Genomic DNA, 54,654 nt, shown 5'->3' with positions numbered 1-54,654 from the left:
CGTATTCTCATGCTTGCATCCGGTAATATCTTGAACCCTAAAGACGGAAAACCAGTTGTAACACCTTCCCAGGATATGGTCCTTGGTACTTTTTACCTGACCATGGACAACAAGGAAGAAAAGGGTTCAGGTATGATTCTGCGTACCGTAAATGAAGCTGTATCAGCTTACCAACGCGGAACTGCAGGTCTCCATGCTCGTGTAGCTATTCCAGTTAAGGCACTAGGCAAAACTTGCTTTACGGAAAAACAACAAGGTGCAATGTTGATTACTACGATCGGTAAGATTATCTTTAACGAAATTTACCCAAGTAGTTTCCCTTATATCAATGAGGCGACAAAGACTAACTTGCTGCAAGGCACGCCAGAAAAATACTTCATCTACGAAAAAGGCGCAGACATTCGCGAGTTGATTGAATCCGCTCCTGAAGCCAGCGCTGTAGGTAAAGAATATCTGGGTCTGATTATCGCTCGTTGTTTTGAAACTTATCATACAACCAAAACCTCTATGATTTTGGATAAAATTAAACAACTCGGCTTCACTTACTCCACACGTTCTGGTGTTACAGTTGCCGTGTCGGATGTTATCGTGCCTGAGGAAAAAGTTACGATCTTGAAAGAGTCCGAAGCTAAGGTTGATGTGGTAGCAAACCAATATCGCCGTGGTCTGATCACCAATGACGAACGGTACGACCGTGTTATTGAGATCTGGTCGAAGACGAAGGATGATCTTACGAACATCCTGCTTAAATCGATGGACCGTTTCAACTCTATCATGCTCATGGTTGACTCCAAAGCGCGGGGTAACAAATCGCAGATTACCCAGCTGGGTGGTATGCGTGGTCTGATGGCAACACCTTCGGGTCGGATTTTCGAATTACCAATTAAAGCGAACTTCCGTGAAGGTCTTACGGTCTTGGAGTACTTTATCTCCACTCACGGAGCGCGTAAAGGTCTTGCCGATACCGCACTTCGTACTGCTGACTCCGGTTACTTGACTCGTCGTCTCGTTGACGTAGCTCAGGACGTTATCGTCCGTGAGGAAGATTGTGGAACGGACAAAGGATTTACAGTTAGTCGAATTCAGGATGGTAAAGAGGTTATTGAGGATCTGTATGACCGTATTGAAGGTCGCTACTGCTTCGAGACTGTTCGTCATCCAGAAACAGGCGAAATCATTGTTCACCGCAACGATTTGATTGACTCCGATAAAGCGGAAGCAATCGTAGACGCTGGTGTAACTAAGCTACAAATCCGCTCTGTACTAAGCTGCCGTGCTCGTCATGGTGTTTGTAAGAAATGTTACGGTCGTAACTTGGCAACTGGTAAACACGTTGAGATCGGTGAAGCGGTTGGTATTATCGCTGCACAATCTATCGGTGAACCAGGAACCCAGCTTACCATGCGTACGTTCCATACCGGCGGTGTTGCCGGTGATGACATCACGCAAGGTTTGCCGCGTATTCAAGAGTTGTTTGAAGCCCGTAACCCTAAAGGTCAGGCTACAATCAGTGAGATCGATGGTGTAATCAAGGAAATCCGTGAAACTAAGGATCGTCGTGAAATCGAAGTTCAAGGTGAAGCAGAATCCAAGACTTATTCCATTACTTATGGATCACGTCTACGTGTCAGCGAAGGCCAAGAAATTGAAGCCGGCGATGAGTTGACAGATGGTTCGATTGACCCTAAAGAAATGCTGCGAATCAAAGGGATCCGTGGGGTACAAAACTACATTCTGCAAGAAGTTCAGCGTGTATATCGTAACCAGGGCGTTGAGATCAATGATAAGCACATTGAAGTTATGATCAAACAAATGCTTCGGAAGATCCGTATCATTGATGCAGGTGACACAAGTCTGTTACCAGGCGCGTTTGCGGATATTCATGAATATGAAGGTGCTAACAAGGAAGCCATCTTGTCTGGTAAAGAGCCTGCAGTTGCTAAACCAGTCTTGCTCGGTATAACCAAGGCGTCTCTTGAGACAGATTCCTTCTTGTCAGCAGCGTCTTTCCAAGAAACTACTCGCGTCTTAACAGATGCTGCTATCAAAGGCAAAGTAGATAAGTTGCTTGGACTCAAAGAAAATGTTATTATCGGTAAGTTGATTCCTGCCGGTACTGGTATGAATCGTTACCGTAATGTTAAACTAAGTGATCCAAATGCAGAAAGCGCGCTTGAATCTTTAGAGACGGTTCCTGCTGAATAAATTAGCAACCATGGTAGTGTACTCGTGTCATACCTATTCATAGGTGTGACACGAATATCTGCTGTGTACAATATTTATAAAAATTATTGCTGAATTTCTTGACACCATCTATTGATAATGCTAAAATGTCTAAGGTGCGTGAGTAGCCATGTTATCCTTGTTCATTGGAGGTAATGATTATGACTGATGATAGAGGACTACAGGATGCTCAGGTCAAGATCGGTACCAAACAAACCGTCAAGGCGGTAGAGTTGGGCCAAGCCGCAGAAGTCTATGTGGCAGAGGACGGAGATCAAAGGCTTACTTCCAGGATAGTTATGCTTTGTAACAAACAAGGTGTTAAGATCACATATGTGGATACGATGCTGAATTTGGGCAAGGCCTGCGGAATAGAAGTTGGCGCTGCGATGGCAGCCGTCTTAAAACAATAGCTACGGAAATGTTTTTGTACTGGAGTAAACTCCAGCGGCAAGAACTTTTCATTTGTCTTTTTATGAACCGCCTGGGTCTGTGGGCTTAGAGTTCTTAAATCGGCTATCATTTCAGGAAGGGGGTGGCAACAACATGCCAACAATTAACCAATTGGTTCGTAAAGGCCGTCAAGCCAAAATCGAAAAATCTAAATCTCCCGCTCTTCAAAAAGGGTATAACGCCCTCAAGCGTGAGGCTACAAATTTGAGCGCTCCGCAAAAACGCGGTGTGTGCACTCGTGTTGGTACAATGACTCCACGTAAACCAAACTCAGCGCTTCGTAAATATGCCCGTGTTCGTTTGACGAATCGTCTCGAGGTAACAGCTTATATCCCGGGTATCGGACATAACTTACAAGAGCACAGTGTAGTATTACTTCGCGGAGGTAAAGTAAAGGACCTTGCAGGGGTTCGTTACCATATCGTTCGTGGTGCATTGGATACAGCAGGTGTAGCTAACCGGATGCAAGCTCGTTCTAAGTACGGTGCTAAACGTCCTAAGGCTAAGAAATAAGAAAAAGTACTAGAATAATAAACATTTAAGAAAGGGGGATATCCATGCCACGCAAAGGTCCAGTTACTAAGAGAGACGTATTGCCAGATCCGTTGTATAATAGCAAGTTGGTTACTCGTTTGATTAACCGCATTATGCTGGGTGGTAAAAGAGGTGTCGCTCAAAGCATTCTGTACAATTCATTCAAGTTGATTGAAGAACGTACGGGTAAAGATCCGATGGAAGTTTTCGAAGCTGCCATCAAGAATATCATGCCGGTTTTGGAAGTCAAAGCTCGTCGTGTCGGTGGTGCTAACTATCAAGTACCTATCGAGGTTAAACCAGAGAGACGTACTGCTCTGGGATTACGTTGGCTCGTAAACTACTCTCGCAACCGCGGTGAGAAGACGATGGAAGAGCGTTTGGCGGCTGAGATCATCGACGCTTCCAACAACACAGGCGCTTCTGTTAAGAAACGCGAAGATACACACAAAATGGCTGAAGCAAACAAAGCGTTCGCTCACTACCGTTGGTAGGATTAAGGTCATTCAAATAACTTATATTTTGAAGGGAGATCCATTTCATGGCTAGAGAGTTCTCCTTAAAAAATACACGTAACATCGGGATCATGGCGCATATTGATGCTGGTAAAACAACTACCACAGAGCGGATTCTTTTCTATACAGGCCGTACGCACAAAATCGGTGAAGTTCACGAAGGTGCTGCTACAATGGACTGGATGGAGCAAGAACAAGAGCGCGGAATCACGATTACGTCCGCTGCTACCACTGCTGCGTGGAAAGGTCACCGCATCAATATCATTGATACCCCAGGACACGTTGACTTCACTGTTGAAGTTGAACGTTCCCTGCGTGTATTGGATGGGGCAGTAGGTGTATTTAGTGCAAAAGAGGGCGTAGAACCTCAGTCTGAAACCGTATGGAGACAGGCTGACCGTTATAACGTTCCACGTATTGCATATGTGAACAAAATGGACATTATCGGTGCGGATTTCCTTAACGTAATCGAAACTATGCGTGATCGTCTTCAAGCCAATGCAGTTGCTATTCAATTGCCAATTGGTGCTGAAAGTGATTTCACTGGTATTATCGACCTTGTTGAGCAAAAAGCACACATGTTTAGAGATGATCTAGGCCAAAACATCGAAGTAACGGATATTCCGGAAGAATATTTGGCCAAAGTTGAGGAACTGCGTCTCGAGTTGATCGAGAAAGTTGCTGAACTTGATGAAGATCTGACTATGAAGTACCTGGAAGGCGAAGAAATTACAGTTCCGGAAATTAAAGCTGCACTGCGCAAAGGCGTAGTTGAAGTTAAATTGTTCCCTGTAATTGTTGGATCCTCCTACCGTAACAAAGGAATTCAGCTTATGCTGGATGCAGTTGTTGATTACTTGCCATCTCCTCTTGACGTTCCAGCTATCACTGGACATCTTGATGATGGAACTGAAGCAGTTCGTCATTCTTCGGATGAAGAACCGTTTGCAGCTTTGGCATTTAAAATCATGACTGACCCTTATGTAGGTAAACTTACGTTCTTCCGTGTATACTCTGGTATTCTAGAGTCCGGATCTTACGTAGTTAACGCTACTAAGAACAAGCGTGAACGTATTGGTCGTATTCTTCAAATGCATGCTAACAGCCGTCAAGAGATTTCCATCGTGTATTCTGGCGACATCGCTGCAGCAGTTGGTTTGAAAGACACCAGTACAGGTGATACACTGTGTGATGAGAAGCATCCAGTAATTCTGGAATCAATGAACTTCCCTGATCCGGTTATCGAAATCGCTGTTGAACCAAAAACAAAAGCTGACCAAGATAAATTGGGCGTTGCTCTCGGTAAATTGACTGAAGAGGATCCAACTCTTCGTGCTCATACTGATGAAGAAACAGGCCAAACTATCCTGGCTGGTATGGGTGAACTTCACTTGGACATCATCATCGACCGTATGCGTCGTGAGTTCAAAGTAGAAACCAATGTGGGTAAACCACAGGTTGCTTACCGCGAAACGTTCAAGGCACCTGCTCGCGTCGAAGGTAAATTTGTACGCCAATCTGGTGGTCGTGGTCAATACGGTCACGTATGGGTTGAATTTGAACCCCTCGAGCCAGGTACTGGTAGCAAATTCGAAAGTAAAGTTGTTGGTGGCTCGGTTCCTAGAGAGTACATCGCTCCTGCACTTGCGGGTATCGAAGAACAAATGAAAAACGGCGTACTTGCAGGCTTCCCGCTTGTAGACGTTAAAGCTACCATCGTTGATGGTTCTTACCATGATGTCGATTCCAACGAAATGGCATTTAAAATTGCCGGCTCGATGGCACTTAAAGCAGCTAAAGACAAGTGTAAACCTGTCCTGCTTGAGCCAATCATGAAAGTAGAAGTAACTGTTCCTGAGGAATATATGGGTGATGTTATGGGTATGCTGAACTCCCGCCGTGGCCGTATCGAAGGTATGGATTCCCGTGGTGGAGCGCAAATTATCCGTGCTAAGGTGCCTCTTTCCGAAATGTTCGGATACTCTACAACTCTACGTTCTGGTACTCAAGGACGTGGCGTATTCTCAATGGAGCTTTCTCACTATGAAGAAGTTCCTAAATCCATTGCGGAAGAGATCGCTGCTAAGAACAAAGGCGTAGAATAATTACTAGTTTTAACTTGCCGTCCGGGTATAAACACTCAGTCATCTAAGATAAACATATAGGCGGACGGCTCAAATATAAGGAACCCCACATTAAGGAGGAACTGTTCAAATGGCAAAGGCAAAGTTTGAACGTAACAAACCGCACGTTAACATCGGTACTATTGGTCACGTCGACCATGGTAAAACGACTCTGACTGCTGCAATCACTACTGTATTGTCCAAAACTTACGGTGGCGCAGCTATCGCATTCGATCAAATCGACAAAGCTCCTGAAGAGCGCGAACGTGGTATCACAATCTCCACTTCCCACGTTGAATATGAAACTCCTAACCGTCACTACGCTCACGTAGACTGCCCTGGTCACGCCGACTATGTTAAAAACATGATCACTGGCGCAGCGCAAATGGACGGAGCTATCCTGGTTGTATCCGCAGCTGATGGCCCTATGCCACAAACTCGCGAGCACATCCTGTTGTCCCGTCAAGTAGGTGTTCCATACATCGTTGTTTTCTTGAACAAATGCGACATGGTTGAAGACGAAGAGTTGTTGGAATTGGTTGAAATGGAAGTTCGTGACTTGCTGAGCGAGTATGACTTCCCAGGCGACGACACTCCAATCATTCGTGGTTCTGCTCGTGAAGCTCTTCAAAACCCAGATGGTGAATATGCTAAGAAGATTGTTGAAATGTTCGAAACAATCGACGAGTACATTCCACTTCCAGAGCGTCAAACTGACAAACCATTCTTGATGCCTGTCGAAGATGTATTCTCCATCACTGGCCGCGGTACTGTGGCAACTGGTCGCGTAGAACGCGGAACAGTTAAAGTCGGAGAAGAAATCGAAATCGTTGGTATTCACGAAGAAACTAAGAAATCCGTAGTTACGGGCGTAGAAATGTTCCGTAAATTGCTGGATTCCGCTCAAGCGGGCGACAACATCGGAGCTTTGCTTCGTGGTGTAGACCGTACTATGATCGAGCGTGGCCAAGTATTGGCTAAACCGAACTCTGTTAAACCACACACTGAGTTCACTGCTCAAATCTACGTTTTGACTAAAGAAGAAGGCGGACGTCACAAACCATTCTTCACTGGTTACCGTCCACAGTTCTACTTCCGTACAACTGACGTAACTGGCATCATCAACTTGCCAGAAGGTACTGAAATGGTTATGCCTGGTGATAACATCACTGTAACTGTTGCTTTGATCTCCCCTATCGCTATTGAAGAAGGTACTAAATTCTCCATTCGCGAAGGTGGCCGTACAGTTGGAGCAGGTAGCGTAGCTTCCATCCAAAAATAAATTAGATTCTATCTGCGGGTAGACTCTGAATCATAGTGCCCCGGATTCTTCTTGCGGAGAATCCGGGGCTTTTTGTGTTCAGAAAATCATAATATATTTTTCGACATTTAATGATAAATAAAACGTATTAATATGAGTTATTTCTACATAATTCGTCAAAATACATCAATCAATTGTTTACAATTATACTAATCATAGAGTAAAATGAAGGAGGATTAATAATGTAAAAATATAGGAATTAAGGGAGAGTGGTAATATGGGGAAATGTCCTTTTTCCTTCATGCATGCGCTAACTGCACGTAATAACAATGTGGATTCTCCTGCCTCTCATTCCTTAGATATCAAGGATCAGAGCAAGCCTACTGAGTTTTTATTTCATACTATTGAAGGTCATGGCGAGCTCAATGAACAAATGAAGATGATTGATCTAACTGAATCAGATTTGAATTTATTGCGTAGGGTGAAGCCTATTGTTGAACAGAATATAGACTACATTACTGATCAATTTTACAATTCGGTGTTAGGTGTTAATAAGCTTGAGGCCATAATTTTGAAGCATAGCAGCATCGAGAGATTGAAAACAACGCTCCGAGAGCATATCATTGAAATTTTTGATGGCAAAGTTGATGATGAATACATAGCAAAGCGCTTGAAGATTGCTAATATTCATAAAAGGGTCGGACTTGAGCCGAAATGGTACTTATCCGCTTTTCAAAATCTTCAGAACGTATTTATACAAGTTATCTATAAAGAAACCAATGATGACAAAGCACGCCTACAAGTAGTTCAGACTGTGACTAAGCTGCTAAACCTCGAGCAACAACTTGTTTTAGAGGAATACGAGAAAGAGAACGTCAAAGAAAAAGAACAACAGTACTTATTGGTTAAAAATGAATTAAAGCAGAAAATTGCTGAATTTAGCAGCGAATTAATAGATTTTAGCATCGATACAAATGCCGCTGTGAAGCAGCTAGTAGCCAGTAGTAATGAAGTAAGTAGAACATTCCAACGTACAGCTAGATCCTCTGTAGAGTCACAGGGGCTGGCTACAGATGGACATGAACATTTGGATAGCTTAACAGGACAGATTAACCTTATTTATCAAAGCACTAGTGAGATGGAACACTCCATTTATGAATTAAGCAATTCCTCTAAACAAATACAAAAAATCGTAAACTCAGTGAAAGATATAGCTGATCAAACTAAAATCCTTTCTCTTAATGCAACAATAGAAGCTGCTAGAGCCGGAGAGCACGGTAGAGGGTTTAGTGTAGTTGCCCAAGAAGTTAGTCGGTTGGCAGAAGATACGAAGAATACTGTAATTCAGATCGCGGAGCTAACTAATAAATCGGGCAGTCTCACACAACAGGTTGTTGATGAGATACGTAAGGTGCAAGAGCTAACCAAAAGTGGAAAGCATCAATCTCTTGAGACTAGTCTTTTGTTTTCCGATATTGTAGAGGCAATGAGCAGTAGCACACAGGAGATAGTTGTAGTAGAAGAAGAAATAAGGACATTGATTCAGACTATAGAAGGAATAGGTACAGCAACAGCGCAGACAGCGGAGTCAGCTGAGTTTTTCAAGTCTGCAACTGAGAATCTCTAACCTATATAATAGAAACAAAACAACGTATGAAAAAAATATGCGTTGTTTTGTTATTTTAGCTTGCAATACTGCCGCCTATTATATATAATAATAAATGTTGTTCTGAGACGTTGCGATGATGTGAGAGGTTACTGACACACCCGGCCCCTTTGCCATGGGGACGAGGTCAGAAAATTTTCACGGAGTATGTCCGATACCAAATTGGGCGATAGAAGGAGGGACTAAAATGGCAAAGCAAAAAATTCGTATTCGCTTGAAAGCATACGACCACAGAATTCTTGATCAATCCGCTGAGAAGATTGTTGAAACAGCAAAACGTTCGGGTGCAGGTGTATCCGGGCCGATTCCGTTACCAACTGAGAAGCAAATCATTACTATTCTCCGTGCGGTACACAAGTACAAGGATTCCCGTGAACAGTTTGAGCAACGGACTCACAAACGTTTGATCGATATTGTGAACCCAACACCACAAACTGTGGATGCCTTGATGCGCTTGGATCTACCGTCCGGTGTAGATATCGAAATCAAATTGTAATTCATTTTTAGCAACTTAGGAAAAGAAAAGAGGTGTCAACATTGAAAGGTATCTTAGGAAAAAAACTCGGTATGACTCAAGTGTTTACTCCAGAAGGTAACGTAATTCCTGTTACTGTTATCGAAGCAGGACCTTGTGTAGTACTGCAAAAGAAAGACCTGAATATCGACGGATATGAAGCAGTGCAATTGGGCTTTTCTGATAAAAAAGAAAAACGCTCCAATAAGCCTGAACAGGGTCACGCCAAAAAGGCAAATGCAACACCTAAGCGCTACGTTCGTGAAATTCGCGGTGTTGACCTCGGGTCTCTCGAGGTTGGACAAGAACTGAAAGCTGATATTTTTGCTGAGGGCGAATTTGTTGACGTAACTGGTACATCTAAAGGTAAAGGTTTCCAAGGTAACATCAAACGTTGGGGACAAAGCCGCGGACCAATGGCACACGGATCGCGTTACCACAGAAGACCAGGTTCCATGGGTTCTATCCAAGCTAACCGTGTTCCTAAGGGCAAACGCCTTCCAGGACATATGGGTCACACGACTATTACGGTTCAAAAGCTTGAAATTATCAAGGTTGATGTTGAACGTAACGTATTGCTGGTAAAAGGCGCTATCCCAGGTCCTAAAAACAGCTTCGTGAAAGTTAAACAAACCGTTAAGAAATAATTACTGAAGAAAGGAGGAACATGAAATGCCAAAAGTAACACTTTTTAATATTAGTGGCAACGAAGTTGGTGAAGTGGAACTGAGCGATACAGTATTCGGTATTGAACCGAATGAGCACGTTCTACATGAAGCTGCGCTTATGCAAAGAGCTTCCCTGCGTCGTGGTACACACAAAGTAAAAGGACGTTCTGAAGTTCGTGGCGGTGGACGTAAACCTTGGAAACAAAAAGGTACAGGTCGCGCTCGTCAAGGCTCCATTCGTTCTCCACAATGGAAAGGCGGCGGCGTTGTCTTCGGACCAACACCACGTAGCTATTCCTGGAAACTGCCTAAGAAGGTTCGTCGTTTGGCCATCAAATCCGCTTTGTCCTCGAAAGTACTCGAGAATGACATTATCGTATTGGATAGCTTGACAATGAATGCTCCGAAGACGAAAGAATTCGCGGCAATCTTGAACAACCTGAAAGTAGATCGTAAAGCGTTGATCGTAGCAACTAGCTATGATGATAACGTAGCGCTTTCCGCTCGTAACATCCCTGGGGTGAAATTCGTAGCGGCTGACGGCATTAATGTTCTTGACGTACTAACGTACGACAAACTGATCATCACTAAAGAAGCAGTTCTGAAGGTAGAGGAGGTGTTCGCGTAATGAAAGATCCTCGTGATATTATCAAACGTCCGGTGATTACGGAACGTACTTCCGACTACATGAGCGAAATGAAATACGCTTTTGAAGTGGATATCCGTGCTAACAAAACCGAAATCAAAAAAGCTGTCGAGGCTATTTTCAAAGTAAAAGTAACTAATGTGAACACAATGCGCGTACCTGGCAAATTGAAACGTTATGGTAAATATTCTGGTTACACTCCAGAGTGGAAAAAAGCCATCGTTAAGCTTAGCCCGGACAGCAAACCGCTTGAATTTTTTGAAGCGGTAGAATAATACTCTTAAAGTAAGGAGGAAACTATAGTGCCAATCAAAAAGTACAAACCGACCTCTCCGGCAAGACGACACATGTCTGTGTCTACGTTTGAAGAAATCACAACAAACCAGCCAGAGAAATCGTTGCTTTCTCCGCTGTTCAAACATGCGGGACGCAACAACCAAGGTAAAATTACGGTTCGTCACCATGGCGGCGGACACAAACGTAAATACCGTATTATTGACTTCAAGCGTACTAAAGACGGCATACCAGGTAGCGTTGCTACAATCGAGTATGACCCGAACCGTACATCTAATATTGCTTTGATCCACTATGCTGATGGAGAGAAACGTTATATCATCGCTCCTAAAGGCCTAAAAGTTGGGGATAAAGTAGAGTCCGGCCCAACAGCCGACATTAAAATTGGTAACACACTTGCACTGGAAAACATTCCAGTGGGTACAGTTATCCACAACATCGAGTTGAAACCAGGTAAAGGCGGACAATTGGTTCGTGCTGCTGGTACAGAAGCTCAATTGCTTGGTAAAGAAGAAAAATACTGTTCCGTTCGTTTGTCATCCGGTGAGGTTCGCAAGATCCTTAGCGTATGCCGTGCAACTATCGGTTCCGTAGGTAACGAAGATCACGAATTGATCAAAATCGGTAAAGCTGGACGTAGTCGCTGGCTGGGCCGTCGCCCTGAAGTTCGCGGTGTAGTAATGAACCCTAACGATCACCCACACGGTGGTGGTGAAGGCCGCGCTCCAATCGGACGTAAATCGCCTATGTCTCCATGGGGCAAACCAACCCTTGGTTACAAAACGCGTAAGAAAAACAAGGCATCTGATAAATATATCGTTCGCCGCCGCACTAAATAAGACGCTTCTGGCAAGTTAATAAAGCGCGAAGCGTCGATTCGCGGTTTGAAGAACCGGATGAAGGGAGGATTCACACATGGGTCGCAGTTTAAAGAAGGGGCCGTTTATCGATGGCTACCTGCTTAAAAAAGTTGAGGAACTGAACGAGGCTGAGAAAAAGGTTGTAGTTAAAACTTGGTCCCGTCGCTCAACCATTTTCCCTCAGTTTATCGGACATACGTTTGGTGTATATGACGGCCGTAAACACGTGCCTGTATACGTAACAGAAGATATGGTAGGTCACAAGTTGGGCGAGTTCGCGCCAACACGTACTTACAAAGGCCACGCGGGTGACGATAAGAAAACAAGAAGATAATAATAAGGTCTCTGTTTGAAAGGAGGTTAAACAATGGAAGCAAAAGCACATGCAAGATCGGTGCGGATTTCCGCTCGTAAAGCGAAACTGGTTGTTGACTTGATTCGTGGTAAGCAAGTGGGGGAAGCAATTGCAATTCTTCGCCACACTCCGAAATCCGCTTCTCCGGTCGTTGAGAAGTTGCTTAATTCGGCAATTGCGAATGCTGAGCATAACTATTCTTTGGACGTGAACAGTTTGTTCGTTAGCGAGGTTTTCGTTAACCAAGGACCTACTATGAAACGTTTCCGTCCGCGCGCCATGGGCCGCGCAAGTCGGATCAATAAACGCACGAGCCACATTACACTGGTGGTATCTGAGAAATAAGGAGGGATAACACGTGGGTCAAAAGGTAAATCCAATCGGACTCCGAATCGGTATTATTCGCGATTGGGAATCTAAATGGTATGCAGGAAAAGATTTCGGTACTCTTCTGATGGAAGACGTCAAAATCCGGGAATACCTTAAAGGTAAGTTGAAGGATTCCGCTGTTTCCCATATCGAGATCGAAAGAGCGGCTAGCCGAGTGAACGTTACAATTCATACTGCTAAACCAGGTATGGTTATTGGTAAGGGCGGAGCAGAAGTAGAAGTACTTCGCAGCGCAGTTACAGCAATCGCTGGTGGCAAAAAAGTACACATCAACATCAATGAAATCAAGCACCCTGAATTGGATGCAATTCTTGTAGCTGAGAGCATTGCTCAACAATTGGAACGTCGTGTATCGTTCCGTCGTGCACTAAAACAAGCGATTCAAAGAACTATGCGTTCTGGCGCAAAAGGGATTAAAACTCAAGTAGGCGGACGTCTTGGCGGAGCCGAGATCGCTCGTTCAGAAGGTTATAGCGAAGGAACAGTTCCACTTCATACGCTTCGTGCCGATATCGATTACGGAACGGCTGAAGCACATACAACTTACGGTCTTATCGGCGTAAAAGTATGGATCTACCGTGGAGAAGTTCTTCCCCCAGCTAAGAAACAAGCTGCTCAGGAAGGAGGCAACTAATCATGTTGGTACCAAAACGCGTAAAACACCGCAAGCAACAACGCGGACACATGAAGGGTATGGCAAAAGGCGGTACTGAATTGAACTTCGGCGAATTCGGCCTAGTTGCAATGGAACCGTCTTGGATCACTAACCGTCAGATCGAAGCTGCTCGTATCGCGATGACACGTTATATCAAACGTGGCGGTCAAGTTTGGATCAAGATTTTCCCAGATAAGCCTATTACTCAAAAGCCTCTCGAGGTTCGTATGGGTAGTGGTAAAGGTAACGTTGAGAAATGGGTAGCCGTAGTTAAACCGGGCAAGATTATGTTCGAACTCGGAGGCGTGTCGGAAGAAATCGCTCGTGAAGCGATGCGTCTTGCCGCTCACAAGCTGCCTGTTAAGACTAAGTTTGTGAAACGTGAAGAATTGGGTGGTGAAGCAAATGAAAGCTAATGAACTTCGCAACTTAACCACTGCTGAGATTGAACAAAAGATCGCTGGATTCAAAGAGGAACTTTTTAATCTCCGTTTTCAATTGGCAACAGGCCAACTGGACAACCCGACTCGGATTCGTGACGTGCGTAAGGAAATAGCTCGTGCTAAAACCGTGATCCATCAAAGAGTGCTTGGGATTAGTTAAGTGAGACGGATCTCAGATCCGTATTCAGGAAGGAGGCTAACTAATGAGCGAAGAACGTAATGCACGTAAAGTGCTAATCGGTAAAGTGGTCAGTGATAAAATGGATAAAACCATCGTAGTCGCTGTTGAAACCTATAAGAAACACAACTTGTACCACAAACGCATCAAGTCTACGAAGAAATTCAAAGCACATGATGAGGAAAACGTTGCAAAAATTGGCGATACCGTAAAAGTCATGGAAACTCGTCCGTTGTCCAAGGACAAACGTTGGAGACTAGTTGAAGTGGTTGAAAAAGCGGTTATCATCTAAGATAATCAAAAGAGTTTTTCCGGAAGGAGGAAATTATAATGATTCAACCATTTACACGTTTGCATGTGGCTGACAACTCTGGTGCGAAGGAACTGATGTGTATCCGCGTACTGGGTGGTACTGGACGCCGTACAGCAGCAATCGGTGATTTGATCGTTTGTTCCGTAAAACAAGCAACACCAGGCGGCGTTGTCAAAAAAGGTGATGTTGTTAGAGCGGTAGTTGTTCGTACGAAACGTTCCGTTCGTCGTAAAGATGGATCTTACATCGCATTCGACGAAAATGCAGCTGTTGTTGTTAAAGACGACAGAAGCCCTCGCGGAACACGTATCTTTGGACCAGTTGCTCGCGAACTTCGCGATAAAGACTACATGAAGATCGTTTCCTTGGCACCGGAAGTAATCTAATAAACACGAGCACCAATAAGTTGAAGGTTAGTTATAGGAGGTGTAATAAATGCCTAGAGTGAAAAAAGTTCTGGAATCCCATAACAATAAACTGCACGTGAAGAAAGATGATGTGGTGCTTGTGATTAGTGGTAAAGACAAAGGCAAAAAAGGCCGTGTCATCGCTGCTTATCCTCGTGAAAACCGCGTTCTGGTAGAAGGCGTCAATATGGTGAAGAAACACCAAAAGCCGAACCAGCTGAATCCACAGGGTGGAATTATTGAGCAGGAAGCTTCGATTCATGTGTCCAACGTAATGCACATCGATCCGAAGACCGGCAAAGTAACACGTATCGGTTACAAAGTATTGGACAACGGTAAAAAAGTTCGGATTGCAAAAAGATCCGGAGAGATTATCGACTAATCTAGCCCTTAAGAAAGGAGGTTAAATCTTCATGGCAGCAAGAATGAAAGAACGTTATCTCAATGAAATAACACCTGCTTTGATGCAGAAGTTTAACTATACAACTGTTATGCAAGTGCCTAAGATCGAGAAGGTTGTCATCAACATGGGTGTGGGTGACGCTGTTCAAAACTCCAAAGTACTTGATGCTGCAGTTAATGACATGCAGTTGATCGCTGGTCAAAAACCAGTAATCACTAAAGCTAAAAAATCCATCGCTGGTTTCAAACTACGCGAAAATATGCCGATTGGGGTTAAAGTAACACTACGCGGTGAGCGTATGTATTACTTCTTGGACAAATTGTTCAACGTAACGCTTCCACGCGTACGTGACTTCCGTGGTGTTTCCACTAAAGCCTTTGACGGCCGTGGTAACTACACACTTGGTCTTAAAGAACAATTGATCTTCCCGGAGATCGAATATGACAAAGTGGATAAAGTCCGCGGTATGGACATCGTTATTGTAACTACTGCTAAGACGGACGAGGAATCCCGCGAGCTGCTGGGTCAGCTGGGAATGCCTTTCGCAAAATAAAGTCGGTTAATCCATTTTCTCCGAAAATGTTTAGGAGGTGTCAGGCTAAGTGGCAAAAACTTCGATGAAAGTTAAACAACAACGTACGCCTAAGTTTAAAGTACGTGCATATACACGTTGCGAACGTTGTGGTCGTCCACATTCGGTACTGCAAAAGTTCAAAATTTGCAGAATTTGTTTCCGTGAATTAGCTTATAAAGGCCAGATCCCTGGCGTGAAAAAAGCAAGTTGGTAAGAAGTTTATAAACGGGAAGGAGGTTTACACACATGACTATGTCTGATCCTATTGCAGATATGCTTACTCGTATTCGTAACGCTAACATTGTGCGTCACGAAACGGTAGAAATGCCTGCTTCTACTATGAAGAAACAAATCGCTGACATTTTGAAGCGTGAAGGTTTCATCCGCGATGCGGAATTCGTTGAAGATAGCAAACAAGGGATTATCCGTATCTTCTTGAAATACGGCCCTAACCAAGAGCGTGTTATTTCTGGTTTGAAAAGAATCAGTAAACCAGGCCTTCGCGTATACACGAAGAGCAATGAAGTGCCTCGTGTACTCGGTGGTCTTGGAATCGCGATTATCTCCACATCTAAGGGAGTTATGACCGACAAAGAAGCTCGTCAATCAAAATCTGGCGGAGAAGTTGTCTGCTACATTTGGTAATAAACGTCACAAGATAAGGAGGTGCAACACATGTCTCGTATTGGTCGTAAACCAATCGCAGTACCTAGCGGTGTAGATGTCACTTTGGACAACGCCGTTATTACAGTAAAAGGTCCAAAAGGTTCTTTGACTCGTGAGCTTCATAAAGACATGAAGGTTACAGTTGAAAATAACGAAATTACCGTTGTTCGTCCGTCGGATAACAAATTGCATCGTTCACTTCACGGCACAACCCGCTCCGTTGTCAGCAACATGGTAGCAGGCGTGACTGAAGGTTTCTCGAAATCTCTGGAATTGGTTGGGGTCGGATATCGTGCAAGCAAATCCGGAGATAAAATCGTTCTGAACGTTGGTTACTCCCATCCGGTTGAAATTACACCGGAAGCAGGTATCGAGTTCGAAGTTCCTGCGAACACGAAGATCATCGTTAAAGGTATCGATAAAGAACGCGTTGGCGCATACGCTGCTAAAATTCGTTCCGTTCGTGAACCAGAACCGTATAAAGGTAAAGGTATCAAATATGAAGGCGAGCGTATCATCCGCAAAGAAGGTAAAGCTGGTAAGAAGAAATAACCAGTTTAAACTTAATTGTAAGATACCCCGTGCATCTTAAAGTGAAGCTGTTTACGGCAAACTGAAGGGAGTGAAAGGGAAGTCATGATTACAAAAGAAGATAAAAACAAGGCTCGTCTCAAAAGACACCTGCGTGTTCGTAAAAAGATCCAGGGTACTACTGAGCGTCCACGTTTGAACGTGTTCCGTTCTTCGAAACACATCTACGCTCAACTGATCGATGATGTTAAAGGGGTTACTATCGTATCCGCTTCTACTCTTGATAAAGAATTGAGCGCTAATATCGGTAATGGCGGCAGCGTTGAAGCTGCAGCAAAAGTTGGCCAATTGGTCGCTGAGCGCGCTAAAGAAAAAGGCTATGCAGTGGTCGTATTCGACCGCGGAGGTTACTTGTACCATGGACGGATTCAAGCATTGGCTGACGCAGCTCGTGAAGCTGGTCTTGAATTCTAGAATAATTCTTAAAAGGAGGTTAACGACTTGCGTGTAGATCCGAACAGTTTAGAACTGACAGAAAGAGTTGTACACATTAACCGTGTAGCAAAAGTTGTAAAAGGCGGACGCCGTTTCAGCTTTAGTGCACTCGTTGTTGTGGGCGATGGCAATGGCTACGTCGGTGCTGGTATCGGTAAAGCCGGCGAAGTTCCGGATGCCATCCGTAAAGGCATTGAAGACGCCAAGAAAAACCTGATTCACATTCCAATCGTAGGAACTTCGATTCCCCATCTCGTTACTGGCCACTTCGGCGCAGGACGTGTGTTGCTGAAACCAGCATCAGAGGGTACTGGCGTTATCGCTGGCGGTCCAGTTCGTGCAGTATTGGAATTGGCAGGCGTTGGCGACATTTTGACAAAATCACTGGGTTCTTCGAATTCCATGAATATGGTCAATGCAACTTTGGAGGGACTATCCCGTCTGAAACGCATTGAAGAGGTCGCGAAACTTCGCGGCAAATCTGTCGAAGAATTGCGCGGTTAAGGAGGGGAACGTCAATGGCAAAATTGCAAATTACCCTCGTACGTAGTGTAATCGGACGTCCAGAAACACAACGTGTTACTGTTAAGACGCTCGGCCTACGTAAACTCAACACGACAGTGGTTCACAATGACAGTCCTGCAATTCGCGGAATGATCAATAAAGTGAGTCACTTGCTATCTGTAACTGAAATTGAAGGCTAAACGCCTCGCATAAATTAACAAACATAAGGAGGTGCAAACGATGAAGTTACATGAACTTGCTCCGGCTCCTGGTTCACGAAAAGAACGCAATCGCGTTGGTCGTGGTCCAAGTAGCGGCAATGGTAAAACTTCCGGTCGCGGTCACAAAGGTCAAAACTCACGTTCTGGCGGTGGTGTTCGTCCGGGCTTCGAGGGTGGACAAAATCCACTCTATCGTCGTCTGCCTAAACGTGGTTTCATTAATCCTACCCGTAAAGAGTACGCGATTGTGAACCTTGAAGATCTGAATAGCTTTGCAGAAGGAACTGAAGTGACTCCGCAGTTGTTGCTTGAAACTGGTGTTGTCAAGAATTCCAAAAGCGGCATTAAGATTCTCGGCAATGGTGAGTTAACCGTTAAATTGACTGTACAAGCAAATAAGTTCTCTCAATCTGCGGTAGAGAAAATCGAGGCTGCCGGCGGTAAAACCGAGGTGATCTAATGTTCAAGACGCTTAAGAATATCTGGCATGTGGAAGATTTGCGCAAAAAGATCCTGTTTACCTTGTTCATTCTGATTATCTACCGTATCGGTTCGTTTGTACCGGTTCCTGGTGTGAACAAAGATGTACTGGAAACAGCAAATCAGAGCGGTGACGCTTTGATGGGACTTTTGAACACCTTCTCGGGCGGAGCGCTCAAAAACTTCTCGATATTTGCGATCAGTATTTATCCGTACATTACAGCATCCATCATTGTGCAATTGCTGTCGATGGATGTTGTTCCTAAGTTTGCTGAATGGGCTAAACAAGGGGAGCACGGTAAAAAACAACTGGCGCAAATCACTCGTTATGGTACTGTGATTTTGGCCCTGATCCAAGGTTTTGCTACGTCGATAGGGTTTAACCGGATTTATGGAACTCAAATGATGCCGAATGCGACATTTGCTGACTACTTACTGGTTGCCATTATCTTGACGGCTGGTACTTCTTTCCTGATGTGGCTTGGTGAACAGATTACCGAAAAGGGAATCGGGAACGGGATTTCGATCCTGATTTTTGCGGGAATCGTCGCCGCTATCCCGGGATATATCACGAGTACGGCTAACTCAAGCTTTATTCAGCCGGATCAAGTGTTCCTGAATATTCTTAAAGTCGTTATTGTGCTGATTGTGATTGTAGCGATTATTACAGCAGTTATCTTCGTACAGCAAGGTATTCGGAAGATTCCTGTTCAATACGCTAAACGCGTAGTCGGCAACAAGATGTACGGTGGACAGAATACGCACATTCCGCTGAAAATTAATGCGGCTGGTGTAATTCCGGTTATCTTCGCCGTATCACTGCTTCAGTTCCCAGTTGTTCTCTCCAGTTTCTGGTCAACACATGCCTGGGCTCAATGGATTGCTAAGTATTTGGCAACTGATGCACCACTTGGTATGCTTCTGTATGTAGTGATGATCATCGGGTTCACGTTCTTCTATACGTTCGTGCAGATGAATCCTCAACAGATGGCTGATAACATGAAGAAGAATGGTGGTTACATTCCAGGTATCCGTCCTGGTAAAGCTACTGAGAAGTATTTGACTAGAGTAATGTCTCGTCTGACTATGTCTGGCGCATTGTTCCTGGCTTTGATCTCTGTATTGCCGATGTTCTTCGGTGCTTTATCTGGATTGCCTAAAGAAGTTCGAATTGGCGGTACTTCACTGCTAATCGTAATCGGTGTGGCATTGGATACTATGAAGCAGATCGAGAGCCAATTGATCAAACGCCATTACAAAGGCTTCATCAATAAATAGGCGATAGGTTCCGGTGAAGCTTAAGATTTTATTCTTCCCGGCACCTATTGTGCTGTTTCTTGCTTGGTGGCGAACTTTTGGGGGGAGAGAGAAATCGTGAACATATTATTCATGGGCCCTCCTGGGGCAGGCAAGGGAACACAAGCAGCTGAAATCATTAAAGAATTTGGAATTCCTCATATTTCGACAGGAGACGCTTTCCGTTTGGCTATCAAACAAGAGACTCCAGTTGGATTGAAGGCCAAATCCTTTATTGATCAAGGTTTGCTTGTACCAGATGATGTGACCATTGGCATAGTTGAAGAACGGCTTCAGCAGTCCGATTGCGAAAAAGGATTTCTATTGGATGGTTTTCCAAGAACTCTTTCGCAAGCGGAAGCGCTGGATGAAATTCTTAGCCGTTTGAACACTTCTTTGGATCATGTCATCAACTTGAATGTTGACCGTGGACTACTGATGGCACGTCTTACTGGACGTCGCATTTGTACAGTTTGCGGAGCATCCTACCATTTAATCTTCAACCCGCCGAAGCAAGATGGCATTTGCGACATTGATGGCGGTGAATTGTATCAACGTCCGGATGACAACGAAGAAAGTGTAGGCAAGCGTCTGGATGAGTATGATAATAAGACAGCGCCGCTGCTTGCGTTTTATGATAATAAAGGTCTTTTGCGTCAGGTAAATGGAGAAAACGAAATCAATGTCGTTTCTTCTGAAATCGTATCTTTATTGCGGGGTTAATGTAATGATCATTTGTAAATCCGAACAGGAACTTGCCTTTATGAGGGAAGCTGGTCGTATTGTTGCCGAGAGTCACCGTCTTATTGCTGAAGCCATTGAGCCTGGCATTACAACGGGGGAGCTCGACAGAATCGCCGATCAATACATTCGCAGTCAAGGTGCTGTGCCGTCTTTCAAAGGCTACAACGGTTTTCCTGCCAGCATTTGCGCTTCAGTCAACGAACAATTAGTGCATGGATTTCCAGGTAAACGCAAACTGATCGAAGGCGATATAGTAACGCTGGATATCGGTGCAGAATACCGCGGTTATCACGGTGATTCCGCCTGGACCTACGGTGTGGGCAGCATTTCCGAAGAAGCTCAGCGTTTGCTGGACGTTACGGAAGGCTCCTTGTACGCGGGACTGGCGTTAGTCAAACCGGATGTGCGCTTGTTTACAATCTCCCATGCTATTCAACAATACATCGAAGAGGCTGGTTTCTCAGTCGTACGCGAGTATGTTGGTCATGGCATTGGGGCAAAACTGCATGAAGAACCGCAAATTCCGAATTATGGCATAGCGGACCGCGGACCACGTCTGAAACCGGGTATGGTACTCGCGATTGAGCCGATGGTAAACGTAGGGAAGAGACATGTCAGAACGCTGGAAGATAACTGGACTGTCGTTACGGTTGATGGCTCACTATGTGCCCACTTTGAGCATACAGTAGCAGTTACTCCGGACGGCATGGAAATTTTCACAAAACTGAATGCGTAGGTGATCTCCTCTTGAATACTGTGAGCAGCCCGCAGGTTGGTCAATTAGTGAGAATTCTCAAAGGCAAAGATGCCGGAGAGGCAGCCGTTGTTATCGCAGTTGTTGATAGCAGATTTGTATACATTGCAGATGGAGACAAACGTAAGTTTGATGGGCCAAAGAAGAAGAATATTCTTCATCTTGAGCTCATACCCTTCATCAGCAGTGAGGTTGTGAACAGTTTGGAAGAAACTGGCCGGGTAACAAACGGAAAGCTGCGTTACGCAGTCATGAAGTATGCTGGACCCACCGGAATAAGTGCTGATGAGAAAGGAGACTAACTGTGGCTAAGGAAGATGTCATTGAAGTAGAAGGTACTGTCCTTGAACCGTTGCCAAATGCAACGTTTAAGGTTGAGCTTGAGAACGGTCATCAAATACTTGCCCATGTATCCGGTAAACTGCGGATGCACTTTATCCGTATTTTGACCGGAGACAAAGTGGTCGTGCAGTTATCGCCTTATGATTTATCAAAAGGTCGTATAACTTACCGTAAATAGATGGGAACTACGAAAAAAGTTTTGCTTCGCAAAACTTTGAGGAGGTAATTAACATGAAGGTAAGACCTTCTGTAAAGCCCATTTGCGAGAAATGTAAAGTAATCCGCCGCAAAGGGACTGTTATGGTGATTTGCGAAAATCCGAAACACAAACAAAAACAAGGTTAAGAAGGGGGTGTAGCGTAAAATGGCTCGTATAGCTGGAGTGGATTTGCCACGTGACAAACGCGTTGAGATCGCCTTGACTTATATTTTCGGAATCGGTAAAACGACTTCTCAGAAAATTCTTAATGAAACAGGCATTAGCGCTAATACACGTGTCCGTGATTTGACGGAAGATGAAGTCAGCAAACTGCGTGAAACGATCGACAAAACGGTTAAGGTTGAAGGTGACCTGCGTCGTGAAATTTCCTTGAATATTAAACGTCTAACTGAGATCGGCTGTTACCGCGGTGTTCGTCACCGTCGTGGATTGCCTGTTCGCGGTCAACGTACTAAAACCAATGCCCGTACCCGGAAAGGCCCGCGTCGTACGGTAGCAAACAAGAAGAAATAATAAGGGGGGATAAGAGACAATGGCTAAACCGAAAAAAGTCGTACGTACTAAACGTCGCGACCGTAAAAATATCGAATCCGGCGTGGCACATATTCGTTCCACGTTCAACAACACCATCGTTACCATCACAGATCCACACGGAAATGCAATTTCCTGGGCAAGCTCCGGCGGCCAAGGATTTAAAGGTTCCCGTAAGTCGACTCCATTCGCAGCGCAAATGGCAGCTGAATCAGCAGCTAAAGCAGCTATGGAGCACGGCATGAAATCGGTTGAGGTTATGGTTAAAGGACCGGGCGCGGGCCGCGAAGCAGCCATCCGTTCCCTTCAAGCTGCAGGGCTTGAAGTTAACCTTATTAAAGACGTAACTCCGGTTCCTCACAATGGATGCCGTCCGCCGAAACGTCGTCGCGTATAGTGAAATCAGTATTGTAAATGTGGTATAATTCTGACGCATCTGCTAATAATAGGTGTTTAGGCATACTACATGATGCACCTGATGGGGTGACAGTTTCATATAGGAGCGACGTTGAAGGAGGGGTAAACTCGTGATAGAAATCGAAAAGCCGAAGATTGAGACCGTAGAAGCTAATGATGAAGGTACCTATGGGAAATTCGTAGTTGAACCGTTGGAACGTGGGTATGGCACGACTCTGGGGAATTCACTTCGCCGGATATTGCTTTCTTCGCTTCCAGGAGCCGCAGTGACTTCGGTCCAAATTGACGGCGTTCTGCATGAGTTCTCGACCGTTCCAGGCGTAATGGAAGATGTGACGGAGATCATTCTAAACCTTAAAGCCTTGTCCTTGAAGATTCATTCAGACGAGGAAAAAGTGTTTGAGATTGATGCCGAAGGGGAAGGCATCGTTACCGCAGGTGATATCCGTGCGGACAGCGATGTTGAGATCCTGAATCCGGATCTTCACATTGCAACGCTGGGACCTGGTGCGAGACTTCACATGCGTATTTTTGCAGGCCGTGGTCGCGGCTACGTCCAAGCGGACCGGAACAAACGCGACGATCAGCCAATTGGCGTTATCCCGGTTGACTCCATCTACACTCCTATTTCACGCGTTAACTACGGCATAGACAATACACGTGTTGGTCAAGTGACTAACTACGACAAATTGACGCTTGAAATTTGGACAGATGGCAGTATTAGACCGGAAGAGGCTGTAAGCCTCGGAGCCAAAATTTTGAACGAGCACCTCGTATTGTTCGTAGGTCTTACGGACGAAGCGAAAGACGCCGAAATTATGGTTGAAAAAGAAGAAGACAAAAAAGAAAAAGTGCTTGAGATGACAATCGAAGAGCTTGATCTTTCTGTCCGCTCCTACAACTGCCTCAAACGTGCTGGTATTAATACCGTACAAGAGCTTACCACGAAGACTGAAGAAGATATGATGAAGGTGCGTAACCTTGGTCGTAAATCTTTGGAAGAAGTTCAGGAGAAGCTTGAGGAACTTGGTTTGGGACTCCGTACAGAAGAATAGCTACAGATTGCTACAGTAAAGGAGGGAAAACACATGGCATACCAAAAATTGGGCCGTGATTCCAGTGCGCGTAAAGCGTTATTTCGCGACATGGTAACGGATCTATTTTTATACGAGCGCATCCAAACAACGGAAGCTAAAGCGAAAGAAGTTCGTTCTATCGCTGAAAAGTTGATCACTAAAGCTAAAAAAGGCGATCTTCATGCTCGTCGTCAAGTAGCTGCATTTGTTCGCCGCGAGACTGTTGATGGTGAACAAGATGCAATTCAAAAATTGTTCTCTGACATTGCTCCTCGTTACACGGAGCGTCCAGGTGGATACACTCGTATCCTGAAACTAGGACCTCGTCGTGGCGACGCTGCGCCTATGGTTTATCTTGAATTGGTAGACCGCGCGTAGTATCACAAGTATTGATTTCCGATGCTTCCCTTTCATCCGGCCCTCTTTGGAGTAAAGATGGGGGAAATATCAGCGTTATTGTGCTGCAGAGGCGCAAGACTCTGCTGTACTAATAACCGTGGGAATCACCTTGGTTCAATTGAAGGAGCTCCCGCAGGGGCTCTTTTTTTTGAAATAATGGAGCGAAGTGTTAATGGATGCCGTCCTTCTAGGGACGGCAAAGCCATTTCTTCCTCGTGAATAAGATCAGACAGTGCTTCGATCGACGTTTCTGCTGAACGGTTTATAAAGGAGAACGGAATGCGTAATCTATTGATGAAGGTCAATTATGACGGAACAAATTATGATGGCTTTCAGACCCAGCCTCAGGGCAATACGATTCAGGATCGGCTGGAGCAAGCGATACTCCATCTGACGGGTGAGGAGCTTAAGATTACAGCTTCTGGTCGTACAGATGCCGGAGTACATGCCTATGGTCAGCCTTTTAACTTTACGACCTCCTCTCGAATCCCGCTTGAACGTTGGTGTCTGGCGCTTAATGCCCGGCTGCCACAAGATATCGTGGTTACTGAGGCTAGGGAAGTACCGCTGACGTTTCACTCTCGTAGAGGAGCTAAGCGTAAAACTTACCGATACACGATTAACGGCAACAGGTTTCCAGATCCGTTTCAACGGCGCTGGCAGCTTCACCATCCGGTGCAGTTGGATATTCCTGCGATGCAGCAAGGCTTAACGCATATTTTAGGGACACATGACTTCACTTCGTTTGCTTCTCGGAGGTCTACTAAGACCTCTCATGTACGAACGATCTTTGAAGCTCATATGGAAGTAGACCGCAGTATGTGCCGACCCTCTTCATTAGATCAGGGAGTGATCCAAACTTATATAACGGGTAGTGGATTTCTTCAACATATGGTTCGCATTATTATGGGGACTTTGATCCATGTGGGGGAAGGTAAAATAGATGCTGATCATGTTGCTGAGATATTGGCGGCATGTGATCGTTCAGCTGCTGGTCCAACAGCTATGGCCAAGGGGTTGGCTTTGTGGAGTGTAGAATATGATGAGACCGAAAGTGAATCTTTTTTTCTATAAATTTCTTCCTAAATAATAGGTTGAATGTTTAAAAATCACTTGCACTTGTTATGTTTATACTGTAATATAAAAGTTGTGTTTTCTTGATGGCTATCCCACAGCCCCGATCAAGGAAATGCCAAAAAAATGCTTTGCTTAACTCACATAATTGTAATTCAATGAGAAACAAGATATACGAAACAGAAGATTTTCGTACGAGAACAAGGAGGAAACATTCATGCGTACCACCTATATGGCGAAGCCGAACGAAGTTGAACGCAATTGGCACATTATTGATGCCGAAGGCAAAACACTTGGTCGTTTGGCCAGCGAAGCCGCTGCTTTGATCCGTGGCAAACACAAACCGCAATTCACTCCACACGTTGACACAGGAGATTTCGTTATCGTAATCAACGCTGAGAAAATTCACTTGACCGGTAAGAAATTGCAAAACAAGAAATACTACCGTCACTCGATGCACCCAGGTGGCTTGAAAGTTACTAATGCTGAAACTCTGCTGAACACTAAACCAGAACGCGTAATTGAATTCGCTGTTCATGGTATGATTCCTAAGACTCGTCAAGGGGACCACATGAAGCTGAGATTGAAAGTATATGCAGGCGCCGAGCATCCACATGCAGCACAAAAACCTGAAGTTTACGAACTTCGCGGATAAGAATAGAGGAGGACAGTTTCATGGCACAAGTACAATACTATGGGACAGGTCGTCGTAAACATTCGGTAGCACGTGTTCGCCTTGTACCGGGTGAAGGACGCATTGTCATTAACAAACGTGAGATGGACGAATATTTCGGTGTTGAAACACTGAAAATGATCGTAAAACAACCTTTGAACCTGACTGAAACACTGGGCAACTACGATGTAATCGTTCTTGCACATGGTGGCGGCATTTCTGGTCAAGCTGGAGCAATTCGTCACGGTATCTCCCGTGCATTGCTTAAAGTTGACCCTGAATATCGCGGTGCATTGAAGAAAGCTGGTTTCTTGACTCGTGACCCTCGTATGAAGGAACGTAAGAAATACGGCTTGAAGGCTGCACGTCGTGCGCCTCAGTTCTCGAAACGTTAATATTTATCAAGAATTCAACCCTTGGCCTTTATGGTCGAGGGTTTTATTTTTTTACTCTGAAGGCCCTTTTGAACAAAAAATGGGCTTTTTTTGCATTCATTTACTAATTCTGAGCGGTGAAATTCATTGACTTCCTCCGTAAAAGTTATATACTATTTCATATAGAAATAGTTGGTTTTATTACTTCTTTTACCTCATTTATTCATACGATTAATATTTTGGATGGAGGAATACCTTAATGAACCTGCTTGAGAAAGAAGATTTGATCAGAATAAAGGCCGAAGAATTAGAGAGTGCTTCACCCGAGGAAATTATCCGCTGGGCTGTTGAAACATTTCCTAACATTACTTTTGCCTGCAGCTTTGGTGCCGAAGATGTAGTGCTTGTTGATATGCTTCATAAAGTTAGTCCATCTACTGACGTCTTTTATCTCGATACAGATTATCATTTTAAGGAAACCTACGAAACCAGAGATTTAATGGCAAACAAATACGGATTAGAGTTTGTACGTGTGTCTCCGCAACTCACAACGCAGGAGCAAGCACTTCAATACGGTGATGCGTTATGGACTGTTGATCCTAACCAATGTTGTGGAATTCGTAAAGTTGAACCGCTGACTCGTATATTATCTCAATATGAGGCTTGGATTACTGGAATTCGCCGTGATCAAGCACCTACCCGTGCAAATGCTAAAAAGGTTGAGTATGATTATAAATTTGGTTTAGTAAAGTTTAATCCTATTGCGGATTGGACTTCAGAAGATGTATGGAACTATATTCGTGAAAATGACGTAATCTATAACCCTCTACACGACCGTAACTATCCAAGTATCGGCTGTGAACAATGTACTCGTCAGGTTATGCCAGGTGAAGATCCGCGTGCTGGCCGTTGGTCTGGATCAGAAAAGACAGAATGCGGTTTGCACAAATAAGACATATCCCTGTGGGAACATAGAAGGAGAGACTAAGATGACTTCAATACGTCCGCATGGCGGAACTTTGGTTAACCGTGTAGTAGAGGGAACTGAAAGAGAAGAATTGCTAAATCTCGCACGTGACAACAAGGCAATTGCCTTGAATACCTGGACTTTATCCGATTTGGATCTTATAGCTGTAGGTGCGTTTTCCCCACTAACTGGCTTTTTAAATGAACAAGACTATCTTTCAGTGGTAAAAAGCATGCGTTTAGCAGATGGCACTGTGTGGAGCATCCCAATAACGTTGGCTGTAGAAGATGATGTGGCTGCCGGATTATCAATTGGGGATAAAGTTTCTCTAATCGGTGAAGACGATGGCGAGATTTACGGTTTATTGGATATTGAAAGTATTTATACTGTTGATCAAACGATTGAAGCACAAAATGTCTTCAAAACAACAGATCCTGAACATCCTGGAGTGAGTAAGTTGCTGGCTCGTCCTTCGACTTATGTTGGAGGACCGATTACAGTCTTGAATCGACCACAGCCTGAGAAGTTCAGTGAGTTTTATTTTGATCCTGCGGATACGCGGAAAATATTTGCTGATAAGGGCTGGAGAACGGTTGTAGGGTTCCAAACACGTAATCCGGTTCATCGAGCTCATGAATACATTCAAAAGTGCGCTATGGAGGTTGTAGACGCTCTATTTCTAAATCCACTTGTTGGTGAGACGAAGTCGGATGATGTACCGGCAAATGTGCGGATGAAGAGCTACCTCGCGCTTTTGGAGAATTATTATCCTGAGGATCGTACCTTCCTTGGTGTTTTTCCAGCGGCAATGCGTTATGCAGGTCCTAGGGAAGCAATTTTCCATGCCATGGTTCGCAAAAATTACGGCTGTACCCACTTCATCGTGGGTCGTGACCATGCGGGCGTAGGGGATTACTACGGAACTTACGAGGCACAGGAAATTTTCTCGAATTTTAGTGCTGAGGAGCTTGATATAACTCCATTATTTTTTGAACACAGCTTCTTCTGTAAAAAATGCGGAAATATGGCTTCTAGTAAAACTTGCCCTCATCCTAGCGATGATCATATGACATTGTCGGGTACGAAAGTACGGGCTTTGCTCCGTGACGGCCAATGTCCTCCCCCAGAATTTACGCGGCCTGAGGTTGCGCAGATTCTGATTGAAGGTATGACTCAAGAAGTTACAGCTTAATCACTGTCAGCTAGTACTATTTGACCTTCTTGTCCCATATAGATGAGTATTATCTATCGGGACGAGGGGGTCTTTGTTATGTCTGGCCGAAAGCAGAATAAAGTCTCGGTCTGGATTTCATGGAGCAGTATCAAAAAAAGTATGCTTGGTGCGACACTGCTGGCTATAATGATCGGAATTATAGCGTATGACATGCCTACTGCTAAAACACTAAATTATTGGAGTCTGCCCTTGTCAGGAAAAGTTATTGCTCTCGATGCGGGACATGGTGGAGCTGATGGAGGAGCGGTTAGCCGAGAAGGGCTAATTGAGAAAGATATTAATCTCGCGGTATCGCTGTATTTGCGTGATTATCTGCAACAGGCAGGGGCTATTGTAGTAATGACTCGTGAGGGTGATTACGATTTGGCTCTGGAAGGCACTAAGGGCTATTCTAAGCGCAAGACGGAAGATCTTAAACAAAGGGTAAGAAGCATCGAAGAGAAAGGCGCAGACCTTTTTATAAGCGTTCACATGAACAGTGTCCCTTCGAATCGTTGGAGCGGAGCGCAGACCTTTTACTACCCCAATCATAAGGATAATAAAGCAATTGCGGAGTTTGTGCAGAGTGAGCTGAAGACTACGCTAGAGAATACCGATCGTGTGGCGAAGACAGTGAATACTGTATATCTGCTAAAAGCATTAAAAATACCAGCGGTGCTTGTAGAAGTCGGCTTCTTATCACACCCCCAGGAATCCGCTCTACTCGGAAATGATGTCTACCAGCGGAAGGTAGCGACTAGCATTTATCGCGGCATTCTTCGGTACGCCTCCGAGCAGTAAGGACTACTCATGGAGAGACAGGTAATGTTATAATAGACAAAAACTCCGGAGAATTTCTTAACCGGAAAGGAAACAGAGGTGCTTTCCATGCTGACTAAGGAACAAATTCAGGAAATACTGCAGCCATTAACAGACTCGGAAACTGGAAAAAGCCTTGTGGAACTACAGCTGATTCGTGACATTATGATTAAAGAAGATCGTATTTCTTTATCAATCGTATGTCTGAATCCTGAAGAGCAAAGTCGCATGGATCTAGAACAACAGGTTCGTGAATTGCTTGAAGCGGGTGGGGCTTCAAATGTACATATCCGGCTTCGTGATGCAACCGATTATGAACGTGCTATCCTTCGCGGAGAGAGTGCAGAGGAAGTTGATGAACCTGGGAAACTTAAGGGACATGCTGCCGGCCTTGATGACCATGAATTAATTAGCGAGAGCTCTGGTGTGAACTTTATCGCCGTGGCCAGCGGTAAAGGTGGAGTTGGTAAATCCACTGTAACAGTGAATTTGGCCGTAGCCCTAGCAAGAAAAGGAAAAAAAGTGGGTCTAATCGATGCCGATATTTATGGTTTCAGCATTCCTGATATGATGGGGATTGAAGAGGGGCCGGTTGTTGAAGAAGGAACGATTATTCCTGTGGAACGTTTCGGAGTGAAGGTCATGTCTATGGGCTTCTTTATCCGTGAGAATAGTCCAGTGATTTGGCGGGGGCCTATGCTTGGTAAAATGCTTCGCCAGTTCTTCAATGATGTCGGTTGGGGTGAACTTGATTATATGCTGCTTGATCTTCCCCCAGGTACAGGTGATGTGGCGCTTGACGTGCATCAGATGCTGCCTCACAGCAAAGAGATCATAGTGACGACACCTCATGCTACAGCTGCGTTTGTGGCGGCTAGAGCGGGCTCTATGGCTCTACAGACAGATCATGAGATTATTGGAGTCATTGAGAACATGGCTTATTATGAGTGTACTGACTGCGGTAAGAAAGATTATATCTTTGGCAGAGGCGGAGGAGCAAGGCTTGCCGAGACGCTTCATACGGAGCTGCTTGCCCAAGTGCCGCTAGGTGCACCGGACAACCATATTTCTGAATCCGATTTCTCACCTTCTGTATACAAAGAAGAGACATCGACAGGACTGATATTTGCCGATATCGCTGATAAAATCATTGCAAAATACGAGCACTAATTTTTGTGCATGAAAAAGAGGCCGTCCCACACTTTATTAGTGGGATGAGGCCTCTTTTTTATGAACTTGAATCATCGCCGCTACCGCCGCCACTGCTTTCCTGTTTGTCGGCACCTTCGCTGGCTTTATCTTTTTTCTCCTTTGGTTCGAGTTCTTCTTGCACAACTTTTTTAAGTAAATTCAATACTTCCATACGGAATAATGGGGTTTGCATGGATTCCTGCATAGTCTTCATCGATTGTTTTCGGTAATCAGGTGTTTTGGTGAGATTTAGAAACATCGTCATCATCTCTGGGGATTTCATAATTTCTTCGACTGATTTCTGGTAAGTGGGATCTTTAATTAGCTGAAGGTGTAGCTCCTTGCTTTGCGATTGAATGGCTTTAGCAAAATCACCCGCGAACTTGGGATCAGTCATTATTTTCTCGATTTCCTTCTGATATTCCGGCGCAGTGAGAGTATCCTTTACAGCGGTTTTGATTTCCTCTGTTGTTTGAAGCGGCATCATCTTCATGCTCATTCCACTGGTGCCGCCAGAGCTGGAGCTTGATAATGATTCCTCAACCGCTTTTTTACCTTCATCGCTTTTCAATATATCTAAAACCATGGTCTTCGTTTCTTTATAACTGCCTTGTCCGGAAGAAGAACTGCTCTGTTCACCTCCGCAAGCCGTTAAGGCCATAACAAAGCCCAAAGCCAAACCCACAGAACCGATAAATCTCCATTTCATTGGCGCTGCCCTCCTTTATAGGATTCTCCAGATGTATTATGCCGCATTAGAGCACATTTATGTTGTGAGTGTAATGGTGTTTTGTCGGTATCCTTGGTAAAATAAATCTGACAAGAGGAGGTGAATTGGCTGAGTATAAAAAAATGGTTTCATTTATTTTGGACTACCCTCCTTATAGGAGCGGGCGGAGCTGTAATCGCAGGTCTGGCACTTCAATTCGTAAATGGTAAGATTGATTTCAAAAGTGTCGGGGATTTCTTTTTATACCCGCTGATTCTGCTTGGCTACGGTATGCTTGTAAGCGTTTATTCGCAACTTGGTTTTTTTGCCTATTTGATTTTGAATTATATGGGCAATGGCGTTTTTCCTCAAAAGGTTTGGAAATACATACAACTAGTGCTTTCTGTGCTCGCATTGCTTGAACTGATTTTTCTGCGTACCGTCGTTGGCGGGGAAAGAAATGTTATGTCTGATCTAATATTAGGAATCTTTATTTTGTTAGCAGCTATTATTGTGTCTTATTTCAAAGTAAAAAGTACAAACATCTCAGCTTTGATTCCAACCCTCTTTTTTATGACAGCTATTTCAATTGTGGAAGTTATTGGTGTGCTCCGTATAGGTGTTGATAGTGCGACGGTATTTATTGTTGTTCCGCTTATCGCTTGTAATGCATTCCAAATTTTGATGCTTCACCGTATTCTGAGGCCGGCAGCCGGATAATGAATGGGGAAAGCACTAAACAATGAACCCCGTGCTCTGATTTCAGAAGACGGGGTTTTTTGCTCTTACTGTATCTAAACGATTAAAATCTGATTGAGGAGGTTAATCTTAAAGAACACATAACTAAGAAAATGCTTCCGAAGCGAGTTTTGTACGAAGCTCCTCAATGATGTATATGCTTTACAAAATTTAGTAGATGCTTTCGAAGTGAGTTTTGTACGAAGCTCCTCAATGATGTATATGCTTTACAAAACTTAGTAGATGCTTCCGAAGTGAGTTTTGTACGAAGTAACACAAGTGTAGTAACGCTCACAAAACTTTCAGGAGGGGAATATATGGACATCAAGCGCTATATGATAAAAGACACAAAAGAAATCCGGCTTAACAAGCTGGATCCGGACGATATAGGTATTTTTAAATCCAAAAAAGAAGCAGAAGCCAAAACAGAAGAGCTTAAAGCACGTTTGGCAGAGCTACAAGATATTTTGTTTGCTCAGAAAAAGCACTCGCTGCTTGTAATTCTGCAAGGAATGGATTCCAGCGGTAAGGATGGAACGGTTAAGCATATTTTTTCAGGCATCAATCCACAAGGCTTCATAGTTACCAGCTTCAAGAAACCATCTCTTGAGGAAGAGGCTCATGATTTCCTATGGAGGGTACATCAGAAAACTCCCCCTAAGGGCTATATCTCTGCATTTAATCGTTCGCACTATGAAGATGTATTGGTACCGCGGGTACATGGAGGGTTGAAAAAGGATGACCTAAAGCGCCGTTTTCGTTACATACGGCAGTTTGAGGAAATGCTGGTGGAAGAGGGGACGACAATTATCAAGCTTTTTCTGCACATTTCTAAAGAGAAGCAGTTAAAGAAAATAAAGGAAAGACTTGAAGATCCTAAAAAACACTGGAAATTCGATGCAAGTGATCTCCAGGAGCGGGAGTATTGGGATGATTACCAAGAAGCATATGAAGATGTTTTTAAGGAAACTAGCATAGATAAAGCACCCTGGTACTGGATACCCGCCAATCATCAATGGTACCGCAACTATTTGACCTTATCCATCGTAGTAAAGACACTGGAGAGTCTGGATCTGAGCTATCCGAAGCTGAATACCCCCACACCCGACATATCGGAACTCATTTCTCCACGTCATTAATCCTTTGGACGAATCAACATCCATTACGGCACCAGAGATTGAAATGTACTTTACAGTCCAGCCGCGTCCTCTAAGGCATTACTAAGTGAAGCTGAGTCGCGAACTTCTTTACCTTCGGTATTGCTTTGACTAATCAGCTCAGAGACGGTAACGAATTCATAACCTTGTCTGCGGAGCTCGTCGATAATGAGTGGAAGTGCTTCATGTGTTTGTTTGCAGGAATCACTGGCATGTAGAAGGACGATATCACCTGGATGCGCTTTTGTCGTTACACGCTTCACGATATTGTCTACGCCGATATTTTTCCAGTCCAGAGAGTCTGTATCCCATTGAATAACCTTGTAACCGAGATCGCTGGCAACCTGAAGGACTCTTTTGTCAAAATCCCCATTAGGCATACGAATCAAATTGGGCTCAGTGCCGGTTAATTCGGTAAGTACGGTGTGAGCCGTTGAGATCTGTGTGCGAATTTCTTCGTTGCTTAGTGTGCTGTAATTGACGTGTTTATGACCATGACTTCCAATTTCAAAACCTGCATTCTTGATGTTAGTTACAATGTCTGGGTGAGTCTTACTCCATGGTGACGACAGGAAGAAGGTGGCTTTGTCCACTTTCTTGTCTTCAAGTACCTTCAAAATCGGCTCAGGTCTTTTCTCCCCCCAGCTAATATCGAAGGTCAGGGCAATCAGCTTCTTCTCTGTTGGTACACTGTAGATCGCGGAAGGTCCGGATTCAGAAAAAACGGTTATGTTTCCCCTCTCGACGTATACAACTCCAGCAGCAAGAAGCACAGCGGCGAAGATATAGATGAATCGTTTAATCTTTTTGCCGCTGAATACATAAAAAGAATTCATAATGACAGCGCTCCTCTCCCATGCGAAATGCTTGTTTGTTCTAAATGTATGCTCGTACCGCACGGTTATGACCTAAGAAACAGAGATCACAATTTCAGGAGGGTATTTATGTTGTCGTTCTTCACGTTTATTAAAGATCTAAAAACGATCCGGAAGGCTTTATTGCTATCCTGTCTGCTCTTCGCAGTAGGAGCGGTTATAGGATGGGTAGCTACCAGCAGTCTGGAAAAGCTATTGGTTCAGCAATTAGAGGGGCTCAGTGAAATCAGTGGCAACCTTAGAGATTCTTCTAATCCGCAATGGAGCTTCTTTGTATTTATATTTTTAAATAACAGCATCAAGGGTGTTCTTATCATATTTTTAGGGGCGTTGTTCGGTATACTGCCAGCCATATTCTTATTTATTAACGGAGCGGTTATCGGCTATCTGATTCATTTATCAGCACTACAAGGACAGGACTTGTTCGAACTTATTGTAAAAGGACTGCTGCCACACGGGATTATAGAGATTCCGGCAATCATTATTGCTTGTGCATTTGGACTGCAGTTCGGCGGGAAAGTACTCTCAAGTATATTTAGTTCTTCCACTAGGAAAATGGAGAGAGGGGCAGATTGGTCTTTCTTTATGCGTCAAACACTCACGGCATCTATATGGACTGTAATCCTGCTATTTGTTGCAGCCATCATTGAAAGCACAATAACTTTTTCGCTTTTATCATAAAACTTCCAAGATTGGAGCATAACATTAAAGCTATTCATCCAAGGATTGCCTAAAGGACAGAGGTATATAATCGCGACGTAACCATAAAGGGAATTTTTATTAATTATGGTTATAAAAAGAGTACTCCGGTTAATCTAGTGTAAGAGGACTTAAGGCAGCTTTCTCCATGAGATGGACTAACTAATTATGTACAAGGGGTTTATGGTTTTAGTGAATGTGTTACTTGCAACTTCATGAAGGAGGCCAAGCATATGTTGGGTATGTTGTTTAACGAAAAAGAATGCAAGGAACTGGATTATGTTTTGCGGAAAGAACTCGATGAGATGCTGTTAGATTTGAGTGATCAGCGCTTGGACCAAAATATCAGGCATGCCATCGCCAATAGATATAAGACTGTATTTCGGATGTATGCTCGTTTTGCTCCTCAGAAAGAGCTTTCCAAGTATGCATGGGGCGGACGTTCATCTCAGTATAAACACTGAGGATAGGTGGTAAATGCAAGAGTTTTATATGGATTTAAGATTTTTTAATAAAATAGCTTGACTAAAAAGGAGTGCTCATGATAAATTATATCTCGCGCTCCTTTTGCTTGTGTAAAAGGGAAGCGGAAGGCAAGAAAAAATGAAAAAAACTTTTTCAAAAAAAAGACTTGCCAAACAACGAAACACTGTGATATATTATAAAGGTCGCCGCTGACAAACAACGACGACGAAATAAGAGACATTGATCTTTGAAAACTGAACAACGAGTGAGTGGGAAATCACGAAAGTGAATTCCAAATTAGAGAATTAATTTTCTCGTCAGATGTTTCAAAATGAGCATATCGCTCTTTTCAATACTAATTGGAGAGTTTGATCCTGGCTCAGGACGAACGCTGGCGGCGTGCCTAATACATGCAAGTCGAGCGGAGTTATTTTGAAAGCTTGCTTTCAAAATAACTTAGCGGCGGACGGGTGAGTAACACGTAGGCAACCTGCCCCTTAGACTGGGATAACTACCGGAAACGGTAGCTAATACCGGATAATTTCTTTTTTCTCCTGAAGAAAGAATGAAAGACGGAGCAATCTGTCACTGAGGGATGGGCCTGCGGCGCATTAGCTAGTTGGTGGGGTAACGGCCCACCAAGGCGACGATGCGTAGCCGACCTGAGAGGGTGAACGGCCACACTGGGACTGAGACACGGCCCAGACTCCTACGGGAGGCAGCAGTAGGGAATCTTCCGCAATGGACGAAAGTCTGACGGAGCAACGCCGCGTGAGTGATGAAGGTTTTCGGATCGTAAAGCTCTGTTGCCAGGGAAGAACGTCCGGTAGAGTAACTGCTATCGGAGTGACGGTACCTGAGAAGAAAGCCCCGGCTAACTACGTGCCAGCAGCCGCGGTAATACGTAGGGGGCAAGCGTTGTCCGGAATTATTGGGCGTAAAGCGCGCGCAGGCGGTCATTTAAGTCTGGTGTTTAAACCTTGGGCTCAACCTAAGGTCGCACTGGAAACTGGGTGACTTGAGTACAGAAGAGGAAAGTGGAATTCCACGTGTAGCGGTGAAATGCGTAGATATGTGGAGGAACACCAGTGGCGAAGGCGACTTTCTGGGCTGTAACTGACGCTGAGGCGCGAAAGCGTGGGGAGCAAACAGGATTAGATACCCTGGTAGTCCACGCCGTAAACGATGAGTGCTAGGTGTTAGGGGTTTCGATACCCTTGGTGCCGAAGTTAACACAGTAAGCACTCCGCCTGGGGAGTACGGTCGCAAGACTGAAACTCAAAGGAATTGACGGGGACCCGCACAAGCAGTGGAGTATGTGGTTTAATTCGAAGCAACGCGAAGAACCTTACCAGGTCTTGACATCCCTCTGAATCTGCTAGAGATAGCAGCGGCCTTCGGGACAGAGGAGACAGGTGGTGCATGGTTGTCGTCAGCTCGTGTCGTGAGATGTTGGGTTAAGTCCCGCAACGAGCGCAACCCTTAACTTTAGTTGCCAGCAAGTAATGTTGGGCACTCTAGAGTGACTGCCGGTGACAAACCGGAGGAAGGTGGGGATGACGTCAAATCATCATGCCCCTTATGACCTGGGCTACACACGTACTACAATGGCCGGTACAACGGGAAGCGAAGCCGCGAGGTGGAGCCAATCCCATCAAAGCCGGTCTCAGTTCGGATTGCAGGCTGCAACTCGCCTGCATGAAGTCGGAATTGCTAGTAATCGCGGATCAGCATGCCGCGGTGAATACGTTCCCGGGTCTTGTACACACCGCCCGTCACACCACGAGAGTTTACAACACCCGAAGTCGGTGGGGTAACCCGCAAGGGAGCCAGCCGCCGAAGGTGGGGTAGATGATTGGGGTGAAGTCGTAACAAGGTAGCCGTATCGGAAGGTGCGGCTGGATCACCTCCTTTCTATGGAGAATCGTCTTCTGCAATGAAGACATTCAAATCGGAAGTTAAACTTCCACAATAGAACCTTCGGGTTCGAACACTCACTCGTGTTCAGTTTTGAAAGAGCAAGTCTCTTTCATATGCGTTTGGTGGCGATAGCGGAGGGGTTCCACACGTACCCATCCCGAACACGACCGTTAAGCCCTCCAGCGCCGATGGTACTTGGACCGAAGGGTCCTGGGAGAGTAGGACGCCGCCAAGCGAACAACCACTTTGGTTGATTCACAATATTATATGTTATATGGGCTTTTAGCTCAGTTGGTTAGAGCGCACCTCTGATAAGGGTGAGGTCGGTGGTTCGAGTCCACCAAGGCCCACCATATAACTTATATCCCTTTATGGGGCCATAGCTCAGCTGGGAGAGCGCCTGCCTTGCAAGCAGGAGGTCAGCGGTTCGATCCCGCTTGGCTCCACCATAATTTTAAATCAATACTTTCTTTAACATTGATCCTTGAAAACTGGATACCGAAACGAATTTGCGTTTTAGAACATCTTTTAGCAACTTGTGCAAACAAGTAAATGTTATTAGTGAGATGATTCCAAGAGAGATATCGTATGATATTTTCCTTCGGAAAAATCATGGTTAAGCTAATAAGAGCACACGGAGGATGCCTAGGCGCCAGGAGCCGACGAAGGACGTGGCGAACAACGAAACTGCCTCGGGGAGCTGTAAGCAAGCTTTGATCCGGGGGTGTCCGAATGGGGAAACCCAGCTGTGGTAATTCGCAGTTACTCACATCTGAATACATAGGGTGTGTAGAGGCAGACCAGGGGAACTGAAACATCTAAGTACCCTGAGGAAGAGAAAACAATAGTGATTCCGTCAGTAGCGGCGAGCGAACGCGGAACAGCCTAAACCTAAGAGCTTGCTCTTAGGGGTTGTGGGACGTCTCACATGGAGTTACAAAGGAATATGGTAGGTGAAGAGGTCTGGAAAGGCCCGCGATAGAGGTAAAAGCCCTGTAACCTAAACTGTGTTCTCTCCGAGACGGATCCCGAGTAGTGCGGGGCACGTGAAACCCCGTATGAATCCAGCAGGACCATCTGCTAAGGCTAAATACTACCTGGCGACCGATAGTGAAACAGTACCGTGAGGGAAAGGTGAAAAGCACCCCGGAAGGGGAGTGAAATAGAACCTGAAACCGTGTGCTTACAAAAAGTCAGAGCCCTATCTATGGGTGATGGCGTGCCTTTTGTAGAATGAACCGGCGAGTTACGTTTAACATGCAAGGTTAAGTCGAGAAGACGGAGCCGCAGCGAAAGCGAGTCTGAATAGGGCGATTGAGTATGTGGACGTAGACCCGAAACCGTGTGATCTACCCCTGTCCAGGGTGAAGGTGCGGTAACACGCACTGGAGGCCCGAACCCACGCACGTTGAAAAGTGCGGGGATGAGGTGGGGGTAGCGGAGAAATTCCAATCGAACTCGGAGATAGCTGGTTCTCCCCGAAATAGCTTTAGGGCTAGCCTCGGTATAAGAGTAGTGGAGGTAGAGCACTGATTGGGTGCGGGGTCCGCAAGGATTACTAAGCTCAGTCAAACTCCGAATGCCATATACTTATTGCCGGGAGTCAGACAGTGAGTGCTAAGATCCATTGTCAAAAGGGAAACAGCCCAGACCATCAGCTAAGGTCCCCAAGTGTGTGTTAAGTGGGAAAGGATGTGGAGTTGCACAGACAACCAGGATGTTGGCTTAGAAGCAGCCACCATTGAAAGAGTGCGTAATAGCTCACTGGTCGAGTGACTCTGCGCCGAAAATGTAACGGGGCTAAACACACCACCGAAGCTATGGCTAGATACTATGTATCTGGGGTAGGGGAGCGTTGTATGTAGGTTGAAGGTGTACCGTAAGGAGCGCTGGACAGCATACAAGTGAGAATGCCGGTATGAGTAACGAAAAGATCAGTGAGAATCTGATCCGCCGAAAGCCCAAGGTTTCCTGAGGAAGGCTCGTCCGCTCAGGGTAAGTCGGGACCTAAGGCGAGGCCGAAAGGCGTAGTCGAAGGACAACAGTTTGAAATTACTGTACCACCGTAATCCGCTATGAGCGATGGGGTGACGCAGGAGGGTAGTGACGCGGACTGATGGATATGTCCGTCTAAGCAGTGAGGCTGATGTGTAGGCAAATCCGCACATCGTTAAGGCTGGGCTGTGATGGGGAGCGAAAATTGTAGTAGCGAAGGTCATGATCTCACACTGCCAAGAAAAGCCTCTAGCCAGGAGAAGGTGCCCGTACCGCAAACCGACACAGGTAGGCGAGAAGAGAATTCTAAGGCGCGCGGAAGAACTCTCGTTAAGGAACTCGGCAAAATGACCCCGTAACTTCGGGAGAAGGGGTGCCCCGGTAGTGTGAATAGCACGAGGGGGCCGCAGTGAAAAGGCCCAAGCGACTGTTTAGCAAAAACACAGGTCTGTGCGAAGCCGCAAGGCGAAGTATACGGGCTGACGCCTGCCCGGTGCTGGAAGGTTAAGGGGAGTGGTTAGGAGCAATCCGAAGCTATGAACCGAAGCCCCAGTAAACGGCGGCCGTAACTATAACGGTCCTAAGGTAGCGAAATTCCTTGTCAGGTAAATTCTGACCCGCACGAATGGCGTAACGACTTGGGCGCTGTCTCAACGAGAGATCCGGTGAAATTTTAATACCTGTGAAGATGCAGGTTACCCGCGACAAGACGGAAAGACCCCATGGAGCTTTACTGCAGCTTGATATTGAATTTGGGTACGATCTGTACAGGATAGGTGGGAGCCGTAGAAATCGGAGCGCAAGCTTCGGTGGAGGCGCCGTTGGGATACCACCCTGATCGTATCTAGGTTCTAACCTAGTGCCCTAATCGGGTACGGGGACCGTGTCAGGCGGGCAGTTTGACTGGGGCGGTCGCCTCCTAAAGAGTAACGGAGGCGTTCCAAGGTTCCCTCAGAATGGTTGGAAATCATTCGAAGAGTGCAAAGGCATAAGGGAGCTTGACTGCGAGACCTACAAGTCGAGCAGGGACGAAAGTCGGACTTAGTGATCCGGTGGTACCGCATGGAAGGGCCATCGCTCAACGGATAAAAGCTACCCTGGGGATAACAGGCTTATCTCCCCCAAGAGTCCACATCGACGGGGAGGTTTGGCACCTCGATGTCGGCTCATCGCATCCTGGGGCTGAAGTAGGTCCCAAGGGTTGGGCTGTTCGCCCATTAAAGCGGTACGCGAGCTGGGTTCAGAACGTCGTGAGACAGTTCGGTCCCTATCTGTCGTGGGCGCAGGAAATTTGAGAGGAGCTGTCCTTAGTACGAGAGGACCGGGATGGACGTACCGCTGGTGCACCAGTTGTTTCGCCAGAAGCATGGCTGGGTAGCTACGTACGGACGGGATAAGCGCTGAAAGCATCTAAGCGTGAAGCCCCCCTCAAGATGAGATTTCCCAATTAGTAAGACCCCTTGAAGACGACGAGGTAGATAGGTTGGAGGTGGAAGTGCAGTAATGCATGGAGCTGACCAATACTAATCGGTCGAGGGCTTATCCTACACTTAGAACGCAAATTCAATTCGGATTCAGTTTTCAGGCGATTAAGCCTGAGCATTACGCTGTAATGCCCGTTTGGTGGCGATAGCGGAGGGGTTCCACGCGTACCCATCCCGAACACGACCGTTAAGCCCTCCAGCGCCGATGGTACTTGGACCGAAGGGTCCTGGGAGAGTAGGACGTTGCCAAGCGGATATTCCCTGATAGCTCAGTTGGTAGAGCACTCGACTGTTAATCGAGTTGTCACAGGTTCGAGTCCTGTTCGGGGAGCCATGCTCTCATAGCTCAGCAGGTAGAGTGCTTCCATGGTAAGGAAGAGGTCACCGGTTCGAATCCGGTTGAGAGCTCCACAGATTTGCAAGGCCCGTTGGTCAAGGGGTTAAGACACCTCCCTTTCACGGAGGTAACATGGGTTCGAATCCCATACGGGTCACCAACTTTTACTTGTACTTACCCTTAGAGGGTCCCATAGATATGGAGGCTTAGCTCAGCTGGGAGAGCATCTGCCTTACAAGCAGAGGGTCGGGGGTTCGATCCCCTCAGCCTCCACCATAATCTTCCTGAGAGATTATGGGCAACATAGAGGTAGCATCAATGGGGATTAGCCAAGCGGTAAGGCAACGGACTTTGACTCCGTCACTCATAGGTTCGAATCCTATATCCCCAGCCAAGTGCGAGCCATTAGCTCAGTTGGTAGAGCACCTGACTTTTAATCAGGGTGTCGAAGGTTCGAGTCCTTCATGGCTCACTTTTATTATTACATGCGCGTGTGGCGGAATGGCAGACGCACCAGACTTAGGATCTGGCGTTTCACGACGTGGGGGTTCAAGTCCCTTCACGCGCACCATATTTTGCGGAAGTGGCTCAGCGGTAGAGCATCGCCTTGCCAAGGCGAGGGTCGCGGGTTCGATTCCCGTCTTCCGCTCCATAATTTTTGCGCCCTTAGCTCAGCTGGATAGAGCGTTTGACTACGAATCAAAAGGCCGGGAGTTCGAATCTCTCAGGGCGCGCCATTTTTTTATTAAGCAATCATAGCATTATAACGGGATGTAGCTCAGCTTGGTAGAGCACCTGGTTTGGGACCAGGGGGTCGCATGTTCAAATCGTGTCATCCCGATTTTCACCTTTGCGGGTGTAGTTCAATGGTAGAACTTCAGCCTTCCAAGCTGATAGCGTGGGTTCGATTCCCATCACCCGCTCCATAATTTTATAGTAACGGGATGTAGCTCAGCTTGGTAGAGCACCTGGTTTGGGACCAGGGGGTCGCATGTTCAAATCGTGTCATCCCGATACTCAGCTTAATCGCTCTTAGAAGCTCTTACTTCGGTAAGAGCTTTTTTTGTTATGTATTGATTTAATAATACGCATGTATTGATATAACATATGTTCTATCATTCTTCCAAAAGAAATTGAACTTCTGGTGGAATACCAATTCGTAAATAATAACTTTTCCATGATTCTTCTTGCTCAGGATTGCTACCTGTGGATAGTAGCTTTACAGCAAAGACATTAGCTTGACGTTCAAGCTTCCCAGGAGAGAAGTAGGAGCTTTCCTCTAGAAAAAAGCGGTTAATCCCCTTATGAAGTCGATCATGTCCTAATTCATGCGCACAAACGAAGCGCTGCCACTCAACTGGCAACTCATTATGAATGACAATAAATCTTCTTCTTAGTTTTCGGTAATATAATCCCTTTGTGCCTGTCCCAAGGTTCATGAAACGAATGTGAATACCCAGCGCTGAGGCCAGCTCGAACGGACAGTTGGTTTTATATTTTTTAATCAGATTATTGATCAGTTCATCCATATTCTTCACCTGCAGCATGTTAGTGTAGTTATTAAGTGTTGTTGGATTTATTTCTCTTGTTCATCTGTTTGGCTTCCCAGAATAAGCCGGTCAGTACATCTTTAATCCTCTGCTTGTCTTCCTTGTCTAGTGGAATTCCATCAAACATCAGCTCTCCATCATCCTCTAGCATTTTACGAAAGTCACGCTTATCCTTGCTTGTAGCCCACTCTGGGACAATCTCTTCGCTTGGAAGGGCTTGCTCCTGTAAATACCCCGCTTGATCCATTAGCTGCTCGTACGGGACGCCTAAGGCCTCAGCTATTTTGCGTAACGTAGTTGGCTTAGGAACGCCTCTTAGACCATTTTCAATCCGTGAAATCTGTGATCCGCTAATCCCCGCTGCTGCTGCCAATTGATTAATGGTGAGTCCCTTTGTTTCGCGAAGTTGCTTCATGTAATCCCCAAATTCTTGTTTCATCTCAACCACTCCTTATAGACTGAAGCTTATGATATTAATATAAGCCATTTTTGCCAATTGGTAAACAACAAAGCGTATATTATTGCCAAAAGGCAAGATAATGGAGGAAAAGCTATTCTTTTTCGCCCAAAACAGACTAAAACGGGGTTTTACGAGATTGGTAGAGAAGTGGTATATTATAGAAAAATACGAACAGAATACGAACACTTTTATATTTTAGCATATTGCTTAGGAAACTTCCGCAATTTAATCTCATTCTGTCAAACCTAAAGGAGTGCATAAAATGATGAACTTATCCGCTTTACCAGAGTTAGACCGTCGCCGAACCCAGGTCGCTATAGAGAGTATGTTGGAGAAATACCGTATTTTTAAGACCGTTACATTTGAGGCTAAGGAAGCCAGTACTACTTATTCTTATACAGAAAGATTTCATGGTCCTACGAATACAGTTACTGATCAGACTGCTGCGATAGCTTCTTATAATGTGGATATACCTGCTGCTAGGAGGGCTTTTTGCTCGGCGATAGACTCTGTGGTAGAGAGACTTGATACGAGGGAACAGCAATTAGTAAGAGAGCGTTATATGAAAAGAGACGAAACGTACGATTATACGATTTACAATCATGTGTTTGATCCACCGGTGAGTAAGGATACTTACGTGAAGATACGCTCGAAGGCTTTTTATAAGATGGCTTTGGCTTTAACGGATCTCGGCCTACTGTCCCTTAACACCTTAATAACAGCACCAAGAGTGAAGAAAGAGAAGGTTAGTATTACCTAAGAGATATAGATGGTTACTTAAGAGACTGTGTCATCCGAGCGGATGATGCGGTCTTTTTTTATGAGCAGATGACCCCTCCGAAAAACCGCTCTTTACCATCCCAAAGCTAGCTTAAACCTCGTCGGTATACCGTCTCTGCAAGGCAAATAGGGGTGTATATTTATAACATGGCAAATGAAGCAAAAAGAACACCGCAAGAGCATGAATGCTCTGCTAATCGTTCGGCCCTAGTGGTGATAAGAACAAATCTAGCGGTGAAAGATTCTTTTGGCATTGGCCTAGTATAGAAGGGTATTATCCAACATCGGATAGTATCCTTTTTTGTTCTTAGTTTTAGTAGAGGAGGTGTCTTGTTAATGCAATTGAAGGTTAACACCATCAAAGATCGGCGAACCGCCGCAGTTCAGAAAGGAATGGAGTGATGTCGGTACAACAATTACGAGAACACATTACGAGTGCGCTGGAGAAGTACTTTCCAGATGTGCCTGTATATGTGGAGGGAGAGAAACCTCAGACGGCTTATTTTTATCCCGGACTGATCTCAGCGACTCTGGATCGGCAGCGGGAAGGCAGATATTTAGCGGTTTATCGCTTCGGTATCCGTTATGAACAGGGAAGTCTGCTGGAGGCTGAGAGAATGGCAGATAAGCTAAGTGAAGCGATGGCAGGGATGGAGCAAGAGGGTGGCTCCTTTCGTGTAGCTAGGCAAGCCTGGGAAGCTGGGGTAGAGGGGCATGGGCCTCTTTTTACAACGGACTATATGGTGTATTTGCAAAGTGAGAAGCATGACCCCATTAAGATGGGGCAAATGATTGGAGGAGAAAGACTGAAATGAGCACAAAGGTGAGTAATGGAGATCGTTTTGGTAAAGAGCAGATTGTGAATTCATCGCTTTTTACGGCTAAGGAAAAGGATATGCTGAACGTTATTTTGCAGGATAACAAAAGTTATACGATCGAAGAAGCGAAGCAATCTATGGGATTGTTTATTAATAAGGAGGTTTTGAACTAATGGCAGGCGGAACATGGACAACTCAAAACAAAGTGCGCCCAGGGGTGTACGTAAATGTAGCATCGAATCAAGGTGCCATCGGCAAAATGGGAGAACGGGGAATTACTGCGTTGGCACTTGCTTTATCTTGGGGAGAAGCTGGAGTGATCATGGAGATTACCCCGCAGGACGACGTGAATAAGCTACTAGGTTATGATTTGGAACATCCAACATTGCTGCCAGTACGCGAAGCGCTGAAACGTGCGGGAACGTTACTGCTCTATCGATTGAATGAAGGGGTTAAAGCGGCGGTCACGAACAATGGTCTACAGGTTACGGCTAAATACGGTGGTGTACGCGGAAACGATCTTTCTGTTGTTATTGAGAAGAATATTGAGAATAATACTCTTTTTGATGTAAAGACACTGCTGAATGGAGCTGAACTGAATAAGCAAACGGTTGGAACGGCTGAAGAGTTGGTCGCTAACGATTATGTACAATTCCAGAAAAATGGTGCAGAAGGCTTGAAGCTAACCGCAGGGATGCCGCTTATTGGCGGAGCTAATGGAACGGTGACAAATGGTGCGCACAGCGATTTCTTATCTGCTCTTGAGGTGCTTGAGTTCCAAACGGTTGGACTAGTATCGCAGGATAGTACGCTTAAGGCACTGTATAGCTCTTGGGTGAGACGACTGCGGGATACGGAAGGTAAGAAAGTGCAGGCTGTACTATCGGATTATGCTACTGCGGGTCATGAGGGTGTGATCAGCGTGAAGAATGGGGTAGTACTGAGTGACGGAACTACGATTGATAACACCAATGCTGTTGCTTGGGTTGCCGGTGCTACTGCTGCTGCTGCGGTGAATCAATCGCTGACTTATCAGGGCTATGACGACTCGGTTGATGCTGATGTACGGCTTAGCCATTCTGAAACGACAGCAGCTTTGCTGCAAGGCGAACTGCTCTTTACTTACAGTGGAGGGCGAGCTGTGGTGGAACAGGATATTAACACGTTTACGGCATTCTCTCCGGATAAAGGCAAAGCGTTCTCCAAAAATCGTGTGTTGCGTGTGCTGGATGGGATTGCGAATGATCTGAAGCGTATTTTTGAGAACTACTACATTGGTAAGGTAGCCAATAATGAAGATGGACGGGCTCTGTTCTGGTCGCAATGTGCAACTTACATGAATGATCTGCAGGATATTGGGGCGATTGAAAGCTTTAATGCGCAGACTGATGTTGTCGTTGTGGCAGGTACCGATAGCGATAGTATTGTACTCGACGTAGCAGTGAAGCCAGTTGATTCCGTAGAAAAAGTATATATGAAAGTGAAGGTGGTTTAAGATGGCATTTTTAAAAGCTAGCGATACGATTTCCGGCCAGGAGGGCCGTGCGTATGCCATGATTGGCACGCAAACTGAAGAGATGTTCTATGTGAAGACGCTTGAAGCAACGGTAGAAAAAACAAAGGCGGAAGTGAAGACACTCGGCCGACGTGGTGTTCAGCATAAAGCGACTGGATGGTCGGGCAGCGGTTCGATGACGATTTTTTATATGACTAGCCGTTTCCGCCAGATGATGCTTGATTATATGAACACAGGTGTCGATCAGTATTTCGATATTGAGGTTACGAACGAAGACCCATCGTCCAGTGTGGGAGCGCAACGTATTATTTTAAAAGGCGTGAACCTTGATAGTGTCATCATGGCTTCTCTTGATACAGAATCAGATGCGCTGGAAGAAGAAGTGAGCTTTACCTTTGAAGACGTGCAGATTGTGCAAGCTTTTGGCGCTCCGGCCGGCTCAGGAAAATAATAAAGACAACTAGATAGGAGCAAGTAAGGCCCGGGCGTGCAGGTGAGCGGCGGGTCTCTTCTCTGTCTAGTTAGTAGTACTAGAAGAAACTAAATCATTTTAGGAGGAAGACAATGAGTGAATTAAGTTTGTTTTTTGCGCAAAATGTAGCATGTGACACGACCGAGGAGTTTGTGGTATCGCAGCGTTTTAAGGATAAGGAAGGGAACGCAGTTGCCTGGAAGCTACGCAGTATGAACGAGGATGAGAATCAGGAATGCCGTAAAGCAGCTACTCGTAAGGTCAAAGGTAAGAACGGAGTGTATACCTCCGAGATTGAACCGAATGATTATATGGCTAAGCTGATGACTTCAAGTGTGGTGCATCCAGATCTGAAAAATGCCGAGTTACAACGTTCTTATGGTGTTCTTGGTGCTGAGACGTTGCTGCGTAAAATGCTGCTCCCAGGTGAATTCGCCGCGCTGGGTGAACGGGTACAGGCCTTGAATGGCTTCGGTACAGATATGAACGAGCTGGTGGATGAAGTAAAAAACTAATCAACGAGGGCGACAGCGAAGCTAACTTAGCTTACTACGCCCTCCACGAGCTTCATATTTTACCGCATGAGCTAATGAAGCTGTCCTCACGTGAACGAGCCGCAATTTATGCGATGATCGCTGTTCGGGTGGAGAAGGAGAAGCGGGATCAGGCACGGAGTAAGGCGAGGAAGAGATAGGGGGTGAATGAATGGCAGGTATGCAAAACAATATAGCTGGAATCCAGCAAGTCTCCAACCAATGGATCAATGATATAACCAATCAAATTACAACTCAGGTTTCTGCAAATATTTCAAATTCCTTTTCCGCAACTTTAAACCGAATAAGTATGAAAATAGTCAATAAACCCGTGTACAACATCACTAACAATTACAGTGCAGCTTATACCAGAATTCAAGCTTCTATTGGAGGCGCAGTACAAGCTCAGGAGAGACTGAACGATGCGGCAGAACAAGGAGCAGCAGGTGCTGAACAGCAGGCGGGCACTTGGGAAAAGATTACAGGTGCTTTTGGGAAAGCCAAGGGTGTGCTGGATAAAGTTAAAGGAGTTATGGAAAAGGTGCTTGCGCCTGCGGCCGAACAGCAAAAGTGGGAAGATCTTTTTAAAGTCAAAACCGGAAATGCTGATGTTGGTACGGCTATGTTTGATAAATTCAAGAAGAGAGCACTAGATACCGGGCAGGATGTCAACAAGTCCATGGAGAGTGTCTTATCGTTTTATCCTAAAACTCAAAATACAGATCAGCTAGATAAGCTAATGGATTATTCCACAAGGCTAAGCATGATGTCTCCGGAGGGAAAGGATATTGGTGATACTTCATCGGCGATTACTTCTGCTTTTGAGGGCGATTCCAGTGATTTAGCGTCCATGCTTCAGGTGGATAAAGAGGATCTGGGCGGACTTGATCTAGTGGCCGGAACAGGTAATATGGAAGCCTTTTTGAGTACTTTGGGTGATATAATGACAACGTCAGGTATGACGAGTGATTCGCTGCAAACCATGATGGATTCACCCGTTAATCAATGGCAAGCTCTTCTTGGAAACTATAACAACTCTCTGGCTGGTATGGGAGAAGGTGCTCTTGCGGCATTGTCACCACTATTAGGCATTCTTAACCAGGCATTTTCAGATGGAAGCTTTCAGCCAATTATCGATGGGATAGCGATTGGACTGGCGATACTTGCACAAGTATTCTCGCAGGTCGTACAAGGTGCATTGTATCTCTGGAGTGTTCTTAGCAACCCTGTTGTTTTGCCGATTGTTTTGGGTGTTGTTGCTGGAGTTATTGCCTTAGCAATCGCGATGAATGCCTCAACAATTGCAACTAGAATTTCATCTATTGCTACCGGAATTGCTACCGCAGCCCAAGGCATTTTCAACGCTGTGATGAGTGCTAATCCAATTGCACTTGTAATTGGACTTATAGTTGCGCTAATAGTAGCTTTTTTAGGGATAGTAGCGGCACTTCAACCGGTTAGGGACTTTTTGGCGAATATGTTCAGAGGACTGGGACAGCTCGTTGCAGAATTCGTAGGCTTTGTTATCGATCTTTGGACCGGATTTGTTAATGGTATTATTGGCGCCGTGAACTTTTTGCTAGATAGTATAAATAAAGTAGTTGGAGCTGTTGGTAAATTTATTGGTATAGAGTCGGAGATCAATCTTCATATTGAAGAGGTTGATAGCAGTAAATTCAAAAAGGATTTGCAAATGGACATTGGAGCTTCTTTTAATTCAGGGGCAGAAAAGATCCAAAATTTTGATATCAATAAGTTTAAAGAAAAACTGAACGTAGGTGGAAATAAGAGTAATAACAACACATTAAATCAGTGGAATACTACTCATCCAGGGGATTTGTCAAAACCTTTGCAAACGCCTACCGTACCTGAAATTCCAGCAGTTCCTACGTTGAATACACCTTCATCTACGGGTTCTTTTCAAAATGCAGGGGCTCCGGGTAATCTAAACACCGTCAACCGTGTGAATGAACTCGGATCCATCAACGACACCGTAGACATCTCCAGCGATGATCTGAAAATGCTGCGGGAGTTAGCTGAGATTCAGGCGATCCAGAATTTTGTAGAGCTGACGCCGACGGTGCAGGTCACGACCGGGAATATTAATAATGCCGGAGACATTGATTCGATTATCAACAAGATTGGGCAAAAGCTGAACGAGGAGTTTGTCTCTACGGCGCAGGGGGTGTATACGTAACGTGGAAGAGTACGGGATATTTCTTGGTTTTAATAATCAGGCGGAAGCATTCCGACTGCCAGTCAATCCAGAGACTTTGGAAATCAAGGAAAGCGGGGATGGGAAGAGCTATACCATTATCGATCTAGGTGAGATTAATACGATTGCTTATCCGAAGCTGACGGAGATCACAATCGAAAGTATTTTTCCGGCACAAAGGTATCCGTTTGTATTAGTACAAGAGGATGGGTTGAAGAGACCTTTTGAATATGTGGAGCTGATTAAGAAGTGGATGACGAGTCGCAGACCTATTCGTTTTGTATTTTCCGGGGTGAGCTATACTGATGACTTGAAAAAAGCGGATGGGAAGCTAAACGACGCCAAGAAATGGTTAAAGGATTCATCGACTAGTGAGGATAAATCCATAGAGATTGATTTCGGTGTGAATATGGCTATGAGTATTGAAAGCTTCTCTTGGAAGCTCAGTGCAGGTACATCAGGGGATATTGAATATTCGTTATCTCTCAAAAAGTATGTATTTTATCAGGCGGTAGCTGTTAAAGTCGTCAAGGATGAAGTGAAGGTAGAACAGAAGCGGGCGAACGAAACTCCCAAACCTAAAACGTATATCATGAAATCTAAAGATAATCTATGGAAAATCGCTAAAGAAATCCTTGGAGATGGTAATAGGTGTTGGGAAATCCAGAAACTTAATGGCATTAAAGATAGCGAGCTGAGGAAGCTTCCAATCGGTAAGGTCATTAAGCTGCCGTAGGAGGATGTTATGGAACTGCTTGTGAAGAATAAGGAAGGTAATCTATGGGATATTTCTGGCATCGTCTCCGATATTTCTTGGAAAACGGCCCGCTCAGGAAAACCGGCAACGCTAGAGTTAACACTTGTGGACAGTGGAATCTATCAGCATCCTAAGTTCGGTATCAGCAACGGTGATATTATTCAGTTCAGCAAAGATAATGTGGATGTATTCTACGGGTTTGTGTTCAGTATTGATACAGGCTCGGATCAGGAGATTAAGCTGACTGCCTATGATCAGATGCGTTATTTGCTGGGCAATGGCAGTTATGTTTTGCAGGATGTTACGGCTAATGATGTTATAAAAAAAATAACGCAAGACTACGGACTGCAGACAGGTGTGCTGGAGGATACAGAGTACCGGATTCCCTCTTTAATCGAGGATGACAAAAAGCTGCTGGACATCATTATGGGAGCGATCGGCAGTGAGCTTCAGTATAAGGGGCGGTTGATGGCCTTTTACGATGATTTTGGTAAGCTAACACTGCGAAAACCGGAGTCTATGCTGCTTAATCTGGTGTTGGGAGCGGGGCATTATCTGTATGACTATTCGCTCAAAAAAAGTATTGATGATGATACGTACAACACGATCTTTTTATACAAGGATAATGAGAAGTCTGGTAAGCGTGATTTCTTTCCGGTTAGCGATAAGGATAATGTGAAACGCTGGGGTATCCTCCACTTGTATCAGAAGGCTGATGACAAAGCGAATGCTGCACAAATTCAGGAGAAGGCAAATAATCTGCTAAAAATGCACAACCGTGAAAAGCTTAGTCTCTCCGTACAGGCGATTGGTGATATGCGCGTAAGGGCTGGTAATTTCATATATGTCCTGCTTGATGAATTTAAAACTCAGGTGTTTCTGGTGGATCAATGCAGTCATAAGATTTCCGGTGGGGAGCATACGATGTCCCTCGATATAAAGGTGGTGTAGAAATGATGTTGGATATTATAAAAAAAGCAAGCCTAGGAGCCGTGGGAAATACAAATCCCGTGGCTTTTTCTTATGGGACGGTAACGGAGGTAGCTCCCTTACAGATCCAGGTGGATCAACGTTTTATTTTATCGGGGAATGCGCTAGTGCTGCCTGAATCGGTAATGGAATGTAAAGTCGAGCTAGAGGGTAGAGAAGTGGTAGTGCGTCGAGGACTTGCCTCTGGTGATCGGGTTCTGATGGTTCGGATGCAGGGCGGACAAAGCTATATTGTTCTGGATCGGCTGGTGAGTCCAATATGATTCCTGCGATTGGAAAAGCTGGACCGATAACTGCCCTTCTTGAAGGCGAGGTCAACCTTGAGCGTGGGGAAAACCCTAGTCTAACCTACCGAATGGATTGGGACAGAAAAAGGATCACTGGCCAAGCGGATGGACTTGAGGCAGTGCAGCAGGCAGCGGCCAAAATTCTGCGAACCGATAGATTTGAACATCTGATTTACAGTTCGGATTACGGAACAGAGTGGCAGCTGGTTTTGGGTAAGGATCGGCTGTTAGTCAGAGCTGAAATCAGACGTGTCGTTAGTGAAGCCTTACTTCAGGATGAACGAATCCTTAGCTTAGAAAATATTGAGGTCTCTTTTAACGGGGATAATCTAACCTTTGATTGTAAGGTGGTCACACGTTATGGGAATTTTCAGCTGAGAAAGGAGTGGAATGAGGATGTATGAGGATCAGACGTATGAGGCTCTTTTGGAACGGATGCTGGACCGGGTTCCGTCAGGTCTGGATAAACGCGAGGGCAGCATCATTTATGACGCGCTCGCTCCGGCAGCAGCAGAGCTGGCGCAAATGTACATTGAGCTGGATGTGAATAATAATCTGTATTTTGCAGATACGGCTACCGGCGAGTACTTGGAGCGAAGTATCTCCTGGTCAGGCATTGTAAGGAGAGAAGCGAGCAAAGCGCAGCTGAAGGGGATTTTTTATAAAGCGGATGGGGGACTTCTGGATGTACCTCTCGGCAGCCGGTTCTCTCTCGATATGCTGAATTATACGGCTGTGGAAAAGTTATCTCCTGGAGTGTATCGGTTGGAGAGTGAAACCGCTGGAGAAGAAGGAAACCGATATTTTGGCTCTTTGCTGCCGGTGAATTATATTTCAGACCTTGCACGCGGAGAAATAGCTTCTCTTCTGATCCCTGGGGAGAACGCCGAAAGTGATGAATCGCTTCGCCAGCGTTATTTGGATTCAGCCAGACGCCCAGCTACTAGCGGCAATAAATATCACTACATGGAGTGGGCAATGCAGGTTGCAGGAGTAGGGGGCGCTCGTGTTTTTCCATTATGGAATGGTCCTAAGACGGTGAAGGTGATTATCGTAGATGCCGAGAAACTTCCTGCTTCTGAGCTGCTGGTGACTAAGGTTCAGCATTACATTGATCCGGTCTCTGGAGAGGGTGAGGGGCAAGCCCCTGTAGGTGCTGTTGTATCGGTGGCGTCGGCAACGGGCAAAAGCATCAGTATAAGTGCAAAAGTAACCCTTGCTTCAGGTTATGCGCTGCAAGCTGTTAATGAAGAATTCAAGGCGACTCTTGAGAGCTATCGCAAGGAGAAGGCTTTTTCAGCAACCTATATTAGTCAGTCTGTAATTGGTGCACTATTGCTAGCTACTGAGGGAGTCGCAGATTACAGTGAGCTGAAGCTGAACAGTGGAGCGGGCAACGTAATGTTGAGCGAAGAAGAAGTGCCGTTGTTCGGCAATGTTTTACTGGAGGTGTAGCATGGGTTATCCAGAGCAAATTGATATTTTTCAAGAAAAGCTTAATAAAAAAGCAAACGGTGCCAGTTATGTTATTGAAGAGAGATTATCGCTTGTAAATGGCATGTATAGTGGTGCGCTTGCGCATGACAACATCAATAATCAGAGCATCGCAGTGTACACAGGGTCACAGTATTCCGGGATCGAGCTACGTAATTTTACGGTGTCTTTTCCAGATGAAGCGCCATGGCGACGGTTGATTAAGATTTTTGCCGATGTGCCCGAGGTTTATGTGACTTATGAAACCCCCGGCGATACCGTTGAAGCAGAGGATATTAACGGTTTGCAGGAAAGTCTTACTGCTGTTCAAACTGAAATAGAACGGTATAAGAACAAGGGGCAGATTGACGGAGGATCATTCAGAAGAGAGGTGTAAAATGGCACAGACCATACAAATAAAGCGGGGAACAAAGGCTGAGCTAACGAGTTATGGCGTGTTGAAGGCGGGTGAGCTTGGTTTTTGCAATGATACAAAGGAAGTTTATATTGGTGACGGTACGTCTAATTCCATGGTCGGAAGGGCGTTGTCCGGGCCAGAAGCCTCGCGTCCAGTTGCTGGAGCCGTTGGCCGGTTGTATTACGTGACTACGGGTACGAATAGCGGATATATATATTTTGATGATGGAGCAACTTGGCGGCGGGTGAATGCACAGAAGCTTAGCGACCTGACGGGTACAATTGACGATATCGCTGATGGAGCAACCTACGCGAAGGTGCTTAAAGCGGATATTAGTGCGGGACATATCAATAAAGTATCAGATGGCACGAATGTAAAGACTGCCGCTGAGATCAAGACTCACATTGACGATGTGACCAAGCACCGGACAATCAATGATGCCGGGACTACGATTACAGACTTGTGGTCTGCACAAAAGATTAAAAATGAAATTGAGCTGGCTAAGCATAACATCGAACCGCAAGCATCGGTAAAAGATCAGAACCTGCTGGCTCCACCAGCCAGTCCGGTTGAGGGTGATCGATACATTATTCCAGCTGGAGCAACCGGGGCATGGGCGGGGAAAACGAATCAAATCGTGGAGTACCAATCTGCTGCTTGGGTATTTTATGTTCCTGCCGTAGGCTGGACCGCTTACGTCGATGATGAGCAGAAGATTTATAGCTGGAATGGCAGCGCATGGGTTCGTACGGGTGGTGCATTACAGACCATTACAGCTGGAAACGGACTGATTGGTGGTGGTCAGGCCGATGCTGTGACGCTGAATATTGGTGCAGGCAATGGGATCACGGTTACTGCAGACGCCATTGCGGTTACGGCTGGAAAAGGGATCTCCGTGGACGCGGTTGGTGTAGCAGTAAGTGTGGATGGAAACAGCATTGTTTACGACGCAGCGAACGGCAATAGACTTACCGTAGCCAGTATTGATGGCGGAACTTTCTAGGGGGCGGGACAATGGCTTTAAAGACATTGATTCAAATACGCCGCGGATTGGAAAGTGCGATTGGAGCACTGGCTATTGGTGAGCTTGGCTACTGTACAGACACAGGTAAGCTATATATCGGTTCTGCTGCTGGGAATGTCTTGCTAGTTGCGGCACAAAGTACCGGGGACATGCTGAAAAGCATTTACGATACGAATAACAATGGCAAGGTAGATTTCGCTCAACAAGCGGATAGTGTATCTTGGGCGGGGGTAGAGGGGAAGCCATCAGTGTTTCCTCCAGCGACGCATACACATGATTATCTGCCTAAAGGCCCTCTAACCTGGAATCAAATGAAGGGGGTGTAGGGGATGAGCTATGGCAACTCTTTATTCAGCGAATTATTGTATTCCGCAGATGAAGATTCGAATCATCCGGGTGAAGTCGAGGCGCCTGATCTAATGCAGTATTTGCCGGATTATTATAAGGATGTCCGTGAAATGGAGAAGCTTCAGGAGACCATCGGGCTAGAAATTGGTGGACTGAAGGTAGGCACTATAGA

The 54,654-nt window shown here is 45.3% G+C and carries 69 protein-coding genes, 14 tRNA genes and 4 rRNA genes (2 of these 87 running past the window's edge); 83 read left to right on the top strand and 4 right to left on the bottom strand.

The features are described 5' to 3' along the window. From rpoC to ACDZ28_RS05000, 45 genes are all read left to right on the top strand, one after another. Positions 1-2,205, top strand: partial view of a DNA-directed RNA polymerase subunit beta' gene (rpoC, locus tag ACDZ28_RS05220; protein WP_042131230.1) — the 3' portion only. Its footprint begins 1,407 nt before the window's first position; only the last 2,205 of its 3,612 coding nucleotides appear in the window; the start codon falls outside the window, past its left edge; its stop codon occupies positions 2,203-2,205. Positions 2,206-2,384: 179 nt separating this feature from the next. Next, entirely contained in the window at positions 2,385-2,636 is a 252-nt protein-coding gene (locus ACDZ28_RS05215) for a ribosomal L7Ae/L30e/S12e/Gadd45 family protein (RefSeq protein WP_042131229.1), read from the top strand. A 133-nt stretch (positions 2,637-2,769) separates the two neighbouring features. Next, positions 2,770-3,189 (top strand): 30S ribosomal protein S12, encoded by a 420-nt coding sequence (gene rpsL, locus ACDZ28_RS05210; RefSeq protein ID WP_036680518.1) that lies wholly within the window; start codon positions 2,770-2,772, stop codon positions 3,187-3,189. Between the two features lie 44 nt (positions 3,190-3,233). Next, entirely contained in the window at positions 3,234-3,704 is a 471-nt protein-coding gene (gene rpsG / locus ACDZ28_RS05205; RefSeq protein ID WP_036680520.1) for a 30S ribosomal protein S7, read from the top strand. Between the two features lie 47 nt (positions 3,705-3,751). Continuing rightward, positions 3,752-5,830, top strand: coding sequence for an elongation factor G (gene fusA, locus ACDZ28_RS05200; RefSeq protein WP_042131228.1), 2,079 nt, complete (start codon positions 3,752-3,754; stop codon positions 5,828-5,830). Between the two features lie 109 nt (positions 5,831-5,939). Further along, complete coding sequence (gene tuf, locus ACDZ28_RS05195; protein ID WP_042131227.1) at positions 5,940-7,130, top strand: elongation factor Tu; 1,191 nt, start codon at positions 5,940-5,942, stop codon at positions 7,128-7,130. 256 nt (positions 7,131-7,386) lie between these two features. Then, the gene (locus ACDZ28_RS05190) at positions 7,387-8,736 is read left to right on the top strand and encodes a globin-coupled sensor protein (protein WP_042131226.1); all 1,350 of its coding nucleotides are present in this window, start codon (positions 7,387-7,389) and stop codon (positions 8,734-8,736) included. A 226-nt stretch (positions 8,737-8,962) separates the two neighbouring features. Then, positions 8,963-9,271 carry a 30S ribosomal protein S10 gene (rpsJ, locus tag ACDZ28_RS05185; RefSeq protein ID WP_017692074.1) on the top strand — a complete coding sequence of 103 codons (309 nt, stop codon included), beginning with the start codon at positions 8,963-8,965 and terminating at the stop codon, positions 9,269-9,271. A 41-nt stretch (positions 9,272-9,312) separates the two neighbouring features. Next, positions 9,313-9,936: a 50S ribosomal protein L3 gene (rplC, locus tag ACDZ28_RS05180; protein WP_036680532.1), complete on the top strand. Its 624-nt coding sequence runs from the start codon at positions 9,313-9,315 to the stop codon at positions 9,934-9,936. A gap of 25 nt (positions 9,937-9,961) precedes the next feature. Next, complete coding sequence (gene rplD / locus ACDZ28_RS05175; protein WP_036680536.1) at positions 9,962-10,585, top strand: 50S ribosomal protein L4; 624 nt, start codon at positions 9,962-9,964, stop codon at positions 10,583-10,585. Next, a complete protein-coding gene (gene rplW, locus ACDZ28_RS05170; RefSeq protein ID WP_036680537.1) occupies positions 10,585-10,878 on the top strand; it encodes a 50S ribosomal protein L23 in 294 nt (97 codons plus the stop codon). Before rplD ends, rplW begins: the two co-directional genes overlap by 1 nt. A gap of 27 nt (positions 10,879-10,905) precedes the next feature. Continuing rightward, complete coding sequence (rplB, locus tag ACDZ28_RS05165) at positions 10,906-11,736, top strand: 50S ribosomal protein L2 (RefSeq protein WP_042131225.1); 831 nt, start codon at positions 10,906-10,908, stop codon at positions 11,734-11,736. Between the two features lie 76 nt (positions 11,737-11,812). Further along, positions 11,813-12,091, top strand: a complete 279-nt coding sequence (rpsS, locus tag ACDZ28_RS05160) for a 30S ribosomal protein S19 (RefSeq protein ID WP_036652940.1) — start codon at positions 11,813-11,815, stop codon at positions 12,089-12,091. A 33-nt stretch (positions 12,092-12,124) separates the two neighbouring features. Then, positions 12,125-12,457 (top strand): 50S ribosomal protein L22, encoded by a 333-nt coding sequence (gene rplV / locus ACDZ28_RS05155; RefSeq protein WP_036680546.1) that lies wholly within the window; start codon positions 12,125-12,127, stop codon positions 12,455-12,457. A 13-nt stretch (positions 12,458-12,470) separates the two neighbouring features. After that, entirely contained in the window at positions 12,471-13,136 is a 666-nt protein-coding gene (gene rpsC / locus ACDZ28_RS05150) for a 30S ribosomal protein S3 (RefSeq protein WP_038573452.1), read from the top strand. Positions 13,137-13,138: 2 nt separating this feature from the next. Continuing rightward, positions 13,139-13,573 (top strand): 50S ribosomal protein L16, encoded by a 435-nt coding sequence (gene rplP / locus ACDZ28_RS05145; protein ID WP_042131224.1) that lies wholly within the window; start codon positions 13,139-13,141, stop codon positions 13,571-13,573. Beyond that, positions 13,563-13,760: a 50S ribosomal protein L29 gene (gene rpmC / locus ACDZ28_RS05140; protein WP_019908232.1), complete on the top strand. Its 198-nt coding sequence runs from the start codon at positions 13,563-13,565 to the stop codon at positions 13,758-13,760. The genes rplP and rpmC overlap by 11 nt, the downstream gene beginning before the upstream one ends. A gap of 43 nt (positions 13,761-13,803) precedes the next feature. Then, positions 13,804-14,070 (top strand): 30S ribosomal protein S17, encoded by a 267-nt coding sequence (gene rpsQ, locus ACDZ28_RS05135; RefSeq protein WP_042131223.1) that lies wholly within the window; start codon positions 13,804-13,806, stop codon positions 14,068-14,070. 38 nt (positions 14,071-14,108) lie between these two features. Next, the gene (gene rplN / locus ACDZ28_RS05130; RefSeq protein ID WP_036680556.1) at positions 14,109-14,477 is read left to right on the top strand and encodes a 50S ribosomal protein L14; all 369 of its coding nucleotides are present in this window, start codon (positions 14,109-14,111) and stop codon (positions 14,475-14,477) included. A 49-nt stretch (positions 14,478-14,526) separates the two neighbouring features. Next, entirely contained in the window at positions 14,527-14,880 is a 354-nt protein-coding gene (rplX, locus tag ACDZ28_RS05125; RefSeq protein WP_076099615.1) for a 50S ribosomal protein L24, read from the top strand. A 31-nt stretch (positions 14,881-14,911) separates the two neighbouring features. Next, positions 14,912-15,454 carry a 50S ribosomal protein L5 gene (gene rplE / locus ACDZ28_RS05120; RefSeq protein ID WP_042131222.1) on the top strand — a complete coding sequence of 181 codons (543 nt, stop codon included), beginning with the start codon at positions 14,912-14,914 and terminating at the stop codon, positions 15,452-15,454. 49 nt (positions 15,455-15,503) lie between these two features. Further along, entirely contained in the window at positions 15,504-15,689 is a 186-nt protein-coding gene (locus ACDZ28_RS05115; RefSeq protein ID WP_013312154.1) for a type Z 30S ribosomal protein S14, read from the top strand. Between the two features lie 32 nt (positions 15,690-15,721). After that, positions 15,722-16,120 (top strand): 30S ribosomal protein S8, encoded by a 399-nt coding sequence (gene rpsH, locus ACDZ28_RS05110; protein ID WP_036680560.1) that lies wholly within the window; start codon positions 15,722-15,724, stop codon positions 16,118-16,120. 30 nt (positions 16,121-16,150) lie between these two features. Beyond that, entirely contained in the window at positions 16,151-16,693 is a 543-nt protein-coding gene (gene rplF, locus ACDZ28_RS05105) for a 50S ribosomal protein L6 (RefSeq protein ID WP_042131221.1), read from the top strand. An 84-nt stretch (positions 16,694-16,777) separates the two neighbouring features. Further along, positions 16,778-17,146 carry a 50S ribosomal protein L18 gene (gene rplR, locus ACDZ28_RS05100; protein WP_042131220.1) on the top strand — a complete coding sequence of 123 codons (369 nt, stop codon included), beginning with the start codon at positions 16,778-16,780 and terminating at the stop codon, positions 17,144-17,146. Positions 17,147-17,173: 27 nt separating this feature from the next. Beyond that, on the top strand, positions 17,174-17,671 hold the full coding sequence (rpsE, locus tag ACDZ28_RS05095; RefSeq protein WP_036652980.1) for a 30S ribosomal protein S5: 498 nt from the start codon (positions 17,174-17,176) through the stop codon (positions 17,669-17,671). A 14-nt stretch (positions 17,672-17,685) separates the two neighbouring features. Continuing rightward, entirely contained in the window at positions 17,686-17,871 is a 186-nt protein-coding gene (rpmD, locus tag ACDZ28_RS05090; protein ID WP_036680567.1) for a 50S ribosomal protein L30, read from the top strand. A gap of 40 nt (positions 17,872-17,911) precedes the next feature. Then, the gene (rplO, locus tag ACDZ28_RS05085; protein ID WP_042131219.1) at positions 17,912-18,352 is read left to right on the top strand and encodes a 50S ribosomal protein L15; all 441 of its coding nucleotides are present in this window, start codon (positions 17,912-17,914) and stop codon (positions 18,350-18,352) included. Then, positions 18,352-19,650: a preprotein translocase subunit SecY gene (gene secY / locus ACDZ28_RS05080; protein WP_042131218.1), complete on the top strand. Its 1,299-nt coding sequence runs from the start codon at positions 18,352-18,354 to the stop codon at positions 19,648-19,650. Before rplO ends, secY begins: the two co-directional genes overlap by 1 nt. Positions 19,651-19,746: 96 nt before the next feature. After that, positions 19,747-20,391, top strand: coding sequence for an adenylate kinase (locus ACDZ28_RS05075; RefSeq protein ID WP_042131217.1), 645 nt, complete (start codon positions 19,747-19,749; stop codon positions 20,389-20,391). Positions 20,392-20,395: 4 nt separating this feature from the next. Then, entirely contained in the window at positions 20,396-21,148 is a 753-nt protein-coding gene (map, locus tag ACDZ28_RS05070; RefSeq protein ID WP_042131216.1) for a type I methionyl aminopeptidase, read from the top strand. A gap of 11 nt (positions 21,149-21,159) precedes the next feature. Next, positions 21,160-21,468, top strand: coding sequence for a KOW domain-containing RNA-binding protein (locus ACDZ28_RS05065; protein ID WP_042131215.1), 309 nt, complete (start codon positions 21,160-21,162; stop codon positions 21,466-21,468). Between the two features lie 2 nt (positions 21,469-21,470). Next, complete coding sequence (infA, locus tag ACDZ28_RS05060) at positions 21,471-21,686, top strand: translation initiation factor IF-1 (protein WP_036652996.1); 216 nt, start codon at positions 21,471-21,473, stop codon at positions 21,684-21,686. A 53-nt stretch (positions 21,687-21,739) separates the two neighbouring features. Then, positions 21,740-21,853 carry a 50S ribosomal protein L36 gene (gene rpmJ, locus ACDZ28_RS05055; protein WP_003322638.1) on the top strand — a complete coding sequence of 38 codons (114 nt, stop codon included), beginning with the start codon at positions 21,740-21,742 and terminating at the stop codon, positions 21,851-21,853. Positions 21,854-21,872: 19 nt separating this feature from the next. After that, positions 21,873-22,241, top strand: a complete 369-nt coding sequence (gene rpsM, locus ACDZ28_RS05050; protein ID WP_036680583.1) for a 30S ribosomal protein S13 — start codon at positions 21,873-21,875, stop codon at positions 22,239-22,241. 19 nt (positions 22,242-22,260) lie between these two features. Beyond that, positions 22,261-22,656: a 30S ribosomal protein S11 gene (gene rpsK / locus ACDZ28_RS05045; protein ID WP_019908251.1), complete on the top strand. Its 396-nt coding sequence runs from the start codon at positions 22,261-22,263 to the stop codon at positions 22,654-22,656. A gap of 130 nt (positions 22,657-22,786) precedes the next feature. Further along, complete coding sequence (locus ACDZ28_RS05040; protein ID WP_036680585.1) at positions 22,787-23,731, top strand: DNA-directed RNA polymerase subunit alpha; 945 nt, start codon at positions 22,787-22,789, stop codon at positions 23,729-23,731. Between the two features lie 33 nt (positions 23,732-23,764). Further along, positions 23,765-24,130, top strand: coding sequence for a 50S ribosomal protein L17 (gene rplQ, locus ACDZ28_RS05035; protein ID WP_019908254.1), 366 nt, complete (start codon positions 23,765-23,767; stop codon positions 24,128-24,130). A 300-nt stretch (positions 24,131-24,430) separates the two neighbouring features. Beyond that, positions 24,431-25,225: a tRNA pseudouridine(38-40) synthase TruA gene (truA, locus tag ACDZ28_RS05030; protein WP_375104145.1), complete on the top strand. Its 795-nt coding sequence runs from the start codon at positions 24,431-24,433 to the stop codon at positions 25,223-25,225. Positions 25,226-25,442: 217 nt separating this feature from the next. Beyond that, positions 25,443-25,880 carry a 50S ribosomal protein L13 gene (gene rplM / locus ACDZ28_RS05025; protein WP_036680589.1) on the top strand — a complete coding sequence of 146 codons (438 nt, stop codon included), beginning with the start codon at positions 25,443-25,445 and terminating at the stop codon, positions 25,878-25,880. Between the two features lie 20 nt (positions 25,881-25,900). Further along, positions 25,901-26,293 (top strand): 30S ribosomal protein S9, encoded by a 393-nt coding sequence (rpsI, locus tag ACDZ28_RS05020; RefSeq protein WP_025706574.1) that lies wholly within the window; start codon positions 25,901-25,903, stop codon positions 26,291-26,293. Positions 26,294-26,531: 238 nt separating this feature from the next. Then, the gene (locus ACDZ28_RS05015; protein WP_375104144.1) at positions 26,532-27,224 is read left to right on the top strand and encodes a phosphoadenylyl-sulfate reductase; all 693 of its coding nucleotides are present in this window, start codon (positions 26,532-26,534) and stop codon (positions 27,222-27,224) included. A 37-nt stretch (positions 27,225-27,261) separates the two neighbouring features. After that, positions 27,262-28,431 (top strand): sulfate adenylyltransferase, encoded by a 1,170-nt coding sequence (sat, locus tag ACDZ28_RS05010; protein WP_042131210.1) that lies wholly within the window; start codon positions 27,262-27,264, stop codon positions 28,429-28,431. 78 nt (positions 28,432-28,509) lie between these two features. Further along, positions 28,510-29,253, top strand: coding sequence for an N-acetylmuramoyl-L-alanine amidase CwlD (gene cwlD, locus ACDZ28_RS05005; protein WP_042131209.1), 744 nt, complete (start codon positions 28,510-28,512; stop codon positions 29,251-29,253). Positions 29,254-29,340: 87 nt separating this feature from the next. Continuing rightward, positions 29,341-30,441: an Mrp/NBP35 family ATP-binding protein gene (locus ACDZ28_RS05000; RefSeq protein WP_341115355.1), complete on the top strand. Its 1,101-nt coding sequence runs from the start codon at positions 29,341-29,343 to the stop codon at positions 30,439-30,441. Positions 30,442-30,499: 58 nt separating this feature from the next. Here the strand turns inward: ACDZ28_RS05000 and gerD are convergent, their stop codons facing one another. Further along, on the bottom strand, positions 30,500-31,171 hold the full coding sequence (gene gerD / locus ACDZ28_RS04995; protein ID WP_076121166.1) for a spore germination lipoprotein GerD: 672 nt from the start codon (positions 31,169-31,171) through the stop codon (positions 30,500-30,502). Between the two features lie 129 nt (positions 31,172-31,300). Here gerD and ACDZ28_RS04990 point away from each other — a divergent pair, with 129 nt between their 5' ends. Beyond that, the gene (locus tag ACDZ28_RS04990; RefSeq protein ID WP_339291494.1) at positions 31,301-31,891 is read left to right on the top strand and encodes a KinB-signaling pathway activation protein; all 591 of its coding nucleotides are present in this window, start codon (positions 31,301-31,303) and stop codon (positions 31,889-31,891) included. Positions 31,892-32,226: 335 nt separating this feature from the next. Beyond that, positions 32,227-33,048 carry a PPK2 family polyphosphate kinase gene (locus ACDZ28_RS04985; protein WP_042131206.1) on the top strand — a complete coding sequence of 274 codons (822 nt, stop codon included), beginning with the start codon at positions 32,227-32,229 and terminating at the stop codon, positions 33,046-33,048. Between the two features lie 50 nt (positions 33,049-33,098). On the opposite strand, the gene pdaB is transcribed toward ACDZ28_RS04985, so the two are convergent. Continuing rightward, entirely contained in the window at positions 33,099-33,902 is an 804-nt protein-coding gene (gene pdaB / locus ACDZ28_RS04980) for a polysaccharide deacetylase family sporulation protein PdaB (RefSeq protein WP_042131205.1), read from the bottom strand. A gap of 111 nt (positions 33,903-34,013) precedes the next feature. Between pdaB and ACDZ28_RS04975 the strand changes: the two genes are divergently transcribed. The 20 genes from ACDZ28_RS04975 (at position 34,014) to ACDZ28_RS04880 (ending at position 41,855) form a co-directional block, all read left to right on the top strand. Then, positions 34,014-34,622: a stage II sporulation protein M gene (locus tag ACDZ28_RS04975; protein WP_375105309.1), complete on the top strand. Its 609-nt coding sequence runs from the start codon at positions 34,014-34,016 to the stop codon at positions 34,620-34,622. Between the two features lie 251 nt (positions 34,623-34,873). After that, positions 34,874-35,104, top strand: a complete 231-nt coding sequence (locus ACDZ28_RS04970) for a hypothetical protein (RefSeq protein ID WP_036680631.1) — start codon at positions 34,874-34,876, stop codon at positions 35,102-35,104. Between the two features lie 357 nt (positions 35,105-35,461). Continuing rightward, a 16S ribosomal RNA gene (locus ACDZ28_RS04965) occupies positions 35,462-37,019 on the top strand. A gap of 124 nt (positions 37,020-37,143) precedes the next feature. Beyond that, positions 37,144-37,260 (top strand): 5S ribosomal RNA (rrf, locus tag ACDZ28_RS04960). Between the two features lie 41 nt (positions 37,261-37,301). After that, positions 37,302-37,378: transfer RNA gene (locus ACDZ28_RS04955), tRNA-Ile, on the top strand. A 20-nt stretch (positions 37,379-37,398) separates the two neighbouring features. Beyond that, positions 37,399-37,474, top strand: a tRNA-Ala gene (locus ACDZ28_RS04950). Between the two features lie 165 nt (positions 37,475-37,639). Continuing rightward, positions 37,640-40,567 (top strand): 23S ribosomal RNA (locus ACDZ28_RS04945). A 72-nt stretch (positions 40,568-40,639) separates the two neighbouring features. Further along, positions 40,640-40,756: ribosomal RNA gene (gene rrf, locus ACDZ28_RS04940) — 5S ribosomal RNA — on the top strand. Together the 16S, 23S and 5S rRNA genes with 14 tRNA genes alongside form the textbook arrangement of a ribosomal RNA operon. A 6-nt stretch (positions 40,757-40,762) precedes the next feature. Continuing rightward, positions 40,763-40,838: transfer RNA gene (locus ACDZ28_RS04935), tRNA-Asn, on the top strand. Position 40,839: 1 nt separating this feature from the next. Then, a tRNA-Thr gene (locus tag ACDZ28_RS04930) sits at positions 40,840-40,915 on the top strand. Between the two features lie 11 nt (positions 40,916-40,926). Then, positions 40,927-41,001 (top strand) — tRNA-Glu (locus tag ACDZ28_RS04925). Positions 41,002-41,041: 40 nt separating this feature from the next. Continuing rightward, a tRNA-Val gene (locus ACDZ28_RS04920) sits at positions 41,042-41,117 on the top strand. A gap of 43 nt (positions 41,118-41,160) precedes the next feature. Further along, positions 41,161-41,235: transfer RNA gene (locus ACDZ28_RS04915), tRNA-Gln, on the top strand. A gap of 5 nt (positions 41,236-41,240) precedes the next feature. Next, positions 41,241-41,313 (top strand) — tRNA-Lys (locus ACDZ28_RS04910). A gap of 15 nt (positions 41,314-41,328) precedes the next feature. After that, positions 41,329-41,412, top strand: a tRNA-Leu gene (locus tag ACDZ28_RS04905). Positions 41,413-41,418: 6 nt separating this feature from the next. Then, positions 41,419-41,493 (top strand) — tRNA-Gly (locus ACDZ28_RS04900). A gap of 8 nt (positions 41,494-41,501) precedes the next feature. Beyond that, positions 41,502-41,578: transfer RNA gene (locus ACDZ28_RS04895), tRNA-Arg, on the top strand. A 30-nt stretch (positions 41,579-41,608) separates the two neighbouring features. After that, positions 41,609-41,682, top strand: a tRNA-Pro gene (locus ACDZ28_RS04890). Positions 41,683-41,693: 11 nt separating this feature from the next. After that, a tRNA-Gly gene (locus ACDZ28_RS04885) sits at positions 41,694-41,767 on the top strand. A gap of 14 nt (positions 41,768-41,781) precedes the next feature. Beyond that, a tRNA-Pro gene (locus ACDZ28_RS04880) sits at positions 41,782-41,855 on the top strand. Between the two features lie 101 nt (positions 41,856-41,956). On the opposite strand, the gene ACDZ28_RS04875 is transcribed toward ACDZ28_RS04880, so the two are convergent. Together ACDZ28_RS04875 and ACDZ28_RS04870 are read right to left on the bottom strand one after the other, a co-directional pair. Next, positions 41,957-42,370, bottom strand: a complete 414-nt coding sequence (locus tag ACDZ28_RS04875) for an ImmA/IrrE family metallo-endopeptidase (protein WP_042132516.1) — start codon at positions 42,368-42,370, stop codon at positions 41,957-41,959. A 31-nt stretch (positions 42,371-42,401) separates the two neighbouring features. Continuing rightward, complete coding sequence (locus ACDZ28_RS04870) at positions 42,402-42,830, bottom strand: helix-turn-helix domain-containing protein (protein ID WP_042131203.1); 429 nt, start codon at positions 42,828-42,830, stop codon at positions 42,402-42,404. A 286-nt stretch (positions 42,831-43,116) separates the two neighbouring features. Between ACDZ28_RS04870 and ACDZ28_RS04865 the strand changes: the two genes are divergently transcribed. The 16 genes from ACDZ28_RS04865 to ACDZ28_RS04790 form a co-directional block, all read left to right on the top strand. Next, positions 43,117-43,611 carry an ArpU family phage packaging/lysis transcriptional regulator gene (locus tag ACDZ28_RS04865; protein WP_042132515.1) on the top strand — a complete coding sequence of 165 codons (495 nt, stop codon included), beginning with the start codon at positions 43,117-43,119 and terminating at the stop codon, positions 43,609-43,611. Positions 43,612-44,032: 421 nt separating this feature from the next. Next, positions 44,033-44,446: a DUF6838 family protein gene (locus ACDZ28_RS04860; protein ID WP_375104143.1), complete on the top strand. Its 414-nt coding sequence runs from the start codon at positions 44,033-44,035 to the stop codon at positions 44,444-44,446. Further along, the gene (locus tag ACDZ28_RS04855) at positions 44,443-44,622 is read left to right on the top strand and encodes a hypothetical protein (RefSeq protein ID WP_375104142.1); all 180 of its coding nucleotides are present in this window, start codon (positions 44,443-44,445) and stop codon (positions 44,620-44,622) included. Before ACDZ28_RS04860 ends, ACDZ28_RS04855 begins: the two co-directional genes overlap by 4 nt. Further along, complete coding sequence (locus ACDZ28_RS04850) at positions 44,622-45,944, top strand: phage tail sheath family protein (RefSeq protein WP_375104141.1); 1,323 nt, start codon at positions 44,622-44,624, stop codon at positions 45,942-45,944. The genes ACDZ28_RS04855 and ACDZ28_RS04850 overlap by 1 nt, the downstream gene beginning before the upstream one ends. 1 nt (position 45,945) lies before the next feature. Continuing rightward, entirely contained in the window at positions 45,946-46,416 is a 471-nt protein-coding gene (locus ACDZ28_RS04845) for a phage tail tube protein (protein WP_076120994.1), read from the top strand. A gap of 113 nt (positions 46,417-46,529) precedes the next feature. Continuing rightward, positions 46,530-46,952, top strand: coding sequence for a phage portal protein (locus ACDZ28_RS04840; RefSeq protein ID WP_042131197.1), 423 nt, complete (start codon positions 46,530-46,532; stop codon positions 46,950-46,952). A gap of 190 nt (positions 46,953-47,142) precedes the next feature. Next, the gene (locus ACDZ28_RS04835; protein WP_042131196.1) at positions 47,143-49,167 is read left to right on the top strand and encodes a hypothetical protein; all 2,025 of its coding nucleotides are present in this window, start codon (positions 47,143-47,145) and stop codon (positions 49,165-49,167) included. 1 nt (position 49,168) lies between these two features. Next, a complete protein-coding gene (locus ACDZ28_RS04830) occupies positions 49,169-49,921 on the top strand; it encodes a LysM peptidoglycan-binding domain-containing protein (RefSeq protein WP_042131195.1) in 753 nt (250 codons plus the stop codon). A gap of 9 nt (positions 49,922-49,930) precedes the next feature. Beyond that, the gene (locus ACDZ28_RS04825) at positions 49,931-50,893 is read left to right on the top strand and encodes a hypothetical protein (protein WP_042131194.1); all 963 of its coding nucleotides are present in this window, start codon (positions 49,931-49,933) and stop codon (positions 50,891-50,893) included. Positions 50,894-50,898: 5 nt separating this feature from the next. Further along, entirely contained in the window at positions 50,899-51,195 is a 297-nt protein-coding gene (locus ACDZ28_RS04820) for a DUF2577 domain-containing protein (protein WP_042132514.1), read from the top strand. Then, on the top strand, positions 51,192-51,623 hold the full coding sequence (locus ACDZ28_RS04815) for a DUF2634 domain-containing protein (protein ID WP_339288275.1): 432 nt from the start codon (positions 51,192-51,194) through the stop codon (positions 51,621-51,623). Before ACDZ28_RS04820 ends, ACDZ28_RS04815 begins: the two co-directional genes overlap by 4 nt. Continuing rightward, positions 51,616-52,674 (top strand): baseplate J/gp47 family protein, encoded by a 1,059-nt coding sequence (locus ACDZ28_RS04810; RefSeq protein ID WP_339288274.1) that lies wholly within the window; start codon positions 51,616-51,618, stop codon positions 52,672-52,674. Before ACDZ28_RS04815 ends, ACDZ28_RS04810 begins: the two co-directional genes overlap by 8 nt. Before the next feature lies 1 nt (position 52,675). Further along, positions 52,676-53,089, top strand: coding sequence for a hypothetical protein (locus ACDZ28_RS04805; RefSeq protein ID WP_042131191.1), 414 nt, complete (start codon positions 52,676-52,678; stop codon positions 53,087-53,089). Position 53,090: 1 nt separating this feature from the next. Next, on the top strand, positions 53,091-54,113 hold the full coding sequence (locus tag ACDZ28_RS04800; protein ID WP_375104140.1) for a DUF2793 domain-containing protein: 1,023 nt from the start codon (positions 53,091-53,093) through the stop codon (positions 54,111-54,113). An 11-nt stretch (positions 54,114-54,124) separates the two neighbouring features. Beyond that, positions 54,125-54,460, top strand: coding sequence for a hypothetical protein (locus ACDZ28_RS04795; RefSeq protein WP_375104139.1), 336 nt, complete (start codon positions 54,125-54,127; stop codon positions 54,458-54,460). 3 nt (positions 54,461-54,463) lie between these two features. Further along, positions 54,464-54,654 carry the beginning of a putative phage tail protein gene (locus tag ACDZ28_RS04790; protein ID WP_375104138.1) on the top strand. 421 nt of this gene lie beyond the right edge of the window, so only the first 191 of its 612 coding nucleotides appear in the window; the start codon lies at positions 54,464-54,466; the stop codon falls past the right edge of the window.

Source organism: Paenibacillus sp. RS8 (assembly GCF_041956825.1).
GTDB lineage: Bacteria > Bacillota > Bacilli > Paenibacillales > Paenibacillaceae > Paenibacillus_AQ.
The sequence above is the reverse complement of the archived record's forward strand: the minus strand, read 5'-3'. Positions and strand labels throughout refer to the sequence as shown.

Coding starts and splice junctions, on each gene's coding strand:
- ACDZ28_RS05215 (WP_042131229.1), top strand. CDS start 2,385: ATGACTGATGATAGAGGACTACAGGATGCTCAGGTCAAGATCGGTACC.
- rpsL (WP_036680518.1), top strand. CDS start 2,770: ATGCCAACAATTAACCAATTGGTTCGTAAAGGCCGTCAAGCCAAAATC.
- rpsG (WP_036680520.1), top strand. CDS start 3,234: ATGCCACGCAAAGGTCCAGTTACTAAGAGAGACGTATTGCCAGATCCG.
- fusA (WP_042131228.1), top strand. CDS start 3,752: ATGGCTAGAGAGTTCTCCTTAAAAAATACACGTAACATCGGGATCATG.
- tuf (WP_042131227.1), top strand. CDS start 5,940: ATGGCAAAGGCAAAGTTTGAACGTAACAAACCGCACGTTAACATCGGT.
- ACDZ28_RS05190 (WP_042131226.1), top strand. CDS start 7,387: ATGGGGAAATGTCCTTTTTCCTTCATGCATGCGCTAACTGCACGTAAT.
- rpsJ (WP_017692074.1), top strand. CDS start 8,963: ATGGCAAAGCAAAAAATTCGTATTCGCTTGAAAGCATACGACCACAGA.
- rplD (WP_036680536.1), top strand. CDS start 9,962: ATGCCAAAAGTAACACTTTTTAATATTAGTGGCAACGAAGTTGGTGAA.
- rplW (WP_036680537.1), top strand. CDS start 10,585: ATGAAAGATCCTCGTGATATTATCAAACGTCCGGTGATTACGGAACGT.
- rpsS (WP_036652940.1), top strand. CDS start 11,813: ATGGGTCGCAGTTTAAAGAAGGGGCCGTTTATCGATGGCTACCTGCTT.
- rplV (WP_036680546.1), top strand. CDS start 12,125: ATGGAAGCAAAAGCACATGCAAGATCGGTGCGGATTTCCGCTCGTAAA.
- rplP (WP_042131224.1), top strand. CDS start 13,139: ATGTTGGTACCAAAACGCGTAAAACACCGCAAGCAACAACGCGGACAC.
- rpmC (WP_019908232.1), top strand. CDS start 13,563: ATGAAAGCTAATGAACTTCGCAACTTAACCACTGCTGAGATTGAACAA.
- rpsQ (WP_042131223.1), top strand. CDS start 13,804: ATGAGCGAAGAACGTAATGCACGTAAAGTGCTAATCGGTAAAGTGGTC.
- rplN (WP_036680556.1), top strand. CDS start 14,109: ATGATTCAACCATTTACACGTTTGCATGTGGCTGACAACTCTGGTGCG.
- rplX (WP_076099615.1), top strand. CDS start 14,527: ATGCCTAGAGTGAAAAAAGTTCTGGAATCCCATAACAATAAACTGCAC.
- rplE (WP_042131222.1), top strand. CDS start 14,912: ATGGCAGCAAGAATGAAAGAACGTTATCTCAATGAAATAACACCTGCT.
- rpsH (WP_036680560.1), top strand. CDS start 15,722: ATGACTATGTCTGATCCTATTGCAGATATGCTTACTCGTATTCGTAAC.
- rplF (WP_042131221.1), top strand. CDS start 16,151: ATGTCTCGTATTGGTCGTAAACCAATCGCAGTACCTAGCGGTGTAGAT.
- rplR (WP_042131220.1), top strand. CDS start 16,778: ATGATTACAAAAGAAGATAAAAACAAGGCTCGTCTCAAAAGACACCTG.
- rpmD (WP_036680567.1), top strand. CDS start 17,686: ATGGCAAAATTGCAAATTACCCTCGTACGTAGTGTAATCGGACGTCCA.
- rplO (WP_042131219.1), top strand. CDS start 17,912: ATGAAGTTACATGAACTTGCTCCGGCTCCTGGTTCACGAAAAGAACGC.
- secY (WP_042131218.1), top strand. CDS start 18,352: ATGTTCAAGACGCTTAAGAATATCTGGCATGTGGAAGATTTGCGCAAA.
- map (WP_042131216.1), top strand. CDS start 20,396: ATGATCATTTGTAAATCCGAACAGGAACTTGCCTTTATGAGGGAAGCT.
- rpmJ (WP_003322638.1), top strand. CDS start 21,740: ATGAAGGTAAGACCTTCTGTAAAGCCCATTTGCGAGAAATGTAAAGTA.
- rpsM (WP_036680583.1), top strand. CDS start 21,873: ATGGCTCGTATAGCTGGAGTGGATTTGCCACGTGACAAACGCGTTGAG.
- rpsK (WP_019908251.1), top strand. CDS start 22,261: ATGGCTAAACCGAAAAAAGTCGTACGTACTAAACGTCGCGACCGTAAA.
- rplQ (WP_019908254.1), top strand. CDS start 23,765: ATGGCATACCAAAAATTGGGCCGTGATTCCAGTGCGCGTAAAGCGTTA.
- truA (WP_375104145.1), top strand. CDS start 24,431: ATGCGTAATCTATTGATGAAGGTCAATTATGACGGAACAAATTATGAT.
- rplM (WP_036680589.1), top strand. CDS start 25,443: ATGCGTACCACCTATATGGCGAAGCCGAACGAAGTTGAACGCAATTGG.
- rpsI (WP_025706574.1), top strand. CDS start 25,901: ATGGCACAAGTACAATACTATGGGACAGGTCGTCGTAAACATTCGGTA.
- ACDZ28_RS05015 (WP_375104144.1), top strand. CDS start 26,532: ATGAACCTGCTTGAGAAAGAAGATTTGATCAGAATAAAGGCCGAAGAA.
- sat (WP_042131210.1), top strand. CDS start 27,262: ATGACTTCAATACGTCCGCATGGCGGAACTTTGGTTAACCGTGTAGTA.
- cwlD (WP_042131209.1), top strand. CDS start 28,510: ATGTCTGGCCGAAAGCAGAATAAAGTCTCGGTCTGGATTTCATGGAGC.
- ACDZ28_RS05000 (WP_341115355.1), top strand. CDS start 29,341: ATGCTGACTAAGGAACAAATTCAGGAAATACTGCAGCCATTAACAGAC.
- gerD (WP_076121166.1), bottom strand. CDS start 31,171: ATGAAATGGAGATTTATCGGTTCTGTGGGTTTGGCTTTGGGCTTTGTT.
- ACDZ28_RS04985 (WP_042131206.1), top strand. CDS start 32,227: ATGGACATCAAGCGCTATATGATAAAAGACACAAAAGAAATCCGGCTT.
- pdaB (WP_042131205.1), bottom strand. CDS start 33,902: ATGAATTCTTTTTATGTATTCAGCGGCAAAAAGATTAAACGATTCATC.
- ACDZ28_RS04970 (WP_036680631.1), top strand. CDS start 34,874: ATGTTGGGTATGTTGTTTAACGAAAAAGAATGCAAGGAACTGGATTAT.
- ACDZ28_RS04875 (WP_042132516.1), bottom strand. CDS start 42,370: ATGGATGAACTGATCAATAATCTGATTAAAAAATATAAAACCAACTGT.
- ACDZ28_RS04870 (WP_042131203.1), bottom strand. CDS start 42,830: ATGAAACAAGAATTTGGGGATTACATGAAGCAACTTCGCGAAACAAAG.
- ACDZ28_RS04865 (WP_042132515.1), top strand. CDS start 43,117: ATGAACTTATCCGCTTTACCAGAGTTAGACCGTCGCCGAACCCAGGTC.
- ACDZ28_RS04860 (WP_375104143.1), top strand. CDS start 44,033: ATGTCGGTACAACAATTACGAGAACACATTACGAGTGCGCTGGAGAAG.
- ACDZ28_RS04855 (WP_375104142.1), top strand. CDS start 44,443: ATGAGCACAAAGGTGAGTAATGGAGATCGTTTTGGTAAAGAGCAGATT.
- ACDZ28_RS04850 (WP_375104141.1), top strand. CDS start 44,622: ATGGCAGGCGGAACATGGACAACTCAAAACAAAGTGCGCCCAGGGGTG.
- ACDZ28_RS04845 (WP_076120994.1), top strand. CDS start 45,946: ATGGCATTTTTAAAAGCTAGCGATACGATTTCCGGCCAGGAGGGCCGT.
- ACDZ28_RS04840 (WP_042131197.1), top strand. CDS start 46,530: ATGAGTGAATTAAGTTTGTTTTTTGCGCAAAATGTAGCATGTGACACG.
- ACDZ28_RS04835 (WP_042131196.1), top strand. CDS start 47,143: ATGGCAGGTATGCAAAACAATATAGCTGGAATCCAGCAAGTCTCCAAC.
- ACDZ28_RS04825 (WP_042131194.1), top strand. CDS start 49,931: ATGGAACTGCTTGTGAAGAATAAGGAAGGTAATCTATGGGATATTTCT.
- ACDZ28_RS04820 (WP_042132514.1), top strand. CDS start 50,899: ATGTTGGATATTATAAAAAAAGCAAGCCTAGGAGCCGTGGGAAATACA.
- ACDZ28_RS04815 (WP_339288275.1), top strand. CDS start 51,192: ATGATTCCTGCGATTGGAAAAGCTGGACCGATAACTGCCCTTCTTGAA.
- ACDZ28_RS04810 (WP_339288274.1), top strand. CDS start 51,616: ATGTATGAGGATCAGACGTATGAGGCTCTTTTGGAACGGATGCTGGAC.
- ACDZ28_RS04805 (WP_042131191.1), top strand. CDS start 52,676: ATGGGTTATCCAGAGCAAATTGATATTTTTCAAGAAAAGCTTAATAAA.
- ACDZ28_RS04800 (WP_375104140.1), top strand. CDS start 53,091: ATGGCACAGACCATACAAATAAAGCGGGGAACAAAGGCTGAGCTAACG.
- ACDZ28_RS04795 (WP_375104139.1), top strand. CDS start 54,125: ATGGCTTTAAAGACATTGATTCAAATACGCCGCGGATTGGAAAGTGCG.